Annotated in this window: 49 protein-coding genes and 3 tRNA genes (1 of these 52 only partly in view); 33 read left to right on the top strand and 19 right to left on the bottom strand. The window is 71.5% G+C overall.

Annotated elements, in window-relative coordinates:
* Nucleotides 1-2529, bottom strand: partial view of a glycoside hydrolase family 65 protein gene (locus ACHUEU_RS08830; RefSeq protein WP_394215558.1) — the 5' portion only. The gene continues 18 nt to the left of window position 1, outside the view; 2529 of the gene's 2547 nt are visible here — the first part of the coding sequence; its start codon is at nucleotides 2527-2529; its stop codon lies off the left edge, out of view.
* A complete protein-coding gene (locus ACHUEU_RS08825) occupies nucleotides 2526-3272 on the bottom strand; it encodes an HAD family hydrolase (protein ID WP_394215557.1) in 747 nt (248 codons plus the stop codon). The genes ACHUEU_RS08830 and ACHUEU_RS08825 overlap by 4 nt, the downstream gene beginning before the upstream one ends.
* A 129-nt stretch (nucleotides 3273-3401) precedes the next feature.
* On the opposite strand from ACHUEU_RS08825, the gene ACHUEU_RS08820 reads away from it, so the two are divergent.
* Complete coding sequence (locus ACHUEU_RS08820) at nucleotides 3402-4079, top strand: SRPBCC domain-containing protein (protein WP_394215556.1); 678 nt, start codon at nucleotides 3402-3404, stop codon at nucleotides 4077-4079.
* Between the two features lie 98 nt (nucleotides 4080-4177).
* Nucleotides 4178-5494 (top strand): MFS transporter, encoded by a 1317-nt coding sequence (locus tag ACHUEU_RS08815; RefSeq protein WP_394215555.1) that lies wholly within the window; start codon nucleotides 4178-4180, stop codon nucleotides 5492-5494.
* Between the two features lie 64 nt (nucleotides 5495-5558).
* Here ACHUEU_RS08815 and ACHUEU_RS08810 read toward each other — a convergent pair whose 3' ends face one another.
* A complete protein-coding gene (locus tag ACHUEU_RS08810) occupies nucleotides 5559-6098 on the bottom strand; it encodes a CarD family transcriptional regulator (protein ID WP_394215554.1) in 540 nt (179 codons plus the stop codon).
* A gap of 339 nt (nucleotides 6099-6437) precedes the next feature.
* Here ACHUEU_RS08810 and ACHUEU_RS08805 point away from each other — a divergent pair, with 339 nt between their 5' ends.
* Entirely contained in the window at nucleotides 6438-7106 is a 669-nt protein-coding gene (locus ACHUEU_RS08805; protein ID WP_394215553.1) for an ABC transporter ATP-binding protein, read from the top strand.
* Nucleotides 7103-8632 carry a hypothetical protein gene (locus ACHUEU_RS08800; RefSeq protein WP_394215551.1) on the top strand — a complete coding sequence of 510 codons (1530 nt, stop codon included), beginning with the start codon at nucleotides 7103-7105 and terminating at the stop codon, nucleotides 8630-8632. The genes ACHUEU_RS08805 and ACHUEU_RS08800 overlap by 4 nt, the downstream gene beginning before the upstream one ends.
* 30 nt (nucleotides 8633-8662) lie before the next feature.
* On the opposite strand, the gene ACHUEU_RS08795 is transcribed toward ACHUEU_RS08800, so the two are convergent.
* The 4 genes from ACHUEU_RS08795 to ACHUEU_RS08780 form a co-directional block, all read right to left on the bottom strand.
* Nucleotides 8663-9886, bottom strand: a complete 1224-nt coding sequence (locus ACHUEU_RS08795; protein ID WP_394215550.1) for an aminotransferase-like domain-containing protein — start codon at nucleotides 9884-9886, stop codon at nucleotides 8663-8665.
* A 12-nt stretch (nucleotides 9887-9898) separates the two neighbouring features.
* Nucleotides 9899-10411 carry a methylated-DNA--[protein]-cysteine S-methyltransferase gene (locus ACHUEU_RS08790; RefSeq protein ID WP_394215549.1) on the bottom strand — a complete coding sequence of 171 codons (513 nt, stop codon included), beginning with the start codon at nucleotides 10409-10411 and terminating at the stop codon, nucleotides 9899-9901.
* Nucleotides 10408-11964: an Ada metal-binding domain-containing protein gene (locus ACHUEU_RS08785; protein WP_394215548.1), complete on the bottom strand. Its 1557-nt coding sequence runs from the start codon at nucleotides 11962-11964 to the stop codon at nucleotides 10408-10410. The genes ACHUEU_RS08790 and ACHUEU_RS08785 overlap by 4 nt, the downstream gene beginning before the upstream one ends.
* A gap of 136 nt (nucleotides 11965-12100) precedes the next feature.
* A tRNA-Gly gene (locus ACHUEU_RS08780) sits at nucleotides 12101-12174 on the bottom strand.
* A gap of 138 nt (nucleotides 12175-12312) precedes the next feature.
* Between ACHUEU_RS08780 and ACHUEU_RS08775 the strand changes: the two genes are divergently transcribed.
* The 3 genes from ACHUEU_RS08775 to ACHUEU_RS08765 all read left to right on the top strand — a co-directional run bounded on the left by ACHUEU_RS08775 (nucleotide 12313) and on the right by ACHUEU_RS08765 (nucleotide 14613).
* A tRNA-Pro gene (locus ACHUEU_RS08775) sits at nucleotides 12313-12386 on the top strand.
* Between the two features lie 84 nt (nucleotides 12387-12470).
* A complete protein-coding gene (gene tig / locus ACHUEU_RS08770; RefSeq protein ID WP_394215547.1) occupies nucleotides 12471-14051 on the top strand; it encodes a trigger factor in 1581 nt (526 codons plus the stop codon).
* Nucleotides 14052-14235: 184 nt separating this feature from the next.
* Nucleotides 14236-14613: a hypothetical protein gene (locus ACHUEU_RS08765; protein WP_394215546.1), complete on the top strand. Its 378-nt coding sequence runs from the start codon at nucleotides 14236-14238 to the stop codon at nucleotides 14611-14613.
* Between the two features lie 54 nt (nucleotides 14614-14667).
* Here ACHUEU_RS08765 and ACHUEU_RS08760 read toward each other — a convergent pair whose 3' ends face one another.
* Entirely contained in the window at nucleotides 14668-15510 is an 843-nt protein-coding gene (locus ACHUEU_RS08760; RefSeq protein WP_394215545.1) for a C40 family peptidase, read from the bottom strand.
* Between the two features lie 423 nt (nucleotides 15511-15933).
* Between ACHUEU_RS08760 and ACHUEU_RS08755 the strand changes: the two genes are divergently transcribed.
* The 7 genes from ACHUEU_RS08755 to nrfD all read left to right on the top strand — a co-directional run bounded on the left by ACHUEU_RS08755 (nucleotide 15934) and on the right by nrfD (nucleotide 24588).
* Nucleotides 15934-16509, top strand: a complete 576-nt coding sequence (locus tag ACHUEU_RS08755) for a ClpP family protease (RefSeq protein WP_394215653.1) — start codon at nucleotides 15934-15936, stop codon at nucleotides 16507-16509.
* 73 nt (nucleotides 16510-16582) lie between these two features.
* Nucleotides 16583-17245, top strand: coding sequence for an ATP-dependent Clp protease proteolytic subunit (locus tag ACHUEU_RS08750; RefSeq protein WP_157773593.1), 663 nt, complete (start codon nucleotides 16583-16585; stop codon nucleotides 17243-17245).
* A 239-nt stretch (nucleotides 17246-17484) separates the two neighbouring features.
* Nucleotides 17485-18825: an ATP-dependent Clp protease ATP-binding subunit ClpX gene (gene clpX / locus ACHUEU_RS08745; RefSeq protein ID WP_394215544.1), complete on the top strand. Its 1341-nt coding sequence runs from the start codon at nucleotides 17485-17487 to the stop codon at nucleotides 18823-18825.
* On the top strand, nucleotides 18822-19169 hold the full coding sequence (locus tag ACHUEU_RS08740) for a chorismate mutase (protein ID WP_394215543.1): 348 nt from the start codon (nucleotides 18822-18824) through the stop codon (nucleotides 19167-19169). The genes clpX and ACHUEU_RS08740 overlap by 4 nt, the downstream gene beginning before the upstream one ends.
* Nucleotides 19170-19181: 12 nt before the next feature.
* On the top strand, nucleotides 19182-22478 hold the full coding sequence (gene fdnG, locus ACHUEU_RS08735; protein WP_394215541.1) for a formate dehydrogenase-N subunit alpha: 3297 nt from the start codon (nucleotides 19182-19184) through the stop codon (nucleotides 22476-22478).
* The gene (locus tag ACHUEU_RS08730) at nucleotides 22475-23476 is read left to right on the top strand and encodes a 4Fe-4S dicluster domain-containing protein (RefSeq protein ID WP_394215540.1); all 1002 of its coding nucleotides are present in this window, start codon (nucleotides 22475-22477) and stop codon (nucleotides 23474-23476) included. Before fdnG ends, ACHUEU_RS08730 begins: the two co-directional genes overlap by 4 nt.
* Nucleotides 23473-24588 (top strand): NrfD/PsrC family molybdoenzyme membrane anchor subunit, encoded by a 1116-nt coding sequence (nrfD, locus tag ACHUEU_RS08725; protein WP_394215539.1) that lies wholly within the window; start codon nucleotides 23473-23475, stop codon nucleotides 24586-24588. The genes ACHUEU_RS08730 and nrfD overlap by 4 nt, the downstream gene beginning before the upstream one ends.
* Before the next feature lie 53 nt (nucleotides 24589-24641).
* Here nrfD and ACHUEU_RS08720 read toward each other — a convergent pair whose 3' ends face one another.
* From ACHUEU_RS08720 to selD, 3 genes are all read right to left on the bottom strand, one after another.
* On the bottom strand, nucleotides 24642-25166 hold the full coding sequence (locus tag ACHUEU_RS08720) for a DUF2975 domain-containing protein (protein WP_096803735.1): 525 nt from the start codon (nucleotides 25164-25166) through the stop codon (nucleotides 24642-24644).
* Nucleotides 25167-25197: 31 nt separating this feature from the next.
* Complete coding sequence (locus ACHUEU_RS08715) at nucleotides 25198-25539, bottom strand: hypothetical protein (RefSeq protein ID WP_394215538.1); 342 nt, start codon at nucleotides 25537-25539, stop codon at nucleotides 25198-25200.
* Nucleotides 25540-26040: 501 nt separating this feature from the next.
* On the bottom strand, nucleotides 26041-27060 hold the full coding sequence (gene selD, locus ACHUEU_RS08710; RefSeq protein WP_394215537.1) for a selenide, water dikinase SelD: 1020 nt from the start codon (nucleotides 27058-27060) through the stop codon (nucleotides 26041-26043).
* Nucleotides 27061-27137: 77 nt separating this feature from the next.
* On the opposite strand from selD, the gene ACHUEU_RS08705 reads away from it, so the two are divergent.
* From ACHUEU_RS08705 to selB, 3 genes are all read left to right on the top strand, one after another.
* Nucleotides 27138-27232 (top strand) — tRNA-Sec (locus ACHUEU_RS08705).
* A 59-nt stretch (nucleotides 27233-27291) separates the two neighbouring features.
* Nucleotides 27292-28629: an L-seryl-tRNA(Sec) selenium transferase gene (gene selA, locus ACHUEU_RS08700; protein ID WP_394215536.1), complete on the top strand. Its 1338-nt coding sequence runs from the start codon at nucleotides 27292-27294 to the stop codon at nucleotides 28627-28629.
* Between the two features lie 2 nt (nucleotides 28630-28631).
* Entirely contained in the window at nucleotides 28632-30422 is a 1791-nt protein-coding gene (gene selB, locus ACHUEU_RS08695; protein WP_394215652.1) for a selenocysteine-specific translation elongation factor, read from the top strand.
* 36 nt (nucleotides 30423-30458) lie between these two features.
* Here selB and ACHUEU_RS08690 read toward each other — a convergent pair whose 3' ends face one another.
* Entirely contained in the window at nucleotides 30459-30929 is a 471-nt protein-coding gene (locus tag ACHUEU_RS08690) for a hypothetical protein (RefSeq protein WP_394215535.1), read from the bottom strand.
* A gap of 155 nt (nucleotides 30930-31084) precedes the next feature.
* Here ACHUEU_RS08690 and ACHUEU_RS08685 point away from each other — a divergent pair, with 155 nt between their 5' ends.
* Both ACHUEU_RS08685 and ACHUEU_RS08680 read left to right on the top strand, forming a co-directional pair.
* Nucleotides 31085-32383, top strand: coding sequence for a WXG100 family type VII secretion target (locus tag ACHUEU_RS08685; RefSeq protein ID WP_394215534.1), 1299 nt, complete (start codon nucleotides 31085-31087; stop codon nucleotides 32381-32383).
* Nucleotides 32371-32601 carry a hypothetical protein gene (locus tag ACHUEU_RS08680; RefSeq protein WP_394215533.1) on the top strand — a complete coding sequence of 77 codons (231 nt, stop codon included), beginning with the start codon at nucleotides 32371-32373 and terminating at the stop codon, nucleotides 32599-32601. Before ACHUEU_RS08685 ends, ACHUEU_RS08680 begins: the two co-directional genes overlap by 13 nt.
* A 118-nt stretch (nucleotides 32602-32719) precedes the next feature.
* On the opposite strand, the gene ACHUEU_RS08675 is transcribed toward ACHUEU_RS08680, so the two are convergent.
* Together ACHUEU_RS08675 and valS are read right to left on the bottom strand one after the other, a co-directional pair.
* A complete protein-coding gene (locus ACHUEU_RS08675; RefSeq protein WP_394215532.1) occupies nucleotides 32720-33163 on the bottom strand; it encodes a hypothetical protein in 444 nt (147 codons plus the stop codon).
* A 73-nt stretch (nucleotides 33164-33236) separates the two neighbouring features.
* Nucleotides 33237-35912 (bottom strand): valine--tRNA ligase, encoded by a 2676-nt coding sequence (valS, locus tag ACHUEU_RS08670; protein WP_394215531.1) that lies wholly within the window; start codon nucleotides 35910-35912, stop codon nucleotides 33237-33239.
* Between the two features lie 133 nt (nucleotides 35913-36045).
* Here valS and ACHUEU_RS08665 point away from each other — a divergent pair, with 133 nt between their 5' ends.
* A complete protein-coding gene (locus ACHUEU_RS08665) occupies nucleotides 36046-36816 on the top strand; it encodes a metallophosphoesterase family protein (RefSeq protein WP_394215530.1) in 771 nt (256 codons plus the stop codon).
* Nucleotides 36817-36819: 3 nt separating this feature from the next.
* On the opposite strand, the gene ACHUEU_RS08660 is transcribed toward ACHUEU_RS08665, so the two are convergent.
* Nucleotides 36820-37905, bottom strand: coding sequence for a lipoate--protein ligase family protein (locus ACHUEU_RS08660; protein WP_394215529.1), 1086 nt, complete (start codon nucleotides 37903-37905; stop codon nucleotides 36820-36822).
* 116 nt (nucleotides 37906-38021) lie between these two features.
* On the opposite strand from ACHUEU_RS08660, the gene ACHUEU_RS08655 reads away from it, so the two are divergent.
* The 5 genes from ACHUEU_RS08655 (at nucleotide 38022) to ACHUEU_RS08635 (ending at nucleotide 42413) form a co-directional block, all read left to right on the top strand.
* Entirely contained in the window at nucleotides 38022-38408 is a 387-nt protein-coding gene (locus ACHUEU_RS08655; RefSeq protein ID WP_394215527.1) for an ArsR/SmtB family transcription factor, read from the top strand.
* Nucleotides 38405-39310, top strand: a complete 906-nt coding sequence (locus ACHUEU_RS08650) for a cation diffusion facilitator family transporter (RefSeq protein ID WP_394215526.1) — start codon at nucleotides 38405-38407, stop codon at nucleotides 39308-39310. Before ACHUEU_RS08655 ends, ACHUEU_RS08650 begins: the two co-directional genes overlap by 4 nt.
* A 52-nt stretch (nucleotides 39311-39362) precedes the next feature.
* Nucleotides 39363-40157: an SDR family oxidoreductase gene (locus tag ACHUEU_RS08645; protein ID WP_394215525.1), complete on the top strand. Its 795-nt coding sequence runs from the start codon at nucleotides 39363-39365 to the stop codon at nucleotides 40155-40157.
* The gene (locus ACHUEU_RS08640) at nucleotides 40157-41992 is read left to right on the top strand and encodes an ABC transporter ATP-binding protein (protein ID WP_394215524.1); all 1836 of its coding nucleotides are present in this window, start codon (nucleotides 40157-40159) and stop codon (nucleotides 41990-41992) included. The genes ACHUEU_RS08645 and ACHUEU_RS08640 overlap by 1 nt, the downstream gene beginning before the upstream one ends.
* A gap of 196 nt (nucleotides 41993-42188) precedes the next feature.
* Nucleotides 42189-42413, top strand: a complete 225-nt coding sequence (locus ACHUEU_RS08635) for a hypothetical protein (protein ID WP_394215523.1) — start codon at nucleotides 42189-42191, stop codon at nucleotides 42411-42413.
* A gap of 36 nt (nucleotides 42414-42449) precedes the next feature.
* Here ACHUEU_RS08635 and ACHUEU_RS08630 read toward each other — a convergent pair whose 3' ends face one another.
* Both ACHUEU_RS08630 and ACHUEU_RS08625 read right to left on the bottom strand, forming a co-directional pair.
* A complete protein-coding gene (locus ACHUEU_RS08630; RefSeq protein ID WP_394215522.1) occupies nucleotides 42450-42722 on the bottom strand; it encodes a 2Fe-2S iron-sulfur cluster-binding protein in 273 nt (90 codons plus the stop codon).
* Nucleotides 42723-42855: 133 nt separating this feature from the next.
* Nucleotides 42856-43083, bottom strand: coding sequence for a hypothetical protein (locus ACHUEU_RS08625; RefSeq protein ID WP_394215521.1), 228 nt, complete (start codon nucleotides 43081-43083; stop codon nucleotides 42856-42858).
* Between the two features lie 452 nt (nucleotides 43084-43535).
* Between ACHUEU_RS08625 and ileS the strand changes: the two genes are divergently transcribed.
* Together ileS and ACHUEU_RS08615 are read left to right on the top strand one after the other, a co-directional pair.
* Nucleotides 43536-46832: an isoleucine--tRNA ligase gene (ileS, locus tag ACHUEU_RS08620; RefSeq protein ID WP_394215520.1), complete on the top strand. Its 3297-nt coding sequence runs from the start codon at nucleotides 43536-43538 to the stop codon at nucleotides 46830-46832.
* Between the two features lie 178 nt (nucleotides 46833-47010).
* A complete protein-coding gene (locus ACHUEU_RS08615; protein WP_394215519.1) occupies nucleotides 47011-47412 on the top strand; it encodes a hypothetical protein in 402 nt (133 codons plus the stop codon).
* A gap of 30 nt (nucleotides 47413-47442) precedes the next feature.
* Here ACHUEU_RS08615 and ACHUEU_RS08610 read toward each other — a convergent pair whose 3' ends face one another.
* Both ACHUEU_RS08610 and ACHUEU_RS08605 read right to left on the bottom strand, forming a co-directional pair.
* Entirely contained in the window at nucleotides 47443-49038 is a 1596-nt protein-coding gene (locus ACHUEU_RS08610; RefSeq protein WP_394215518.1) for a WXG100 family type VII secretion target, read from the bottom strand.
* On the bottom strand, nucleotides 49035-49790 hold the full coding sequence (locus ACHUEU_RS08605; RefSeq protein WP_394215517.1) for a hypothetical protein: 756 nt from the start codon (nucleotides 49788-49790) through the stop codon (nucleotides 49035-49037). Before ACHUEU_RS08605 ends, ACHUEU_RS08610 begins: the two co-directional genes overlap by 4 nt.
* A gap of 224 nt (nucleotides 49791-50014) precedes the next feature.
* Between ACHUEU_RS08605 and ACHUEU_RS08600 the strand changes: the two genes are divergently transcribed.
* From ACHUEU_RS08600 to ftsY, 6 genes are all read left to right on the top strand, one after another.
* Nucleotides 50015-51481 carry an S-layer homology domain-containing protein gene (locus tag ACHUEU_RS08600; RefSeq protein WP_394215516.1) on the top strand — a complete coding sequence of 489 codons (1467 nt, stop codon included), beginning with the start codon at nucleotides 50015-50017 and terminating at the stop codon, nucleotides 51479-51481.
* Between the two features lie 429 nt (nucleotides 51482-51910).
* Nucleotides 51911-53257 carry a bifunctional folylpolyglutamate synthase/dihydrofolate synthase gene (locus ACHUEU_RS08595; RefSeq protein WP_394215651.1) on the top strand — a complete coding sequence of 449 codons (1347 nt, stop codon included), beginning with the start codon at nucleotides 51911-51913 and terminating at the stop codon, nucleotides 53255-53257.
* Between the two features lie 2 nt (nucleotides 53258-53259).
* Complete coding sequence (locus ACHUEU_RS08590; protein WP_394215515.1) at nucleotides 53260-53679, top strand: DUF4233 domain-containing protein; 420 nt, start codon at nucleotides 53260-53262, stop codon at nucleotides 53677-53679.
* An 88-nt stretch (nucleotides 53680-53767) separates the two neighbouring features.
* Entirely contained in the window at nucleotides 53768-54193 is a 426-nt protein-coding gene (ndk, locus tag ACHUEU_RS08585) for a nucleoside-diphosphate kinase (protein ID WP_394215514.1), read from the top strand.
* Between the two features lie 93 nt (nucleotides 54194-54286).
* Complete coding sequence (locus tag ACHUEU_RS08580; RefSeq protein ID WP_394215513.1) at nucleotides 54287-54463, top strand: hypothetical protein; 177 nt, start codon at nucleotides 54287-54289, stop codon at nucleotides 54461-54463.
* 106 nt (nucleotides 54464-54569) lie between these two features.
* Nucleotides 54570-56294 carry a signal recognition particle-docking protein FtsY gene (ftsY, locus tag ACHUEU_RS08575; protein WP_394215512.1) on the top strand — a complete coding sequence of 575 codons (1725 nt, stop codon included), beginning with the start codon at nucleotides 54570-54572 and terminating at the stop codon, nucleotides 56292-56294.
* Nucleotides 56295-56367 lie beyond the last annotated feature (73 nt).

Below are 56367 nucleotides of genomic sequence, written 5' to 3'. Positions count from 1 at the left end.
GTCATCGGGGTCGCTGGCGACGGGATACTCCCAGGGGTCCTCGGGGTCGGTGGGCACGTAGGAGGTCATGATCGAGCCGTCAGCGCGCTCGTCCCCCAGGCCGACGGGCCGGTCCAGCACCGAATCGTCCAGCAGCGGGCCCTGGTCCGCGAGGGCGACCGCGGCGCCGTCCGCGGTGACCAGCACCGTCTGACCGCGCACGGTGACCTCGATCTCGTCACCGGTCTCGAGGGTGAAGGAGATCTCCTCCCGCACCAGTCGCACCCGGAACCGGGAGCCGCGCACGGTGAGCGGGAAGCCCAGCTCGGGCCAGTCGGCGGGCAGACGCGGGTCGAAGGAGATCCGGCCCTCGTCGTGCCGCATCCCCCCGAAGCCGTGCACCAGCGCGTTCCAGACCCCGCCGGCGGAGGCGATGTGCACTCCGTCCGCGGTGTTGTGGTGCAGATTGGCCAGGTCCACGAAGAGCCCGGTGCGGAAATAGTCCTGGGCGGCCCGCTGGTGCCCGACCTCGGCGGCCATGATCGACTGCACCACCGCCGAGAGCGAGGAGTCCCCGGTGGTGATCGGGTCGTAGTACTCGAAGTTCGCGCGCTTCTCCGCCGCCGTGAACTCGCTGCCGCGCAGGAACAGTGCGAGCACCACATCCGCCTGCTTGAGCACCTGGAAGCGGTAGATCACCAGCGGATGGAAGTTCAGCAGCAGCGGGAAGGCCTCCTCGGGGGTGCTGGAGAGGTCCCAGATCTCCCGCTCGAGGAACCGGTCCTCCTGGAGGTGGATCCCGAGCGACTCGTCCTTGGCCACCTGCATGCCGTCGGCGCAGGCCGTCCACTGCTCCAGCTCCAGCTCGTCCAGGTCGAGCTCGATCCGCATCGACTCGTACGCGCTCTCGTCGGCCTCGCGCAGATCGTGGACCGCGAGCGCGGCGCGGCGCAGGTTGTAGCGGGCCATGACATTGGTGAACATGTTGTTGTTCACCACGGTGGTGTACTCGTCCGGGCCGGTCACGCCGTTGATGTGGAAGCTCGAGGTGCCGTCGGCCCGCAGCCGCCAGAAGCCCAGATCGGCCCACATCCGAGCGGTCTCCACCAGCACCCGCACACCGTCGCGGTGCTGGAAGTCGAGGTCACCGGTGACGTCGACGTACTGCGCGAAGGCGTAGGCCACGTCGGCATCGATGTGGTACTGCGCGGTGCCGGCCGCGTAGTAGGCCGAGGCCTCGTCGCCGTTGATGGTGCGCCAGGGGAACAGCGCCCCGCGCTGATTGAGCTCGCGCGCCCGTACCCGGGCCTTGGGCAGCAGGTTCGTGCGGAAGCGCAGCGCATTGCGGGCCCAGCGCGGCTGCGTGAAGGTCAGGAACGGGACCACGTAGATCTCGCTGTCCCAGAAGTAGTGCCCCTCATACCCCGAACCGGTCACGCCCTTGGCGGGGATGCCCCACTGGTCCGAGCGGGCCGCGGCCTGGGCGATCTGGAACAGGCACCAGCGGGTTGCCTGCTGGGCCGCCGGCTGGCCGGGCAGCTCGACGTCCGAGGTGCGCCAGAAGTCCGTGAGGTACTCCTGCTGTGCACGGAACTGGGCCTCGAACCCGGTGCTGCGCACCCGGTCCAGGGTGCGGCGGCAGCGGTCGAACAGCTCGCGGTGGGGGACCGAGCGGGAGGAGTGGTAGGTCACCGCCTTGCGGACGGTCAGCGACTGCCCCTGCTCGAGATGGGCGCGGACCACCTGGCGGCCCTTGTCCTCGCTGGTGTCCACCAGCTGCTCCACCTCGGCCTCGGACTCCACCTCGTGGTCGGCGCCGACGGCGAGCGTCATCCCGGAGTTCGCCACCCGGTAGCCCAGCAGCATCCGCCGCTCGCTGTGCCAGTCCTGCAGCGGCTCGAGCACGCGATGGGTGAAATCGGTGGTCTGGCGCGGATCGGCCTTGTCGGTGAGCGGGCCGCCCTCGAGACCCGCCCCGAAGTCGTCGCGGAAATCCTCCCGATTGATGATCTGGGAGGAGATCGCGATCGGGGCGGCGCCGTCGAGCATCTCCACCCGCAGGGTCATCAGTGCCAGGTGCCGCTGCGGGAAGGAGACCATGCGGGAGGAGCTCACCCGGACCCGCTTCCCGGCGGGGGTGCGCCAGATCAGCTCGCGACGCAGCACACCCTCGCGGAAGTCGATCCAGCGCTCGTACTCCTCGAGGTCCGCGATCGACAGCAGCAGCGGCTCGTCGTCCACGTACAGCTTCAGCACGGAGGAGTCGGGCACCGTGACCATCGTCTGCCCGGTGCGGGCGAAGCCGAAGGCGGATTCGGCGTGATTGATCGTCCAGGTCTCGTGGAAGCCGTTGAGGAAGGTGCCATGGCGTTCCGCGTCACGACCCTCCTCCGGGGTGCCGCGCATGCCGAGATAGCCGTTGGCGGTCGTGAAGAGGGTCTCCGCCAGGCCCAGGTCGTCGTGGGGGCGGGACTCGACCAGGCGCCACTCGTCCAGCGGCAGCTGAGTGCGGTCGACGGGGTCGGCGGGCAGCACGCGGCGGCGACTCATACGATCTCCTCCAGATCGGCGACGACGAGGGTGGCGCCGGCGGCGGCGAGCTCCTCGGCACCGGCGCCCCGGTCCACACCGATCACGGCGCCGAAGGCGCCGGTCGCGCCGGCGCGGACCCCGGAGACGGCGTCCTCATAGACCACGGCCTGCGCGGGCTCGACACCGAGCAGCTGTGCGGCGTGCAGGAACGTGTCGGGGGCAGGCTTTCCGGGCAGCCCCTCCCGGGCTGCGACGTTGCCGTCGACGATGTGCTCGAAGCGGTCCCGCAGACCGGCGGCGGTCAGCACCTCCTCGGCGTTGCGGGAGGAGGAGACGATGGCCAGGCGCGCACCGCCGGGCAGGGCGTCGAGGAAGGCGACCGTGCCCGGATAGGGGGCGACGCCCTCGGCGCGCAGCAGCGCGAGCACCAGATCGTTCTTGCGATTGCCCAGGCCGCGCACCGTCTCCGAGCCGGCGGGCTGGTCCCCGGGATCGGAGTCCGCGCCCTCGGGCGGGGTGATCCCGCGGGAGGCGAGCAGGGCGCGGACCCCGTCGTAGCGGGGGCGTCCGTCGACATGGGCGAAGTAGTCCGCATCGGTGTACGGCTCGGCGACGCCCCGGGAGGCGAGGAACTCCTCGAACATGCGGGCCCAGGCGCGCATGTGCACCTCGGCCGTCGGGGTGATGACCCCGTCCAGATCGAAGAGATGGGCCGTGAACCCGGCAGGTCGGAAGGATTGCTCAGCAGTCACACCCGTCATGCTACGGCCAGGCGCGACCGGATGCGGGAGCGTGTCGTGGCACCGCGGTGCGTCGCTGGGCTAGTCTGCGGGGGTCCGCCTCCGCGCCCAGCGCCGATGCGGAGCAGCTGAGACCTTTCCGAGGAGACGATGACTGTCACGGAATCGCTGCCCGTGGTGGATGCGGTGCGACGTTCGCTCGAGATCGACGAGCAGGTCCCCCTCGCCACGAAGGGCCCTGGAGGGCCCGGCCGGGTACGGGTGCTCCTCACCCTCACCACGAACATCGCCCTCGCGCCGGCCCGTCTGTGGCCGCTGCTCACCGCGCCGCGCGAGCTCGCGGGCTGGTTCGGTCCGATCGACGGGGAGCTCCGCGAGGGTGGCGCCTTCCGGGCGCCGGGCGGCGCCGGTGGCCATATCCTCCAGGTGCAGGAGCCGCACCGTCTCGGCCTCACCTGGGAGCAGCCGGCGGGGGAGGATCCGCTGCTGCTCCGCCTCGATCCGGAGGACGACGGCACCACGCTGCTGGCGCTGCACCACACGGCGCTGCTCGACGCCGAGGAGTTCGCCCGCACGGGACCGGGAGCTCTCGCCCTCGGCTGGGAGATCGCGCTGCTCGCGCTGGCCGCGCACACCGACGGCTGGCATGCCAGCTGCCTGGAGCCGGTGCCCGTGCCGACCCCGCAGTGGCTGCACGGGCCCCAGGGTGCGAAATACGTGCGGGCCTGGGCTGTGCGCTGGGCGGCGGAGGCCGTGGCGGCCGGGGTCGACGAGGCCACCGCCCGGCGCGGCGAGAGCGAGACCGTCCGGCGCCACCTGGGGCGCTGAGCCCGGTCACCAGGGCCCCGCAGGCCTCTGCGCCGAGTCGCCCGTCCGTCCGGCGGAACTCTTCGCCCAGACTCACCAGCTGCTGACAGACTCGACCGGTGACCACCCCCGCAGCGCGCTCCTCGTCCGGGGACCCGCGCCCCTCGGGCCAGGTGCTCCGCGGCCTGGTGCCCTCCGTCTACGCCCCGACCCTGCTGGAGTTCGTGGGCCTGGCCGCGCTGATGCCGGTGATCCCGCTGCTCGCCCGGGAGCTCGGATTCTCGGTGCCCCAGGCCGCGGCGCTGACCACCATCTTCGGGGTGACCGCCTTCCTGGGTCCGATCCCCGCCGGGCGGCTGATCGCCGGTATCGGGGCGCGGCGGGCCCTGCTGTCCACGGGGACGCTGCTGGTGGTCTCCAACCTCGCCGCCTACCTGGTCATCGGACCGGCGCTCGGCGGCGCCGCCGTCACCACCCACCACCGGCTCGCCCTGGTGGGGCTGCTGCTGGTGATGGCGCTGAGCATGCAGGTGTGGCAGCTGGGGCGGCAGACCTACCTGGGCGCCGCGCTGCCACCGTCGATGCGGGCCCGCGGCATGACGCTGTTCGGCGGGGTGATCCGCGTCGGCCAGGTGATCGGTCCCCTGCTCGGTGCGGCGGTGATGGCACTGGGCTCGATGGCCGGGGTGTTCCTGCTGTTCGCCGTCAGCGCCGCTGCCGGCACGGTGATGATCACCGTGTTCCTGCCCCCGGGGGAGTCCGGTCCCGAGCCCGTCGTGCCGCGCGAGAGGCGGCGTAGACCCAGCCCCGCCAAGATCCGGCTGGACCGGGCGGTGCTGGGACGGATGGCCGCCGTAGGGGTGGGTATCGCCCCGGTGATGATGGCCCGGGTGAACCGCCCGGTGATCGTGCCCCTGCTCGGGGACGCCCTGGGCCTGGACCCGGTGTGGATCTCGATCGTCTTCGGGGCCAGCGCCGTGCTGGAGATCCTCCTGGTGCTGCCCGCCGGCACGCTCATGGACCGGTACGGACGCGCCGCCGTGGCCGTCCCGTGCGCGCTGCTGATGGGCCTGGGATTCCTGCTGCTGGGGCTGCTCGGCACCGTGCTGGCCGAGGGGGGCACCGTGGCCGCACTGGTCGCGCTGCTGGTCCCCACCCTGCTGATCGGCCTGGGCAACGGCCTGGGATCAGGGATCGTGATGACCCTCGGCATCGACGTCTCCCCGGTGCACGGACGCACCCGGTACCTCGCCTGGTGGAACACCATGCTGGGCTCGGGCAGGCTCGCCGCCCCGCTGATCGTCACCGGGATCACGCTGTTCGCGCCGGTCGCCGTGGCCGGGGCGGCCACCGGTGCCGTCTGCCTCGCGGGCGGGCTGTGGCTGACACGGATACTGCCCCGTCTCACCCCCTCCGGGGGAACCCGGGGGAGGTGAGACGAGGCAGTCGGGGGCCCGTGGCGGGCCGGCCCTGGGGGCCGCGGCATCGCCGGGACGGGTCTCAGGCGGCGGCGGACTCGAGGGCGTTCTCGGCGGTGCTCTGCAGGAGCAGCTGGGCGTCCTCCCGGGCGACGGAGCGGGCGATGGCGATCTCGGAGGCCAGCGGATCGATGGCCTGCTTGAGCAGGTTGCGCTCGGCGAGGCTCGACGGAGTGCCGCCCGAGTCGCGCACGATCGCGCGGATGACCTCGATGCGATCGGTGAGACGCCCCGTCTGCAGCTGCATCTGCAGGGACTTGATGCGGTGGGCCCAGGAGGCCTTCTTCTCCGGAGCCGGGATCGGCTCCCCGAGCTGCTCGAGCAGAGCGACGATCTCGGCCTCTTCGAGCAGGGCGCGCAGTCCGATGACGTCCTTGCCGTCGGAGGGCACCGAGATCTGCATCTGGTCATCGATGACCACCAGGTCGACGTACTCCCGCTCGGTGCCGCGCACCGTCCGGGAGCGCAGGGAGACGATGCGCACCGGCCCGTGGACGGGGTGGGTGAGCACGTCGTCGATCTTCGGGGCGGTGTTGTCGACGGGCGCAGTGGCGACGGGCAAGGGGTTCCTCCTTCGTGGACCTGCGCACCGCCGGTACCGCGGCCCTGGTGGGGTCGAGGCGGCTGCACACAGCACGACGCGGACCCGGACAGAGCCCGGATTCGCGATGGTCTCGGAGCAACTCGAGTGCCGCTCGACCTGCAGGAACAGGGTGGCGGCACCTACGACGGCGCACCCCCATTCTCTCACGGATCTGACAACAATTCCAGAGGGTGACGTCTCCACCTGGATCACACCCTGGATCACACCGGGCGGAGGACGCGGCACCGCGGCATCGGATCGACGGATCGAGACCAACGACGGACGTCCCCGTCCCGCCGAATACGGTTCCATGGACACATGCCTCCTGCTGCAGCGCACCCGGCTCCCGAACGCGAGCTCGTCCGCTTCGACGACGTCGGCGTCGTGCGCGACGACCAGGTGCTCCTGCTCGAGGCCACCGGCAGCGTGCAGCGGGGAGAGATCATGGCTCTCACCGGCGCCAACGGCTCCGGGAAGACCACCCTGCTGCGGGTGCTCGCCGGACTGCTCGCCCCCACCGCGGGCACCGTGCGCATCGCCGGAGGAGCCCCCGACGACCGCGACCGCCGCTTCCGCACCGCGCTCGGCGCCCTGATCGGCCCGCCGCAGACGGCCCGTGACCTCACCGTCACCGAGCATCTGCGGTTCATCGCCGCCACCTGGGGCATGCCCGTCGCCGCCGCGACCCAGCGGGCCCGGGAGCTGCTCGAGGAGCTCGAGATCGTCTCGCTCGGCCGCCGCTTCCCGCACGAGCTCTCCAGCGGCCAGACGCAGCTGGTCTCCCTCGCCCTCACCTTCGCTCGCCCGGCACAGGTGCTGCTGCTGGACGAGCCCGAGCAGCGCCTGGACGCACTGCGCCTGGAGCTGGTGATCGGCGCCCTCCGCGCCCGCGCCGACGCGGGCGCCGCGATGGTGCTGGCCACCCACAGCCCGCGGCTGCTCGAGGCGCTCGCCGACGTCCGTCTGCACCTGGAGGAGGCGTCGTGAGCGGTGACCTCTCTGCGGTGCGGGAGGTCTGGGCGCGGCGCGGCGGGGCCCGCACCGGCTCCGATGCGCTGTACCTGTTCTACCTGGGAGCGCTGAGCGTGCTGGTCCTGGGAGTCCCCGCGCTGCGGTTCGCGGGCGGTCTCCTGGCCCGACCCGATGTGCTCCCGGTGCTGCAGCATCCCCTGGCTCCGCGCCTTGCCGGCAGCGCCGCCCTCACCGCGGTGGCGGCGCTGGTGCTGCTCGGCGCCGTCCGCGGACCGGCGCTGATGGCACCGTTCTTCACCACCACGCTCGCCGCGAGCGGGATCCGGCGGCGCACCGTGCTGTGGCGCCCGTACGTGCGGGCGCTGCTGGTGCCCACGGCCATGATGGTCGTGGTGGCCTCGCTGATCGCCATGACGCTGAGCGCCGCCGGGGACGGCGCCACCGGTGGTGGAGCCGGAGGCGCCGCGGCGGTGTGGTGCGTCCTCGCGGCGGCGGGCACCGGCCTGCTGCTCGGTGCGGCATGGCTGGCGGGGGAGCTGCTGACGGCGCGGCCACGCCGGCTCCTGGCGGGAGCGCTGCTGCTCGCGGCGGGGCTCTCCGCGCTGCTGCCGCAGGGCGCGGGGGGCAGCGGCCTCTCCCCGGCGGCAGGAGCGGCTCACGGGCCCTGGGCACTGCTGGTGCTGGGGACGGGGATCGCCGCCACCGCGGTCGGGGTCGCCCTGCTCGACCGGCTGCGGGGCACGGTGCTGCGCGAGCAGTCGATGCGCTGGGAGACGGTCACCACGGTCGCCACCAGCGGGGACCTGGCCGGGGCCGCCGCGACGTTCCGTCCTCCGCCGTCGGCCGGCCGGCGCCTGCCTGCCATCGGGCCGCGGCCGCTGGTGCTGCTGTACGCCCGCCGTGATGCGGTGGCATGGCTGCGCAGCCCCGATCGGCTCGCCGTCGGCATCGTGGTGGGACTGCTGGCCGCGGCCGCGCTGGCCGGCTCCACCCAGCTCACCGGACCGCTCGCCGGGGGAGCGGTGCTGCTGGGCGCGGGGGCGCTGTGGGGCGCAGGCTCCACCTTGGTCGAGGGGATCCGGCACGGGGTCCACACGCTCGGGGCTCCCCGGCTGTTCGGGCAGACCGTCGCGGTCCAGGTGCTGCTGCATGCCCTCGCCCCGGCGCTGCTGCTGACCACGCTCGCCGCACTGGGCGGAGCCGGCCTCGTGCTGGCGGGCGGCATCGGTGAGGGTGCGCTGCGGGCGGTGCTGCTGCCGGTCGCGCTGACGCCGGTGCTGATCGCCGGACAGGTGCGGGATGCGGCGAAGGGCCCGATGCCGCTGCAGCTGATGACCCCGATGCCCACCGCCCAGGGCGACGGTTCGGTCCTCGTGATGCTGGCCTGGCAGTCCGATGCGCTGCTGCTCGCGCTGCTCTCGGGGACGCTGCTGGCCGGTCTCGGTCTGCTCGGCCCCGGCTGGACGCTGGGCGGTGCCGCACTCCTGACCGCGCTGATGGCGCTGATGGCCCGGGGCCGGCTGCGGGCGCTGGGGAGCTGACGCGCCAGGAGGCCGCGCCCTCGGACCTGCTCAGCGGCGGGGGTGGGCGGCGATGACCTCGCCCAGGTGCCCGATGGCCGTCTCGATGACGGCGGGGGAGTGGGTGACGAAGCTCAGGCGCATCGTCGAGCGGTCCGCGTGATCGGCGAAGAACGACCAGCCCGGCAGATAGGCGACCCCGGCCGCGACCGCCTCGGCGAGCATGGCCTGGGCGTCGAAGCCCTCGCCGAGAGCGGCCCACAGGAACATCCCGCCCTCGGGATGGGTGACGTGCGCCCCGTCGGGCAGCACCGGCGCGATCGCGGCCGCCATCGCGTCACGGCGCTGGCGATAGACCGCGCTCACCATCGCCACATGGGCATCCAGATCCGCGGTCGCCAGATACCGGGCGACGGTCAGCTGGTCCACCACCGAGGACTGCATGGAGATCGCGGCCTTGGCGACCGCGAGGGTGTCCAGGACCGGTCCCTCGGCGCGCATCCACCCGATCCGGACCCCGGGGCTCATCAGTTTGCTCATCGAGTTCAACAGGATCGTGCGCGCTCCCATCCCCGGCAGTGCGGCGATCGGTGCCCAGGTGTGCCCCGAGAAGGTCAGTGCGCCGTAGGGGTCGTCCTCGATCAGCGGCACGTCGGTGCGCTGCAGCACCTCGGCCACCGCCTGCCGGCGCGCCGCGGGCATGGTGCGCCCGGTGGGGTTCTGGAAGGTCGGGATCAGATAGACCATCCGCGGGTGATGGATGCGGAGCGCCTCCTCGAGAGCCTCGGGGATCACGCCGTCGTCGTCGGTGTCCACCCCGATGATGCGGGCACCGTGCACGGAGAACGCCTGCACCGCCGCGAGATAGGTGGGGGACTCCACCAGCACCACGTCGCCGGGCTCGAGCAGCGCCTGGGCGATGACGAACAAGCCCTCCTGGGAACCGGAGGTGACCCGGATCTGGGAGGCATCGGTGGGCAGGTCCCGGGAGAGCCGGCGAGCGGCCTGCTCGCGCAGCTCCAGTTCGCCCTCGCTGACCCCGTACTGCAGGGCGCGGTGCCCCTGATGGCTGAGCACCCAGTGATAGGCCGTGGTGACGTCCTCCAGCGCGAACAGCTCCGGATCCGGGATCCCGCCGGCGAAGGAGACCACACCGTCGAGCGCGGCGAGGGCGAAGATGTCCTTCAGCGGTGAGGACTCCATCCCCGCGTACCGGGCGGCGACGGGGAAGCGGAAGGGGTGCTGCGTGGGGACCTGCGGAGCGGACGGCGTCATCTGCTCATGGTGTCACGAGAGCAGGGCGCCCTCGAGACGCAGCAGTGCCTGTTTCGTCTCGATCCCGCCGGCGTATCCCGTCATCGATCCGGTGCTGCCCACCACCCGGTGGCAGGGGACCACGATCGAGAGCGGGTTCGAGCCGACCGCCGCGCCGACCGCCTGCGCCGCGCGGGGCCTGCCCAGGTCGCGGGCGATCTGTCCGTAGGTGGTGGTGGCGCCGCGGGGGATCGCCCGCAGACGGTGCCAGACCGCGCGCTGGAACTCCGTGCCCTGGGGGTTCAGCGGCAGCGTGAAGTCCGGGCGGTGTCCGGAGAGGTACTCGTGCAGCTGGCGCTCCGCGTCGTCGAGGACGGCATGGGGGCCGATGGCCGCCGGGCCCAGCCGGTCCGGGAGCGGGAAGTGCTTCTGGCCCCGGCGCCAGACGCCGACGAGACCGTCGACCCCGGCGGCCAGCACGTAGGTGCCCAGCCGGGTCGTGACGAGGCGATGGGTGCGGGCGGGATCGACAGGGGCGGTGGTCATGAGCGGTCCTTCCTCAGGGTGCGCTGATGCGCGGGGAGCGAGTCGCGGTGGTGCCACAGGTGCATCACCGCGTAGCTGCGCCACGGAGACGCGGCACCGAGCACGCGATCGAGGGCGGTGAAGTCCTCGGCGAGATCGAGGGCGCGGGCCACGGCGAGCAGGGCGACGTCCCGGGCCGGTGCCACGTCGACGGCCCGGGCGCCGCGCAGCAGGGTGTAGTCGGCGGTCCACGGGCCGATCCCGCGGATCGCCAGCAGCTGCTCGCGCAGCTCCGGCACGGGGAGCTGAGGATCCGGGGGAGCGCTGAGTGCGGCGGTGAGGGTGCGCCGACGGGCGCCCGGCCCGCGGAACCATTCCTCGGCCCGGGCGCCGGCCTCGGCCGGGGAGATCGCGAGCCGGTGCACGCGCGCCGTGCGCAGCGCGGCCGGCAGCTCGTGTCCGGCCAGATCGGCGGCCCCCTCGAGCAGGGCGCGGGCGCGGTCGGTGCTGATCTGCTGACCGACGATCGCCCACAGCAGCGCCTCGGCGAGGCTCGGGGTGTCGGGGATCCGCACCCCCGGCCGGGCTTGCACGAGAGGGGCCAGAGGGGGCATTGCGGTGCGCAGCCCGGCATCGATGCCCCGGGGGTCCGCGTCCAGGTCCAGCAGCTTCCGGGCCATGGCGACGGCCGCGGCATAGTCGCGCAGATCCGCCAGGCGTGCCGTCAGCGGCAGCGGGCCCTCCTCCCTCGCCAGATCCACCTGCAGCACCGCCGGGCCGTGCGGGAGGGAGAGCGCCCGCTGCCAGAGGAGTCCCTCGACGTGCTCGACCCCGGGGATCGCCCGGCCCGCGAACCAGCGGGCCAATCCCGCGCCGTCGAAGGGACGGCGCACCGCCAGCTCGGCGCGGACCACCGCGGCACCGTCGGCACGATCGCCTCGCGTCTCCGGGCGCGGCCCGTCCGCCGTCCGCGGGCTCAGAGCCCCACCACGAGGGGCGGCGAGTCCGCGGATCGCCGAGGGCGCCCGGCCGAAGATCCGGCTGACCGTCGCGTGCAGCTGACGCTCGCTGCCGAATCCGGCTGCCGCCGCGATATCGGCCATCGGCCAGGAGGTGGAGCGCAGCAGCTGATGGGCGCGGCGGGCGCGGGCCATGCGGGCATGTGCGACCGCACCGGAACCCGTGCGGGCGACCAGGGACCGGTGCAGGGTCCGCTCGGTGACGTGCAGAGCGGAGGCCAGCTCGCTCACCGGTGTGGCCCCGTCCGGCCCGGGGTCCAGGGCCCCGCCGTGGATCAGCGTGAGCGCACGGAGGGCGACGGCGCCCGCCGGATCGCCGTCGGCCGTGCCCGGCGGCGCCAGCGGCCCGCAGCGCTTGCACGCCCGATAGCCGCGCTCGACCGCCGCAGCGGCGCTGGGGACGAACTCCACCCGATCCCGGCCGGGTGTGCGCGAGGGGCAGGAGGGACGGCAGAAGATCCCGGTCGAGCGCACACAGGTGAAGAACATCCCGTCGAAGCGCGCGTCCCGGGCGCGGATCGCGGCGTAGCGCTCATCATCGGTCATCTCGGCCATGGGACCAGTGAACCGCGTGGCAACCTGCGACACCAGCGGGATCCGGACAGTGCGGTGGACGCAGCTGCCGTCGGCGCCGGGGGAACCCCGGACGAGAGGAGCCGCGGCCCTCGTGGGACCGCGGCTCCTGGGTTCTTGGAGCGGGCGACGGGAATCGAACCCGCGTAATCAGTTTGGAAGACTGAGGCTCTACCATTGAGCTACGCCCGCGTTGCGACACCATTGAACCAGATCAGCGGCCTCATGGCACATCGGCAGTGGCGGAGCCGACATGGGTCTGCTCACAGCGCCCCGCCCCCGCCCGGGCACCGCGCGCGGAGAGCAGGTAATATTCCCTGGGTTGCCCTCCGGGGTGTAGCTCAGCTTGGTAGAGCACCCGCTTTGGGAGCGGGAAGTCGCAGGTTCAAATCCTGTCACCCCGACTCCGCACCGGGCCGCCGCCGCGCGAGCCCCGGGGCGCCGCGAGAAACGTCCATTCGATGTCCATCCTTAGGGAGACCTGACCAGTGAAGACCGAGTCCGAGAAGCTCAGCCCGACCCGGGTGAAGCTCACCGTCGAGGTGCCTTTCGACGAGCTCAAGCCGGCCGTCGAGGCCGCCACCACAAAGATCGCCGATCAGGTTCAGATCCCGGGCTTCCGCAAGGGCAAGGTCCCCTCCAAGCTCGTCGAGCAGCGCTTCGGCCGTCCGGCGATCATGCAGGAGGCCGTCAACGACGCCCTGCCCGATTTCTACCAGCAGGCCGCCGCCGAGGCGGAGATCAAGCCCGTCGGCCGGCCCGAGGTCGAGGTCGCCGAGGTCCCCGGCCTGGACGGCTCCGAGGAGGGCAACCTCCTCTTCACCGTCGAGCAGGACGTGCGCCCCGAGATCGCCCTGCCCGACTTCTCGGCCTACGAGGTCGAGATCGAGGAGCCCGAGGTCGATGAGGACGCCGTCGAGGTGCGCCTGACCGAGCTGCGTGAGCGCTTCGGCACCCTGGTGGGCGTGGACCGGCCCGCCGCCGACGGCGACTTCGTCTCCCTCGACATGGTCGCGACCATCGGGGACGAGGAGATCGAGTCCGTCGAGGGCGTGTCCTACCAGATCGGTGAGGGCAACATGCTCGAGGGCCTCGATGAGGCGCTCATCGGCCTCTCCGCCGAGGAGACCACCACCTTCGAGTCCGAGCTCGCCGGCGGCGACCGCGCGGGCGAGACGGCACAGGTCAAGGTCACCGCGCAGTCGGTGAAGGTGCGCGAACTGCCCGAGGCCGACGACGAGTTCGCCGAGATGGCGTCCGAGTTCGACACCATCGACGAGCTCAAGGACGACCTGAAGACCCAGGCCGCCGCCGACGCCGAGGGCAACCGCGTGGCCCTGGCCCGCAACGCCCTGCTCGAGAAGCTCCTCGAGGAGCTCGAGATCCCGGTGCCCGCGCAGCTGGTGGAGGACGAGATCACCTCCCACCTCGAGAACGAGGGCAAGGAGGCCGGCGATGCGCACGGCGAGGAGATCCGCGAGGACACCGAGAAGGCCGTCCGCGCGCAGTTCCTGCTCGACGAGATCAACGGCACCCGCGAGGTGCAGGTCGACCAGAGCGACCTGATGAACTACATGACCCAGCTGTCGGCGCAGTACGGCATCGAATCCAACCAGCTGCTGCAGATGCTGGCCCAGTCCGGTCAGCTCGAGCAGATCTTCTCCGAGGTCCAGCGCTCCAAGGCGCTCGACGTCGTCCTCGCGGACGTCACCGTGAAGAACGCCGCCGGTGATGTCCTCGACCTGGGCCTGAAGGCCGAGGGCGACGACGCCGAGGCGACGGACGAGGAGGCCGAGGAGGAGGCTCCCGCCAAGAAGGCCCCGGCGAAGCAGGCCGCCCCGAAGAAGGCTCCGGCCAAGAAGGCCGCCGCGGCCGAGGAGACCGACGCCACCGAGGAGAAGCCGAAGGCCAAGAAGGCTCCGGCGAAGAAGGCTCCGGCGAAGAAGGCTGCTGCCGAGGTGGACGCCGCCGAGGAGAAGCCCGCCAAGAAGGCGCCCGCCAAGAAGGCACCCGCCAAGAAGGCTCCGGCCGCGAAGGCCGAGTCCGATGAGGCCTCCGAGAGCAAGTGATCCTCCGCCCTCTCCAGGGCGCAGCATGACGGCGGGCCGTCACCCCACGCGGGGTGGCGGCCCGCCGGCGTCGGGGGAAGACTTATCGCCCCGGACCATCCGATCCGCGTCCCCACCGCCGGAGGAGCCCCACGCCGTCGTCGGCTGCCCCGTCACGAGCCGGGTCACCTGGGGCTCCACCGCCGTGCTGGACGGATTCCGCACCGGCCCCGACCACGACGTGTCCTGGCTCGAGGCGTGCCCGCGGATGGACGAGTCCGTGACCGTGCGGCTCGCCGCGCCCGTCGGCGTCATCCTCTCGGGGCGTCGCGGGTACGACGCCGCTCGCGCGCAGGCCGATGTGCGCGACGAGCTCACGGCGGAGGCGTACGGCGGCGCCTGGTCGGGCATCGAGATCGTGCGGACCCATCGGCCCCAGGAGATCGCCGATGATCCTGCGATCACGGCGCTGGACGCGGATGTCGTCGACGCCGTGCGATGGGCGCAGGAGCTCGTCGGCCCCAGCGCCGGCGCGGAGGCGGGGCTCGGCAGGATCTACCGTCCGCGACGGGTCCGGACATGACAGCGGCCCGGCTCCCCTGGGGAGCCGGGCCGCTGATGCCGTGGAGGCGGTGCCTCAGCGGTAGGTCACGAAGCCGATCGGGTTGCCCCAGATGGAGCGCTCGACGACGCGCTGCTTCGAGCCGGAGGCGTCGATGATCTGGCCGTTGCCGGCGTAGATCGCGACGTGGCCGGACCAGGCCACGATGTCCCCGGGCTGGGCCTGGGACTGCGAGATCCAGCGGCCGCCGTTGGCGATCTGGCTGGAGGTGCGCGGGATGTCGATGCCCGCGGCCTCGTAGGCGTAGTTGACCAGGCCGGAGCAGTCCATGCCGCCGAGCGAGGCGCCGCCCCAGCTGTACGGGGTGCCGAGGGCGGAGCGGGCGGCATCCACGATCGAGCTGCTCGAGCTCGAGGAGCTCGAGGAGGAGGTGGAGACCGAGGCGCCGCCGGTGGAGACGCCGGCGCCGTTGAGGGCGCCGCGGGTCTGCGGGCCGACGATGCCGTCGACCAGGAGGCCCTGGGAGGACTGGTAGCTCTTCACCGCGGAATGGGTGCGGGGGCCGAACACCCCGTCGACGGCGAGGCTCGCACCGTGGCCGTTGAGCGCGGACTGGAGATCCTGGACCGCGCCGCCACGGGAGCCCCAGCGGAGCTTCTGCGTGGAATCGAGGACGGCCGAGGGGGCGACGATCGAGGGGGCGGCGGGGAGGGTCTGCGCGGCGGGGGCGCTCGCGACCGGGGCGGCGGGAGCGGCAGGCGCTGCGGGGGCGGCCTGGGCCGCGCCACCGGTGAAGGCGGTGCCGAGCACCACGCCGCCGAGGACGGCCGCTCCGCCGAGGCCGCGAGCTGCGCGCTGGGCGTGGTGGGCCGGGAGCTGGGCGCGACCGGGGGTGCGGTGAGTGTTGTTCTGAGCCATGATGTGCGGTTCGTTCCTTCCGGTCCCGACCAGGGGCCGGGGATGTACTGCGGGCAGTTCGTGACGATCCGGTGGCGACTGCTGTCCACCGCTGTCGTGGCGATGGGACCACCGTAGGAGCGCCGGGCGCGTCAGGTCTGCAGGCTTGGCACAGCCCGACCGCGATCTTGGGACGGTCTTTACGCATTCGGTCCCGCCGTGACCAGATCGCACCCGGACTTGACGAAGCGGCGACGGGCGACGCACACCCCGCAGCAGCACCGGGAGGGCGCAGGGGCGGTGCGCCTGCGGCGAACAGGGCCGGTGCAGGGGCCGCCCAGCGCCTAGAGTCGACCCATCAGCGAATTCCGGCATGAAGGAGACCCCGTGTCCTCGCAGAGCATTCAGACCTCCCCGCCCCGCAATGCGGCCGGCGACACCCCGATGGGCCTGGACGACAACGTCTACCAGCGCCTGCTGCGCGAGCGCATCGTGTGGCTCGGCTCGGAGGTTCGCGATGAGAACGCCAACGCCATCTGCTCCAAGCTGCTCCTGCTCGCGGCGGAAGACCCCGACAAGGACATCTACCTCTACATCAACAGCCCCGGCGGTTCGATCACCGCCGGTATGGCCATCTACGACACCATGCAGTTCGTCAAGCCCGATGTGGTGACGGTGGGCATGGGCATGGCGGCGTCGATGGGGCAGTTCCTGCTCTCCTCCGGCACCAAGGGCAAGCGCTACGCCACCCCGCACACGCGGGTGCTCATGCACCAGCCGCTGGGCGGCCTGGGCGGCACCGCCACGGACATCAAGATCCAGGCCGATCTGATCCTCTCGATGAAGCGCACGCTCGCCGAGCTGATCGCGGAGCAGACGGACAAGAGCGTCGAGCAGATCACCGCCGACTCCGACCGCGACAAGTGGTTCACCGCCGCCGAGGCGCTCGAGTACGGCTTCATCGACAAGATCGTCAGCGGTTCGAGCGATGTCACCGGCGGCGGCGGCACCGACGACTGATCGCCCCGGCACCCACCGACCGCCCTTCACGCAAGGAGACCCCGTGACCTTCGATCCCCGTCCCTTCGGCGCGATGCCGATCGCCCAGGCCGGCCGCACGGCCCCGATGCCCAGCTCGCGCTACGTGCTCCCGCAGTACGAGGAGCGCACCGCCTACGGCATGAAACGCCAGGACCCCTACACCAAGCTGTTCGAGGACCGCATCATCTTCCTGGGCGTCCAGGTCGACGATGCCTCGGCGGACGATGTCATGGCCCAGCTGCTGGTCCTGGAGTCCCAGGACCCGGACCGCGACATCACCCTCTACATCAACAGCCCCGGTGGTTCGTTCACAGCGCTGACCGCCATCTACGACACGATGCAGTACATCAAGCCCGAGGTCACCACCGTGTGCCTGGGCCAGGCCGCTTCGGCCGCCGCCGTTCTGCTGGCCGCCGGCGCGCCGGGGAAGCGGCTCGCCCTGCCCAACGCCCGGATCCTCATCCACCAGCCCGCCATGGGCGGCGAGGGCGGCGGTGGTCAGGCCTCCGACCTGGAGATCCAGGCCAATGAGATCATGCGCATGCGCGAATGGCTCGAGGAGACCCTGGCGGGCCACTCCGGTCGCACCAAGGAGCAGGTCAGCAAGGACATCGAGCGCGACAAGATCCTCACCGCGAAGGCGGCGCTCGACTACGGGCTGATCGACCAGGTGCTGGAGTCGCGCAAGGCGCCCAGCGCGCAGATCGCGAACTGACCCGCAGCCGTTGCGGAGGGCTCTCGGCCCGTCCGCGATCGGCATCGCACGACCCTCGGCCCCTGGACGCCCACCGCGTCCGGGGGCCGAGAAGACATTCCGGGACGCGCCGCCGCGAGACGGCACCTCCCGAGTTCCCTCCACTGTTCGCGATACCGTGTGAGGGTTCGCAGGGCCCGGGAGACGTTCCCGCGGAACCTGCGGAACGCACGCTGACGGCCTGACGAGAGGACACGGACATGGCGCGCACGAGCGATGGATCCGACGTGTTCAAATGCTCCTTCTGCGGGAAGTCCCAGAAGCAGGTCGAACGGCTGATCTCCGGGCCCGGGGTGTACATCTGCGAAGAGTGCATCGAACTGTGCAACGAGATCATCGCCGAGGAGATCCAGGCCGCGCAGCCCGCCTCACAGGAGCAGGCCCCGCTGCCCGCCCCGCGCGAGATCTTCGACTTCCTCGAGGAGTACGTCGTCGGCCAGGATCCGGCCAAGCGCGCGCTCTCGGTCGCGGTCTACAACCATTACAAGCGCGTGCGCGCGCAGGACGCCGAGCAGACGGCCGGACCGGCCAGGAGCGCCGCCGCCGCCCTGGCCGAAGACACGGACACCGAGGACTACGACATCGAGGTCGCCAAGTCCAACGTGATGATGGTGGGTCCCACCGGATGCGGCAAGACCTATCTCGCCCAGACCCTCGCCCGGATGCTCGACGTCCCCTTCGCGATGGCCGACGCGACCGCGCTGACCGAGGCCGGATACGTGGGCGAGGACGTCGAGAACATCCTGCTCAAACTGCTGCAGGCCGCCGACTACGACGTCAAGAAGGCCGAGCGCGGGATCATCTACATCGATGAGGTCGACAAGATCGGCAGGAAGTCGGAGAACCCCTCGATCACCCGGGACGTCTCCGGCGAGGGCGTGCAGCAGGCGCTGCTGAAGATCATCGAGGGCACGGTCGCCGCTGTGCCCCCGCAGGGCGGACGGAAGCACCCGCACCAGGAGTTCATCCAGATCGACACCACGAACGTGCTGTTCATCGTGGCGGGCGCCTTCGCCGGCATCGAGGACATCATCGGCTCCCGCATCGGTCGGCGGGGCATCGGCTTCGGCTCCGAACTGCACTCCCCGCTCGAGCAGGAGCAGCTCTACGGCAAGCTCCTGCCGGAGGACCTGCTGAAGTTCGGCCTGATCCCGGAGTTCATCGGCCGCCTCCCGGTGATCACCAGCGTCTCGAACCTGGACCGCGATGCGCTGATCACGATTCTCACCGAGCCCCGCAATGCGCTCGTGAAGCAGTTCCAGAAGATGTTCGCTCTCGACGGGGTCGAGCTCGATTTCGAACGCAGCGCCCTGGAGGCCATCGCCGATCGTGCCATCGAGCGGGAGACCGGGGCGCGCGGACTGCGCGCGATCCTCGAGGAGTCCCTGCAGGAGGTCATGTTCGAGGTGCCCTCGCGGGATGACGTGGTCAAGGTCGTCATCACCGAGGGCGTGGTCACCGAGGGGCGGGCACCGCTGATGCTGACGGGCAAGGATGCGGACTCCGGGACGAAGCGCGGGCGCCAGGAGCGCTCCGCATGACCTCCCCGGGCGCCCCTGCCGCCGACGAGCAGCCGCAGGACGTCGAGCGTGCCCAGCAGCTGCTGCTGAGCGAGCGCCGCAGCATCGACAACATCGATGCCGCACTGGTCCATCTGCTCGCCGAACGCTTCTCCCACACCCAGCGGGTGGGCCTGCTGAAGGCTGCGCACGGGCTGCCCCCGGCCGATCCGGCGCGCGAGCAGGAGCAGATCGCCCATCTCCGCGCACTGGCGGACGAGGCCGGACTGGATCCGACCTTCGCCGAGGCCTTCCTGCGATTCATCGTCACCGAGGTGATCCGTCATCACGAGCGGATCCGCGACCAGGGCTCCGACCCGCACTGATAGCATACCGGTATGGCACGCCTCACGTTCCTCGACTGGCCGGTCCTCCGGCAGCTCCGCGGGGCGGATCCGACCGGACGCGGCACCGCAGTCACGTCGGCGACCACCCGCGGCATGAGCCCTCGCACGGCCACGGCCGACGGCGTGGCGGACAGCATCTGCCCCTATTGTGCCGTCGGGTGCGGCCAGCGCGTCTTCCACAAGGATGGCAAGGTCATCCAGATCGAGGGCAACCCGGACTCCCCGGTCTCCCGGGGGCGGCTCTGCCCCAAGGGCGCGGCCAGTCAGCAGCTGGCCAACTCCTACCTCCGCCAGACGACGGTCCGCTACCGCCGACCGTTCGCGACCGAGTGGGAGGACCTCGAGCTCGACACGGCGATGGATATGATCGCCGATCGTTTCATCGCCTCCCGTCGGAAGCACTGGGAGGATGCGGACGAGCACGGGCGCCCGCTGAAGCGCACGATGGGGATCGCCAGTCTCGGCGGGGCGACCATCGACAATGAGGAGAACTATCTGATCAAGAAGTTCTTCACCGCAGCGGGCGCGATCCAGGTGGAGAACCAGGCCCGCATATGACACTCCGCCACGGTTCCCAGTCTGGGAACCTCGTTCGGTCGTGGTGGTGCCACGCAGTCGGTCCAGGACTTCGCCAATGCGGACCTCATCGTCATCGAGGGCTCGAACATGGCCGAGGCCCATCCGGTCGCCTTCCAATGGGTGATCGAGGCGAAGAAGCGCGGTGCGCGAGTGATCCACGTGGACCCTCGCTTCACCCGCACCTCGGCGAACGCTGATCGGCACATCCCGATCCGCGCCGGCACGGACATCGTGCTGCTCGGCGGCGTCATCCGGCACGTGCTCGAGAACGAGCTGTACTTCACGGAGTACGTCCAGGCCTACACCAACGCCTCGACGATCGTCTCCGAGGAGTACGGCGATCCCGAGGACCTGGGCGGCCTGTTCTCCGGCTACGATCCGGAGACCTCGACCTACGACGACAGCCGGTGGGCGTACGCCGGCGATCCGGAGAGCGTCGCCCGCGGTCTGCCCGAGCGGGACGAGACCATGCAGCACCCGCGCAGCGTGCTCCAGCTCCTCAGGCGCCACTACGCCCGCTACACCCCGCAGATGGTGCAGGACACCTGTGGCATCGCCCCGGAGGACTTCGAGTACCTGGCGACCTCGATCGCCGCGGCCTCCGGGCGCGAGAAGACCACGATGTTCGCCTATGCGCTGGGCTGGACCCAGCATCAGGGCGGGGCGCAGATGATCCGCACCGCCGGCATCCTGCAGCTGCTCATGGGCAACATGGGGCGTCCGGGCGGCGGCATCATGGCGCTGCGCGGGCACGCCACGATCCAGGGCTCCACGGACATCCCGACCCTCTACCACATCCTCCCGGGCTACCTGCCGATGCCGAAGGTCGGACAGGACGACTTCGCCGAGTTCACCCGCGGGATCGGCAAGAAGGAGCAGAAGGGCTTCTGGGCGAACGCCGACATCTACACCATCAACCTGCTCAAGGCGTGGTGGGGGGAGCATGCGACCGTCGAGAACGACTGGGGCTACCACCACCTGCCCAAGCTGACCGGCGCCCACGGCACCTACCAGACCACGATGCGGATGCTCGAGGACGGGGTCGACGGCTACTTCCTCTTCGGCCAGAACCCGGCAGTCGGCTCCGCGAACGGGCGGCTCCACCGCCTGGGCATGTCGCACCTGCAGTGGATGGTGGTGCGGGACTTCTACATGATCGAGTCCGCCACCTGGTGGCGGGACGGTCCGGAGATCGAATCGGGGGAGCTCTCCCCGGAGCAGATCGCCACCGAGATGTTCTTCCTGCCGGCCGCGAACCACACCGAGAAGGCGGGCTCCTTCACCCAGACCCAGCGCATGGTGCAGTGGCGCGACCAGGCCGTCGAACCGCCCGGCGACGCGAAGAGCGATCTCGAGTTCATGTACGACCTCGGGGTGCGGATCCGCGAGAAGCTCAAGGACTCCACAGATCCTCGGGACCGCGCGATCCTCGACCTCACCTGGGACTACCCGGTGGGCGAGCACGGCGAGCCCGATGCCGAGGCAGTGCTGGCCGAGATCAACGGACGTCACCTCAGCGGCGAGAGGGCCGGGCAGCCGCTCAGCGCCTTCGGCGAGATGACGGCCGACGGCTCCACCGACGGCGGCTGCTGGATCTACGCCGGCGTCTTTGCCGACGGCATCAACCAGGCCCGCCGCCGCACCCCCGGTGCGCAGCAGGACCAGACCGCCGCCGAGTGGGGTTGGGCCTGGCCGGCGAACCGTCGGATCCTCTACAACCGTGCCTCGGCCGATCCTCAGGGCAGGCCGTGGAGCGAGCGGAAGAAGCTGGTGTGGTGGGATGAGGAGGCCGGGCAGTGGACCGGTGACGACGTCCCCGACTTCCCGCTGACCAAGCGTCCGGATGATCCCGGCGACCCCAGCAAGGGTGGTGCCGCGGCGCTCTCCGGCACGGACGCCTTCATCATGCAGGCCGACGGGCGCGGATGGCTGTTCGCCCCCACCGGGATGGTCGACGGCCCGATGCCGACGCACTACGAGTCTCCCGAGTCGAACATCCGCAATCCGCTGTACGCCCAGCAGTCCAACCCCACCCGCGTCACCTTCCGCGACGAGGACAACCTCAGCTCCCCGGGGGCGATGGGCCCGGGCGGCGAGGTGTATCCCTACGTGTTCACCACCTACCGGATCACCGAGCACCACACGGCCGGCGGCATGAGCCGCTTCCTGCCCTACCTCGCCGAGCTGCAGCCGGAGATGTACTGCGAGGTCTCGCCGGAGCTGGCCGAGGAGGTCGGACTGGAGCCCTATGGCTGGGCGACCATCATCTCGGCGCGCAGCGCGATCGAGGCGAAGGTACTGATCACCGAACGGATGAAGCCCCTGCAGGTGGGTGAGCAGACGGTCCACCAGATCGGGCTGCCCTTCCACTGGGGCCAGGGCACCGAGGCGATCGTCCGCGGGGACGGCGCCAACGACCTCATCGGGATGAACCTGGACGCCAACACCCAGATCCAGAACAGCAAGAACAACTCCTGCACCCTCGTCCCGGGGCGGCGACCCAGGGGAGCGGAGCGCGGTGCTCTGGTCGAGGCCTACCGCCGCCGCGCCGGACTGATCCTCTCGGAGCACCCGGCGGTCGACGGCGCCGAGGGAGCGCCGGGTGCCGGGCCCGCAGACGACTCGGATCCGCCCCTGGTCCGCGGACCGGAGGACGCCGGTGCGACGCCCAGCGGAGAACCCTCGACGAAGGAGATGAAGCACCGATGAGTCTGCTCGCCGGACCGGAGGGCCCCGCCGCGAGTTCGGGGTGGAGCCATGACCACGAGCGCAAGGGCTTCTTCACCGACACCTCGATCTGCATCGGCTGCAAGGCCTGCGAGGTGGCATGCAAGGAGTGGAACCGCAATCCCATCGACGGCGACCTGGAGATCCTCGGCTCCAGCTACGACAACACCGGTGAGCTCGGCGCCAACACCTGGCGCCACGTCGCCTTCGTGGAGCAGGGCCAGGAGCGGATCGAGGAGGCGAGGGAGACGGGCCGGAAGCTCGTCAGCCTCGGCATGCCCGGGATCGGTCCGAAGTCCTCGGGCGGGCGCGGCGCGACACCTGCGGGAGACCTCTCGACCACGGACCGCACCCCGCCGGACACTCCCGAGTTCCGCTGGCTGATGTCCTCGGACGTGTGCAAGCACTGCACCAACGCCGGCTGCCTGGACGTGTGCCCCACCGGGGCGATCTTCCGGTCGGAGCACGGCTCGGTGGTGGTCCAGGAGGACGTCTGCAACGGCTGCGGCACCTGCGTGAGCGCCTGCCCCTTCGGCGTCATCGAACGGCGTGACGACGGCACGATCTCGCCCTTCGCGCATCGCGAGGACAAGGTCGACCGCATGGGCACCGCGAGCAAGTGCACCCTGTGTCACGACCGCCTGGTCGACGGGGAGGAGCCCGCCTGCTCCGCGACCTGCCCCACCCAGTCGATCAAGTTCGGCGATCATGCCGACCTGACCACCGAGGCGCAGCAGCGCGTCACCGATCTCCATGCGCGCGGTATGACCGAGGCCCGGCTCTACGGCGCGAACCCCAAGGACGGTGTGGGCGGCACAGGGTCGGTGTTCCTGCTGCTGGACGAGCCCGAGGTCTACGGGCTGCCACCGGATCCGCAGGTGCCCACCGCATCCCTGCCGGGCACCTATGCCCGGGTGGGCATCGCGGCCGCAGGCATGGTCGCCGTCGCCGCTCTCTCGTTCCTGGGAGGGCGCCGATGAGCATCACCGAGTTCGATGCCGACCGCCCGCCCGAGCTGCCGCGGAGGCGTCGCCGGGGCAGGGGACGCCGTCGTCGCGGCCTCACCGAGCTGGGCATGGGAGACGGCTCCCGGGAGGGAGCGGTGGTCGAGGACGTCGAGGTCGAACGGGCGGACGAGTTCGACTCGTACTACGGCCGTCCGGTCGTCAAGGCTCCGCCATGGCGGGAACCGATCGCGGTCTACCTGTTCCTCGGTGGCGTCGCCGGGGGCTCCGGGCTGCTCGCTGTCGGCGCGCAGTGCACGGGCCGTCCGCTGCTGCGCCGCAACTCACGCCTCATCGCCCTCGGCGCGGTGGGTGCGGGCACGGTCGCGCTGATCGAGGACCTCGGCCGCCCCGAACGCTTCCTGAACATGATGCGCACCGTCAAGGTGACCTCTCCGATGAGCCTGGGGACCTGGATCCTCGGCGGGTTCGCGAGCCTCTCCGGGCTGCTGGCCGCTCTCGAGGTGGATCGCATGACGGGGGAGCGGCTCCCGCTCGGCGCGCTGCGCCCCGTGCTCGGCGCTCTGGAGGGCCCCTCCTCACTGGGACAGGGCGCGCTCGCGCCGCTGCTGGCCTCCTACACCGGCGCATTGCTGGGCAACACCATCGTCCCCACCTGGGAGGCGGGGCGCGAGCATCTGTCCTACCTCTTCGTCTCCTCCGCGAGCCTGGCCGCGGGCGGCGCCGCCATGCTCACCACCCCGGTGCCCGAGACCCGGCCCGCGCGGCTGCTCGCCACCGCGGGCGTGGTGGGTGATGTGGTCGCCATGCGCCGCATGAAGCGGTCGATGCACCCGCTCGAGGCCGAGCCGCTCGAGTCCGGCCGGGCGGGGACGCTGCTGACCTGGGCCGAGCGCCTCGCGATCGCGGGCGGCATCGGGACCGTGCTCGGCGGCCGGAACCGGTATCTCGCCGCGGCCAGCGGAGCCGCGCTGCTGGCCTCCTCGGCCCTGACCCGCTTCGGGGTGCTGTACGCCGGGCTGGAATCCGTCAAGGATCCCCGGCGGGTCGTCGAGCCGCAGAAGCAGCGCCTGGCGGCCCGCCGCGGCGCGGGCATCACCGACGACGCGATCACCACCGCCGGCTGAGAAGCTGCGATGAGGGACGAGATCCGCTGGGCACGACTGTCAGCGACAGATCGTCAGTCCCCGGATCGGACGGGAGTAGATGATTCGTCGGATCCGCCGGTGGAGGACCCGCGCCGATCGTGCAGCATCTGGAGCACCTGGGGTCGGAGAACGAGTGCTGCGATCCCCAGTCCGCAGGAGAGCACCAGACCGAACAGCATCGCGGGCCCGCCGACATTTGCGATCGCGCCGGCATGTACGCAGATCCCCGCCACGATCAGCAGCATGGAGAACCAGGCGGCCGTGGCTGCGTTGACCCAGCGACGGTCCGACGCATCGTGCCCTGTCGTCGACGCCACCATCCACGCCGATAGTAGCGCCAGCTCGAAAGCGACTATCGCGGCGATGGACGCCGTCGAATAGGGCACCTCCAAGTGAGCAACCTCGGGATACCTGTGGGCATAACTCGAGGCCATCCCCGGTATCACCACGAATTGGATCACGAGAGCAAGCGCCAAGAGAAGTCCAATAAATATGCGTCCCGCGAAAACTTCGTTCCTATTCACTTTGGTCGATACCTCGTCCGAGTAGTTCCTCATCCGTGCGTTCCGCTCAAGGTGCAAGCTGAACTCAGGTGAACCTTGGATCGATTCGAGTAGTTCGAATGTTGAAGTTAGTATCCGGCCAGTTGACGCTCAGATTGTCGATGAACTGCACTGTTGCCTCGCTGCCAGCGTGCCATTGGCCCCCGCTCGACGATGCGTTGGAGCAAACAGTGTCTGACGAACGACCCGGGTTGCTGTACCAGACGCACACTCGGATGATGCGTTCGCCATTGTAGACGTTGCCAGCCGCCTTGGCCCGTCCACGGTAGTATGAAACGTACTCATTACTGATTGCATAGCTCGATCCCCAGGTGGCTTGAGGGCTCACCGAACCTTCTGTGGGCGTGGTGGGGTAGTAGCGTTCCACGGACCCGTCTCCCGGAGTTACTTTGTACGTCTTCGTCGTAACCCGAAGCCCTTCCTCGGGCCCAAACTCTCGTCCGTCGACGACCACCGTTGCGGGCGATTCGGAATTTGCCTCACCCGCTGCGGATGCACTGTTTGCCCCGACGCCTGCAAATATCAAGGCTGCCACGACTGTCACCCTAATAAATATGGCACGCATGAGTCCTCCTTTGAACTGTGCCGCTGAGGGTCTCTTAATTGCGCCTTCTCTGCCACGGCAACACTAAGGGGGGTGGAGTTCAACTCTAAACCCTCAGCTGTTGCCGGAACGTGACGTTGGTCAATGAGCCAGCGCTATGACGCTCGTCGATCTCCCGGGGCATCGAGCTTGGGGGCGCAGAGGATGTATGGCAGTGGTCGGAGATGCCTTCTGCCGCGCTTGACCAGCTCGGGCAAGGCGTCCGGGACTTGCTTGCTCAGTGAGCTGTTGAGCTTCTGCATCATCACCATTGCCCTCGGCCGGTCAGCACACGCCAATGCCCGCCCCCTCCAGGGTCTCGCCGATGATCGGATAGCCGGGCACCTCGCCCACCACCAGCAGTCCGCCGGAGGTCTGCGCGTCGGCCAGCAGCAGCAGGTCCTCCTCGGTGATGCCCGGCCCCGCCTGCACGTGCTCGCGCACCCAGTCCAGGTTGCGGCGGGTCCCGCCGGAGACGTACCCGTCGGCCAGCGCCTCCGCCGCCCCCTCGATCAGCGGCACCGCCGACCGGTTCAGCACCGCCCCGATCCCCGAGGCGCGCACCATCTTGTGCAGGTGGCCCAGGAGCCCGAAGCCGGTCACGTCCGTCGCCGCCCGGGCCCCGGCGGCCAGCGCCGCCTGCGCGGCGTCCCGGTTCAGGGCGGTCATGGACTCGATCGCCGCTGCGGAGACCTCCCCGGTGGCTCGCATGCGGTTGTTCAGCAGACCCACTCCGAGGGGCTTGGTGAGCGTGATCGGCAGGCCCGGTCGGGCGACGTCATTGCGCAGCAGACGGTCCGCGGGCGCCGTGCCCGTGACCGCCATGCCGTACTTCGGCTCCGGGTCATCGACCGAGTGCCCGCCGATCACCGGCACCCCGGCCTCCCGCGCGATCGCCAGCCCGCCCGCGAGGACCTCCTGCAGCAGCTCGTAGGGGAGCACCCCGCGGGGCCAGCCCACCAGATTGATCGCGACCACCGGGTCGCCGCCCATGGCGTAGATGTCCGACAGGGCGTTGGCGGCGGCGATGCGGCCCCAGTCGAAGGCGTCATCGACCACCGGCGTGAAGAAGTCCGCGGTCGAGAGCACCGCGGTCGCCCCGTCGGGCCCGCCGATCCGCACCGCGGCGGCGTCGTCACCGTCGTCCAACCCCACGATCACCTGCTCGTACTGCTGACCGGAGAGTGCCGAGACCACCTCCTCGAGCTCACCCGGAGGGATCTTCGAGGCGCAGCCGCCGCCGTGCGCCATGGTGGTCAGACGGATCGAGGGCTGGGCCGCGGAACGGATCGGGTGCACGCTCATGATCCGAGCCTACGGCGTCCGCGTGGTTCGCGCGGGAGAGGAGTCGGCCCTGGTCCCACGGTGATAACTTGGGCGGCGGAGGCGTACGTGTCCTGGTGGGCGCCCCGGTCTTCAAAACCGGTGAGACCGAGCAGCTCGGTCTGGCGGGTTCGATTCCCGTCCGCCTCCGCCACGCGTCCGTCGCCCCGCTCCCGGGGCGGCGGACACCCGCCGTCGGCCCCAGGAGGTCCCGTGACCGTGCCCCCGCAGCCCGGTGACAAGGGCACGGATCCGCGCCGTCGCATCCCGCGCACCGACCGTCTGCTGGCCCATCCCGACATCGCCGCCGCAGCGGCGACGATGAGCGAGCGCGTGGTGGTCGGCATCGTGCGCGCGGTCCAGGATCGCGCCCGGGCGGGAGAGATCCCTCCCGGACAGGTGCAGGAGCAGATCCTCGTCGCGCTCGGGGACCGCCCCGCGGCCTCCCTGCGCCCGGTCCTGAACGCCACCGGGGTCATCGTCCACACCAACCTCGGCCGTGCACCGCTCTCCGCGGCCGCGCGCACCGCGCTGCAGGATGCGGCCGGCTACACCGACGTCGAGTTCGACCTCAGCACCGGTGCCCGCTCCCGGCGCGGTGCCGGAGCCCGGGCGGCACTGCTCGCCGCCTGCCCGGAGGCGGAGGACGCGCTGGTGGTCAACAACGGGGCGGCCGCCCTGCTGCTGGCCGTGACGGAGCTGGCCGGGACCGGCGAGGTGGTGCTCAGCCGCGGGGAGATGATCGAGATCGGTGCCGGATTCCGGCTGCCGGATCTCATCACCTCCACCGGTGCGAGCCTCCGCGAGGTCGGCACCACCAACCGCACCCACCTCGCCGACTACACCGGCGCCCTCGGCGCCGGGACCGGCTGCGTGCTGCGCATCCACACCAGCAACTACCGTGTCATCGGCTTCACCTCCCAGGTGGGCCTGCGCGAGCTCGCCGGCCCCTGTCAGGAGGCCGGGATCCCGCTGATCGCGGATCTCGGCAGCGGCCTGCTGGCCCCCGAGCCGCAGCTGCCGGAGGAGCCCGACGCCGCGACCGCGCTGCGCGAGGGCGCAGACCTGGTGATCGCCAGCGGGGACAAACTGCTCGGAGGCCCCCAGGCCGGGATCCTGCTGGGCGGTGCCGAGATCATCGCGCGCCTCGCCCGCCACCCCCTGGCCCGGGCCGTGCGTGCGGACAAGCTCACCCTCGCCGCTCTCGAGGCGACGCTCGGCGGGCCCGTCCCCCCGGTGCTCGAAGCACTGCGCCAGGACCCGGCCGCCCTGCGCGAGCGCACCGAGCTCCTCGCCGCGCGGATCGGCGGTCGCGTTCTCGCCCACGACGGTCGGGTCGGCGGCGGGGGAGGGGCCGAGGTGCCGCTGCCCGGCTGGGCGCTCGCCCTCGAACCCGAGCTCGCCGCGCCGCTGCGCATCGGCGAGCCGGCGGTGGTGGCCACCGTGCGGGACGGCGATTGCCTGCTGGACCTGCGCTGCGTGCCCGGCGACGAGGACGAGCGCCTCGTCCGGGCCGTCGCCACGGCCCGCGGGCGCCTGCAGCGGGCGTGACGATGAGGCAGGTCGTCGCCACCGCCGGTCACGTCGACCACGGCAAGTCCACCCTGATCCGCGCGCTGACCGGCATCGAGCCGGACCGGCTCGCCGAGGAGAAGCGGCGCGGGCTGACCATCGACCTCGGCTTCGCCTGGACCGTCCTGCCCTCCGGTCACGAGGTGTCCTTCGTCGACGTCCCCGGCCATGAGCGCTTCCTCGGCAACATGCTCGCCGGCCTCGCCCCCGCCCCGATCGTGTGCTTCGTGATCGCCGCCGACGAGGGCTGGCAGGCGCAGTCCGGCGATCACCGGGATGCGATCGCGGCGCTCGGCATCGACCAGGGCCTGATCGTCATCACCCGCATGGACCTCGCGCCCGACCGGGTCGAGCAGGTCATCGCCGAGGCCCGCAGCGAGCTCGCCGGAACCGGCCTCGCCGATGCGCCCGCCGTCGGTGTCTCCGCGGTCACCGGGCACGGTCTCGACGAGCTGCGCACGGCGCTGGACGCCGCGGTCGGCTCCGCCCGCGAGCCCTCCACCGCGCAACGGGTGCGGCTGTGGGTGGATCGAGCCTTCTCCGTCTCCGGAGCCGGCACCGTGGTCACCGGCACCCTCGCCGCCGGTACGCTGCACCGCGAGGATCGCCTCCTCCTATGCGGGGCGGACCGGGGCGGCGAAGTCGTGGTGCGCGGCCTGCAGAGCCGCGGCGGCCAGGTCCCTCAGCTGGGACCGGTCAGCCGTGCCGCGGTGAACCTGCGTGGGGTGAGCTGCGAGCAGATCGGCCGTGGCGATGTGCTCCTGACCCCGGAGGCCTGGGAACTCGTGCCTCTCCTGGACGTGCGCCGCAGCACCGGGGCGTCCCTCGAGGAAGCCCCGCGGCAGCTGATGGCCCATATCGGCACCGCCGCGGTCGGGACGCGCGTGCGACCGCTGGGACCCGACCATGCGCGCCTCATCCTGGACCGCCCGCTCCCGCTCCATCTCGGTGACCACCTGGTGCTGCGCAGCAGCGGGAGCCATTCGGTGCGCAACGGCGTGCAGGTGCTCGATCTCGACCCGCCCCTCTTCGAGCGGCGCGGTGAGGGCGCGCGGCGCCGCGCCGCACTCGAGCAGATGCCGCAGGGCGGCGACCTCGCCCTCGAGGTGCGGCGCCGCGGTGCGGTGCGAGCTTCCCGCCTCCTCCGCTTCGGGATGACGCTGCCGACCCCGCTGCCCGGGACGGTGCACCGACACGGTGACTGGCTGGTGGACGCAGAGGCGAGGAAGAGCTGGACGCAGCAGCTCGGCAGGCTCGTCGCTCAGCAGCGCCGCGTCGATCCGCTCACCGCCGGGCTGCCGCGCAAGGCCGCGATCGATGCGCTCGGGCTGCCCGATGAGGCGCTGCTCGACCTGGTGGTGGCCGTCGCCGGACTCGACCACCACGAGGGACGGGTGCGCGACGCAGGGTCCGGCCGGAGCCTCGGCGCCGCTGAGGCAGGGGTTCGCACTCTCGAGGAGCGGCTCACCCGGGCCCCCTTCGCCGCGCCGGAGGCGGACGATCTCGCCGCGCTGGCACTCGGGCCGCGGGAGCTCGCGGCCGCAGCCTCGCAGGGGCGGCTGCTGCGCCTGCCGGACGAGGTGATCCTGCTGCCCTCGGCACCCGCGCTGGCGATGCGCGCGCTCGCCGCGCTGCCGCAGCCCTTCACCACCAGCGAGGCGCGGCAGGCGCTCGCGACCACTCGCCGCGTCGCGATCCCGCTGCTCGAGCATCTCGATGGCCGGGGCTGGACCCGCCGCCCGGATCCCGGCCACCGCGAAGTCGTGCGCTGATGCGACCAGGCGCACGGGCCCCCGGCCCACCCGGTCTCAGCGCCGCGCGGCGAGCCACTCCTGATGAGCGCTGAGCAGGGCGTTCTGTGCCCTGCTGTGGTCGACCGGGATCAGCAGCGAGGAGGTCGGTGAGTCCCAGATCGCCCTGACCTCGACCCGCCGACCGTCGTGCAGCTGCGCGATCACGACGGTCCGAGGGCTGCCGGATGGGGGAGGACGCAGCTGATGGACCTGCTCCCAGCGCAGCGACTGCGCAGGCCTGATCGGCCCGCACCAGCTGAACCCATGCGCGTCGATCCGGAGACCAGAGCGCTGCACGGACCAGAGGATGAAGACGCCTGCGCCGATCGCCAGCAGCGACGGCAGGAACAGCATGAGGAAGCCCGCACTCTCCAGGACCCACGTCAGGACGGTGGCCGCGATCCCTGCCGCTGCCCCGACCAGGATGACGAAGGGCCCGACGACGTAGTTCACCGTGGCGGCGAGGCCGCGGATGGTGATGCTCAAGAGCGATCTCCCACATGAGGGGTCACGGACCCGGCCACACTACTGCCCCGGCGTTGAGAGCCCTCACTCCACGATGGGGAGTTGTCCCCATGGGCAGGGCGAAGCCCGCTGAGTACCCTCGGGTCATTCGGGGACCAGAGGTGAGGATGTGCGGCATGGCGGGCTTCTACGGCAGCGATACGGATCACCTGCGACAGCACGGGGCTGCGTCGCGGCAGGGCGCGCAGGCCCTCATCGAGCTGACCGATCGGGTCACCGCTGTGATCGATGCGGCATCCTGGGTCGGTTCCGACGCGGAGGCCTTCCGCACCCAGTGGCACGGGACGGTCAAGGCCCGACTCCGCACGCAGGCGGACACCCTCCGCGGCACGGGCGATCAGCTCGACCAGCACGCCGAGGAGCAGGACCAGGCGTCCACGGCGGACGGCGGCGGAGGTGGCCTGCTCGACCTGATCGGTGACCCCCACGTCCAGCCGCCCCTGCTCGGAGGCCCGCTCAACGGCCTCCCGCTGACCGCCGACGTCCTCCGCGACCTGGCCGATGGTCTGGACAACTGGTTCACAGGTGGGGACGCCGAGGGCGATCAGCACCTGTACGGATCCGGGGAGGACTTCGGCGAGGGCCAGGTGGCCGCCGACGGACGTCCGATCGGTCCGTCCGACGCGGGAGGCTCCCACTGGGAGGGCAGGGAGATCGACAACGAGCGCGGGTACTCCGACGGCTACGCCGAGACCCGTGCGAGCGCGGGGGCGCACGCCACCCAGGACGAATATGGCAACCACACCGCGAGTGCAGGTGCCCGGGCCGGAGCCGAGATCGGCTTCGACGAGATGCTCTACGGCCCGGACGGAACGCCTCTCATCTCGGCGGACGGACGCGCCGGGGCGGAAGCCTACGCCGAGGGCGGTGCGAGCATCGGCCTCGACGGCGCGAGCGCCGGTGCCCGCGCCGGGGCGGGGGTCTACGGCGACATCTCGAACACCTTCCACGGCCCGATGGGCTCGAGCTACGAGATCGGGGTCGAGGGCTATGCGGGTGCACACGCTGAGGCGAACGCCTACGCGAACCTGACCCGTAACGAGGACGGCCAGATGAACGGCGTCGAGTGGGGCGCGGGAGCCGAAGCCTTCGCCGGTGCCGAAGGTGCTGTGGAGTTCGAGCGGACCAGCCCCGGTGGCTGGTTCTCCAGCGAGGGCTCCGTGGGTGCCCAGGGAGGCTTCGGTGCCGGTTCGTCGAGCGGGGGCTCCATCTCGACCGATGAGATCTCCTTCGGTTTGGGAGGCGAGTTCGCCGTCTACGGGGGAGGCACCGGCGACCTCTCGGCCGCAATCCACCCCAACGCCATCGTCGACTCCTTCACGCCCGGTGACTACAACCTCGATGACGCGTTCGGCGATGCCTCCGGAGCAGCTCACGATGCCGGGCACTGGGTGGCGGACACATGGCCCTTCTGAGCGGCTCCTCGGTGAGTGAGGAGGCGGGAGCCGGGGGCGTGGGGGCGGAGTGCATGCAGGATTTCCAGGTGGACGGACCCCAGGGTTGGTTCGTGGTGTCCGGTGGAGTGAGCGAGACCGCTGGTGCGGGAGCGGAGGCCAGCGGCGGCACGGTGACGGTCAGCCCCAATGCGATCCTCGAGTCCTTCACCCCGGCGACTACGACGTCGACAGCGTGATCGACGACGCGCAGGGCGCATGGAACGGCGCCACCGGCGCGGCGGGAACCGCGCTGAGCGCCGTCACCCCCTTCGACGGAACCGCGCCGGGAGCCGACTCCTTCGGAGGGTCAGCCGCTCAGCGACCCTGCGGTGGATTCTGGGCGAGCCACTGCTGATGCGCTCGGACCACCGCGGCCCCGGCTCGCAGATACCACGGATGCGCACCGGTGCTGTCATCGACGCTCTGCGTCTTGCGCAGCGGCGCGATCGGCACCACGGAGCCGTCGCGCAACCGGAGCAGCACTGCCTCACCAGGTTCGTGCATCGCGGGCACCACCTGTTGCACCTGCTCCCACAGCACGACGCCGCGGGCGCCGAACATCGTGGACCAGGCGACGCCGCGGTCCTCGAGATGCGCTGCGGCGCGGCGAGCGAGCAGGAAGAGCGCCACGCCGGCCGCGATCGCCAGCAGCCCGAGCAGCACCACGAGCACGGCACTCAGCAGCTCGCCGCGGACCAGCAGGGCCACTGCGAACAGCGCCGTGAAGACGCCGATGAAGCGAGCCCGGCAGTGGCCCACATGAGCCCGGAGCTCGATCCTGCGCGGACGGTGGTCGATCCGAGGGAGTCCTCTCCTCGGGGTCGGTGCCGGCTCAGCCCCGGCTGCGCGGCTGCTTGACCGGCGGTTCGCCGAGCTCGACGTCGCGGGTGAGGATCTCCTCGCCCTCCCCGACGGCCAGCTCGAGCTGCTCGACCCTTCCCAGCGCCGTGAGGTCCGCCGACGCCGCCTCCAGATGGGTCAGCGCCGCCTGCGGAGCCTCGATCGTGACCGAGAGGATCGGGGTCTTCTGGGAGACCTTCGCATCGGACTTGAGGCGCCGCAGCGTGATCGCGGCTTGCGCCACCGAGTCCACGAGTGCCGGGTCCTGACCGGCCGCGGCCTCACGCAGCGGCGCCGACTCCGGCCAGTCCTGGGTGTGGACGCTGCCGTCGCGCCACCACGACCAGACCTCCTCGGTCGCGAACACCACCACGGGCGCGAACAGGCGCAGCAGCACCTCGAGCGCGATCGCGAGCGCGGCGCGGGCCGAGGCGGCCCCGGCCTCACCGGCGGGGGAGTTGCCGTGCGCACGCTCCTTGACCAGCTCGATGTAGTCATCGCAGAACGCCCAGAAGAACGGTTCGACCGCTTCCAGGCTGCGGGCGTAGTCCATGTCCTCGAAGGCGGTCGTGGCCTGCTCGACGACCTGGGCCAGCTGTGCCAGCAGCGCCCGGTCCAGCGGATCGGTGACCACCGCCGGGTCCGCGGCGAGACGTCCCGCGGGATCGGCGGGTGCGTCACCGAAGCCGAGCGCGAACTTCGAGGCGTTGAGGATCTTGATCGCCAATCGGCGGCCGATCTTCATCTGTCCCTCGTCGAAGGCGGTGTCCACGCCCTGCCGGGCGCGGCCGGCCCAGTAGCGCACCCCGTCGGAGCCGTGCTGCTGCAGCAGCCCGAGGGGGGTGACCACGTTGCCCTTGGACTTGGACATCTTCTTGCGGTCCGGGTCCAGGATCCAGCCGTTGATCGAGGCGTGCTTCCACGGCAGCGAGTCCTGCTGCAGGTGGGAGCGCACGATGGTGGAGAACAGCCAGGTGCGGATGATGTCGTGGCCCTGGGGGCGCAGATCCATCGGGTAGACCTTGCTGAAGAGCTCGGGATCCGAGTTCCAGCCGCCCGCGAGCTGCGGGGTCAGCGAGGACGTGGCCCAGGTGTCGAGGATGTCGGGATCGGCGGTGAAGCCGCCCGGCTGATTGCGCTGGGACTCGGTGAAGCCGTCGGGCACGTCGATCGTGGGATCGACCGGCAGCGCCTCCACGGGCGGGGTGAGCACGGTGTCGTAGTCGGTCTCGCCGTCCTCGCCCACTGCGTACCAGAGCGGGAAGGGCACGCCGTAGAAGCGCTGGCGGGAGATCAGCCAGTCCCCGGTCAGGCCCTCGACCCAATTGCGGTAGCGGGACTCCATGTAGGCGGGGTGCCAGGTGAGCTCCGCGCCGCGCGCGATCAGCTCGTCACGCAGCCCGCCCTCGGTGGTGTCGCGGCCGCCGTTGGTCAGGTACCACTGGCGGGAGGTGACGAACTCCAGCGGCTTGTCGCCGTTCTCGTAGAACTTCACCGGGTGCATGATCTTCGTCGGCTCGCCCACCAGGTCGCCGGACTCGGTGACCATCTCGACCACGCGCTTCTGCGCGCTGAACACGGTCAGCCCGGCGAGCTCGGCGTAGCGGGCCCGACCCTCCTCGGTGGTGATCCACGGTGCCTCCGGCAGGAAGCGGCCGTCGCGACCCACCACGGAGCGGGTGGGCAGGGACAGCTCGCGCCACCAGGTGACGTCGTTGGAGTCGCCGAAGGTGCAGATCATCGCGATGCCGGCGCCCTTGTCGGGCTGGGCGAGGGGATGCGCCAGCACCGGTACCTCGACGCCGAACAGGGGGGAGGTGACGGTGGAGCCGAACAGACCCTGGTAGCGCTCATCGTCCGGGTGCGCCACGAGCGCGACGCAGGCCGGCAGCAGCTCGGGGCGGGTGGTCTCGATGTGGACCGTGGCGTCCTCTCCGGCACCTGCATCGGTGCGGGTGAAGCCGATCCGGTGATAGGCGCCCTCCCGCTCGCGGTCCTCCTGCTCGGCCTGCGCCACCGCGGTGCGGTAGGTGACGTCCCACATGGTGGGGGCCTCGGACTGGTAGGCCTGGCCCTGCTGCAGGTTCTCGAGGAACGCGCGCTGGGAGGTCGCGCGGGAGGCGGCGTTGATCGTCTGGTAGCTGTGATCCCAGTCCACCGAGAGGCCGAGGGCGCGGAACACGTCCTCGAAGGACCTCTCGTCCAGCGCGGTGAGCTGCTCGCACAGCTCGATGAAGTTGCGGCGCGAGATCGGCAGCTGGTTCGCGGCCTTCGCCGACTTGTTCGAGCCGCCCTCCTGCGGGGGAGTGAAGTCCTCCTGGTAGGGCAGCGAGGGGTCGCAGCGCACCCCGTAGTAGTTCTGGGCGCGACGCTCGGTGGGCAGGCCGTTGTCGTCCCAGCCCAGCGGGTAGAACACGTTCTTGCCGCGCATGCGCTGGTAGCGCACGATCATGTCAGCCTGGGAGTAGCCGAACACGTGGCCCACGTGCAGTGCGCCCGAGGCCGTCGGCGGCGGGGTGTCGACGCTGAAGACCTGGTCCCGGGTGGTCTCCGGGTCGAAGGCGTAGAGATCCTGCTCGCTCCATACGCTGTCCCACTTCTCCTCGAGGCCTTCGAGGGAAGGACGATCGGGGAGGGCGGAGTCGGGGCGCGGCGCGGTATCGGTCATGGGGGACATTGTTCCAGGTCTGCCGCGACGTGCAACGCAGGCGGCGACAGTGTGAGCGCCCTCGCTCCGGGCGCCGTCGCACGGACACAGCCACGAGGCGAGCGGTGGCTCTCTGCGGTCGTACGGTGGAGCCATGCCTCTCCAGCGCCTCGCCGTGGTCTCCGACGTGCACGGCAATCTCACCGCCTATCGGGCGGTGCTCGCCGACCTCGCCGCCCGGGGCATCACCCGGGTCCTGAACCTCGGCGACGTGGTGGGCAAGGGGCCGCGCGGCGCCGCCTGCGCCGCCCTGACCCGGGAGCGCTGCGAGGCGACCGTGCGCGGGAACTGGGAGGTGGTCATCGCCGGGGACGGCGAGCTGCGCAGCGAGGGCCAGGCCTGGTGGCGCCGTGAGCTGACCGCCGAGGACCGGCGGTGGCTGTTCGCGCTGCCCGGCAGCCTGGACCTCCGGCTCTCCGGCCGCCGGGTGCGTGCCCTGCACGCCTCTCCGGTCGACGAGTTCACCCGGGTCCTGCGAGGGCACAGCGCCGAGGAGTTCGCGATGATGTTCGCCCCGACCCCGTTCACCGGCGGCGAGCAGCCGGCGGACGTTGTCGTCTACGGCGACATCCACGATCCCTTCCTGCGCTCGGGCCGGGAGGGGATGCTGGTGAACGTCGGCAGCGTCGGCAACCAGCTCGATGACCCCACCCCCTCCTACGTCATCCTGGAGGGCGATCCCGACGGCGGGGCGGAGGCCCCGTTCGGGATCCAGTTCGTGCGGGTGCCCTACGACGTCGAGTCCGAGATCGCGGCGGCCCGCGCACGGGGCATGCCCGAGGCCGGAGCGTGGGAGATCGAGCTGCGCACCGGGGTCTATCGCGGGGCCCACGCGGCGCTGGGCCTCACCCTGGGAGCGGACTGAGCGTCACGGCACCCGCGCAGTCCACTCCTCGGTGCCGAACTTCGTCTCCACCAGCTCCCGGGCCGCGGCGAGCTCCTCCTCGGAGTAGGTCGAGTCCACCGTGTCGTACCGGGCGCGGAAGAACTTCAGGAATCCGTCGATGATCTGCTCGCGCGCCAGGCCCGTCTGCGAGCGCATCGGGTCCACGCGCTTGTTCGCGCTCCGGGTGCCCTTGTCGGAGAGCTTCTCCTTGCCGATCCGCAGCACCTCGCCCATCTTGTCGGCATCGATGTCGTAGCTCATCGTCACGTGGTGCAGCAGCACCCCGCCGGCGAAGCGGCGCTGCGCGGCGCCGCCGATCTTGCCCTGCTCGGAGGCGATGTCGTTCAGCGGCACGTAACGGGCCCTGACCCCGATCTCGGCCAGCGCCCCCATCACCCAGTCGTCGAGGTAGGCGTAGGACTGCTCGAAGCTGAGCCCCTCCACCAGGGAGGTGGGGACCACCAGCGAGTAGGTGATGCAGTTGCCCTGCTCCATGAACATGGCGCCACCACCGGTGATGCGTCGCACCACGCCGATGCCGTGCTCCGCCGCGCCCTCGGCGTCGATCTCGTTGCGCAGCGACTGGTAGGAGCCGATCACCACCAGCGGGGAGTCCCAGTCCCAGATCCGGAAGTGGGGGTTGCGGCGCCCGGCGACGACCTCCAGCGGCAGCACCTCGTCCAGGGCCACGTGCATCACCGGCGGCAGCACCACCGGATCGATGACATCGAAGGTGAGATCGCTCCAGCTGGTGGCGTGGCCGAGGGCGCGCCGGGTCGCGATCGCGACCGCCTCCTCGTCGAAGCCGATCAGCTGCACCGGGTCGGGGCGTGCGGCCAGCCGTGCCGTGATCGCGGCGGCCAGCTCGGTGGTGGTGGCGGTGGTGGACATGCCGGACAGGGCGGCGCCCAGGTCCTCCAGGGCGTCGTCCGGTTCGAGGAAGAAGTCCCCGAAGACATGGGCGGTCCCGATCCGCCCCTCCGCGACGGTCACGTCGACCGCCACCAGTTTGCCGTCGCGGACCTTGTACTCGCCGTGCTTGACCGGGCTCTCGCTGCGCTCATCCATGCCGCCATTGTCGCGCAGCGGCAGGCCGATGGGGTGCGCCGGCCCCGAGTCGGATCGCTCCGGGACGCGGCGCCGACGGGCCGTGCGCGCCATGCCTTCTCTGACATACTGAACATATGAGCAATCATGCAGATATAAGGGTTGGTCCCCTGGAGGCGATCTGCGCCCGGATCCCCGAGCAGTCAGCGGTGGCGGACGTCGCGGACGTCTTCTCCCTCCTCGGAGACCCCGCGCGGCTGCGGCTCCTGCTCGCGCTGCTCGAGGGGGAGCTGTGCGTGAGTGACCTGGCCGCGGTTACCGAGCACTCCGAGTCCGCGGTGTCCCATGCCCTGAAGCTGCTGCGCGCCCACCGGATCGTCGCGGTGCGCCGAGAGGGCCGACGGGCGTTCTATCGCCTCGACGACCCGCACGTGAGGATGCTGCTGGACCTCGCCGTCTCCCACGCCGCACACAGCAGGATGGAGCATCCCGAGCGAGAAGGTGCGAAGGAGGTCGCCTCATGACGCACGGCCACGGCCCGCCCACGGGCCACGCCGGGAGCGCTCATCGCTGGCGCCTGGCCACCGCCCTGGTGCTGATCGCCGGATTCTTCGTCGTCGAGCTGGTGGCGGGTCTGCTCTCCGGATCCCTCGCGCTCCTCTCCGACGCCGGTCACATGGCCGCGGACGTCGTGACCCTCGCGGCCGCGCTCGCCGCGACGCTGATCGCGGTGCGCCCGGACCGCAGCGGCCGGCGCACCTTCGGCCACTACCGCATCGAGGTGTTCGCCTCCCTGCTCGCGGTGCTGATCATGCTGGGCGTCGCCGCCGGTGTGGTGATCGCCGCGATCGGACGCCTCGGTCGCCAGATCGAGGTCGACTCCGGCCCGATGCTCGTCGTCGGCGTGCTGGGGCTCATCGTGAACCTCGTGGTGCTGGTGATGCTGCACGGCGGCGCGGGGGAGAGCCTGAACGTCAAGGGTGCCTATCTCGAGGTCATGGCCGACACGGTCGGCTCGCTCGGGGTCATCCTCGCCGCGGTGCTCCTGCGCGTCACCGGCGCCACCTGGATCGACACCGCGGTCGCGCTCGCCGTCGGCCTCTTCATCGCGGTGCGGGCGGTGATCCTGGCCCGCGAGGTGCTCGGGGTGCTGGGGCAGGCCGCGCCGACCGGCATCGACCCGGAGCGGGTGCGCGCCGACCTCGCCGCGATCGACGGGGTCGTCGAGGCCCACGACCTGCACCTGTGGACCCTCACCTCCGGGATGGAGGTCGCCACCGTGCATCTGGTGGTGGATCCCGGCAGGGACCCGCATCCGGTGCTCGATGCGGCCCAGGAGCTGCTCAGCGTCACCCACGGAATCGCGCACGCCACGGTCCAGACCGAGCCCACTGATCACCACGGCTGCCTGGAGATCGGCTGGTGAGGGCTGCCCGGGCCCGTGGTGCCCGCCTCCCCGCTCCGCGTACTGTGACGCCATGACCTCCGCGAAAGCCTCGACCACCACCGGGCCTCCGTCCCGCCTCACCGCCGTCGTCACCGGTGCCTCCTCGGGCATCGGTCGCGCCACCGCGCAGCGACTGGTCGCCGACGGCTGGCAGGTCCTCGCCGTCGCCCGGCGGGAGGAGCGACTGCGCACTCTCGCCGAGGAGACCGGCTGCGCCGTGCTCGGTGTGGACATCACCGACGACGAGTCGGTCGCAGCGCTCGTCGACCGGGCGGCGGAGCTGTTCGGCGACACCCTCAACACCGTCGTCCACGTCGCCGGCGGCGCCCTCGGCGTCGAGCCGGTCGCCGAGGCGGATCTCGGGAAGTGGCAGGGGATGTACGAGACCAATGTGCTCGGCGCCCTGCGCGTGACCCGGGCGCTGCTGCCCGCGCTGCGCCGCAGCGGTCGCGGTGACGTCCTCTTCGTGACCTCCGTGGCCGCGCACGAGGCCTATCCCGGCGGTTCCGGCTACAACGCCGCCAAGGCGGGCGAGCACATGCTCGCCCGCGCCCTCCGTCTCGAGCTGAACGGGGAGAAGGTCCGCGTCATCGAGATCGCCCCCGGCATGGTCCGCACCGAGGAGTTCTCCCTGGTGCGGCTCGGCGACCAGGACGCGGCCGACGCCGTCTACGACGGGGTCGAGGATCCGCTGACCGCCGAGGACTGCGCCGACGTCATCTCCTACGCCCTGAACGCGCCCCATCACGTCAATCTCGACCTGGTCACCGTGCGGCCTCTCGCCCAGGCCGCCGCCCATCGCATCGCCCGCCACCACGGGGTCTGATGGTCTTCGGCGGGGGCATGGGCGGCGGCGTCCGGATGCGCGATGGGCCGAAGCTCGCGCCCGGGCAGCGCCCCGACGTGCATCGCATGCTGTCGCTGTTCCGCCCCTACCGCGCCACCCTCGTCATGGTGCTGCTGCTGATCGTGCTGGCGGCCGCGATCGGGGTGGTCTCCCCGTTCCTGATCCGCGAGATCGTGGACGTCGCCCTGCCGCAGCAGCGGGCCGATGTGCTGGCCTGGGCGGTCGGCGGGCTGATCGCGGTCACCGTCGTCTCCAGCGCGCTGGGGGTCACCCAGGCGATGCTCTCCACCCGGGTGGGGCAGGCCGTGATGCATGATCTGCGGGTCTCGGTGTTCTCGCACCTGCAGCGCATGGGGCTGGGCTTCTTCACCCGCACCCGCACCGGCGAGATCCAGTCGAGGATCTTCTCGGACATCGGCTCGATGCAGGCCGTGGTCACCTCGGTGATGACACAGATCGTCGCCGCCGCGGCGGGGGTGCTGATGGCCCTGGTCGCGATGGTCGCCCTGGACTGGCGGCTGACGCTGTTCTCCCTGATCGCGCTGCCCTTCGCGGTGTGGATGAACCGGCGCGTCGGCCGCCGTCGGCGCGAGATCGTGCGCACGCGCCAGGAGAAGGCGGCCGATCTCTCCGCCGGCATCCAGGAGTCGCTGTCCGTCTCGGGGATCCTGCTGGGGGTGACGATGGGTCGCACCGAGGCGCTCACCCGCACCTTCTCCACCGACTCCCGTGAACTCGCCGATCTCGAGGTGCGCTCCACCATGGCCGGTCGCTGGCAGATGGCCGTGTTCACCACCTTGATGGCACTGTTCCCGGCGCTGACCTACCTGCTCGGCGGCCACCTGCTGTTCTCCGATCCGGAGGGGCAGGGCGTCACCATCGGCACCCTGGTCGCGTTCATCGCCCTGCAGTCGAGCCTGTTCCCGCAGCTCAACGGTCTGCTGCGGGTGGCGAACCAGGTGAGCAGCTCCCTCGCCCTGTTCACCCGGGTCTTCGAGTACCTCGACGCCCCGATCCTCATCCAGGACGCGCCGGAGGCGGTGGCACTGGATCCGGCGACGGTGCGCGGCCGGCTCCGCTTCGAGGGCGTCACCTTCACCTACCCCGGCGCCGAGGAGCCCGCCCTGGCCGGGCTGGACCTGGTGGTCCCGGCGGGGAAGCACACCGCGCTGGTGGGTGCGACCGGCTCGGGCAAGACCACCACCGGCTACCTCATGGCACGGCTGTACGAGCCGACCACAGGACGGATCACCCTGGACGGTCATGACCTCCGGGAGATCACGAGGGAGTCCCTCGCCGCGAGCATCGGCGTGGTGACCCAGGAGACCTACCTGCTGCACGCCAGCGTCGCGGTCAACCTGCGCTTCGCCCGGCCAGAGGCGAGCGATGCGGAGCTCGAGGCGGCATGCCGGATCGCCCAGATCCACGACCACGTCATGGGCCTGCCCGAGGGGTACGACACGGTGGTGGGGGAGCGCGGCTACCGCTTCTCCGGCGGGGAGAAGCAGCGCCTGGCCCTGGCGCGCACGATCCTGCGGGACCCGCCGGTGCTGCTGCTGGACGAGGCCACCTCCGCTCTGGACGTCGCCACCGAGCGGGCGATGTCCGGGGCGCTGGCCGCCGTCGCCCGCGGGCGCACCACGGTCTCGATCGCCCATCGGCTCTCGACCATCCGCCACGCCGATCAGATCCTCGTGCTGGAGCACGGGCGCCTCGTCGAGCGGGGCACCTACGACGAGCTGGTCGCCACCGGCGGCCACTTCGCCGAGCTGGCCCGTCAGGACGCCTGGCGCGAGGACGAGGCGTCCGAGTAGCGGTTCCCCGCGGGTGCCGCCGGGCGCCTCGGCCCGGAGTACGACCAAAGGTGGAGGCAGCTCTCCACCCAGCGCAGGATGTGCGGACCGCCTCGTGCGAGGGAGGATCAGTGCCTCGGAGCGCATCGCAGGACGAGCAGAGGTGCGCTCACCGTCTCAGCGCGCACCTGACCAGCAGGGCGGAGAGGACACCACTGTGGCGACGACGCATCCCGAGAGGTCCGGGACCCGGCTGCACCGGGCAAAGCCCGCCGTCGGTCGTCCCCTGCTCTTCTCGCTCCTGCTCTCCGCGGCCGCCCTCGGGACGCTGCTCCTGCTGGTGACCGGGCCGAGCATCGGGCTGCCGCTCGCCGTGGGCAGTGCTGCGGCGCTCATCGTCCTGGTGGTGCTGGCCTGGATCGTCGCCGGCCCGCGTCTCTGAAGGAATCACCCACAGGCGCTCGGTGCGGGGGGCGCCTCAGACGTCGATCTCGATCTCGCCCTCGCCGCGCGAGACGCAGGTGATCATCTGATCGGCGCGCTCATCGTCCATGAGGAACTCGTCCATGTGCTCGACCTCGCCGGAGACCAGCGGCACCACGCAGGTGCCGCACACGCCCCCCTCGCACGAATAGTCCATCGGGATGTCGGCGTCGAGCAGCGCGTGGAGGAGGGAGTGGCCCTCGTCGACCTCGACCGTGATCCCCGACGTCAGGCACTTCGCGGTGAAGGGCTCTCCGAACAGCGACATCCTCGCTCCTTCTGCAGCGTCCGCCGCATGATGCGGGGCGGCTCCGTGAAGAATTCAGTCTTCCACGACCTCACCGCTGCGACGTGGTGAGTCGCGCCTCGTCATCGCCTGTCCCGGCCGAGCCACGGGCCGCTCACCGGGGGACGGGATCGTCCCGCTCGATGCTCCGACGCGGCATCTCGGGCGCCGTCGGGGCAGGAGCGGGCGCGGAGACCGCCGCCCGGCCCGCCGGCGCGGCCTGCGGGGAGGGCGTGACCGCCAGGGCGGAGGGGCCGAAGCTGAGCACCAGCAGCGCCGCAGCGCCCAGGGCCGAGGCTCCGGCCGTCGCCCGGCTGCGCCGGGAAGCGGCGTCGTCGTCCATCTCGTCTCCTCCTGCTGGGGGGCGGCGTCCTCATCGCCGCTGTGGCCATTCCACCCGCCGCTGCTGGGCAGGCACTGGGCATGGGGTCCGGTGACCCTGGGACCGGGATCGGCCGTGCCGGGCCGGCGGGCTGTTCCCCGCGTCTCCTCCGCCCGTTGCGGACGTGACCCGCTGCGGGCCTCCGCGTACACTCCCCCCATCGGCATCGACCCGGCCATCACCGGAGAGCCGCGGGAAGAACCGCCCACCGTCCGCTTCCGGGCGCGGGCCCAGTAGAACCCGCCGGGACCAGCCCGTCATCGCTGAGGAACAAGGGGAGGCCCTGCGTCGCATCCGTCGGCGCGAGGCATCAACCGAGGTGGTACCGCGCCCCCGACCACTGGGTCGGGAAGCGTCCTCGGAGCGCATGTCGTCCTTTCGCCGCCCCTGCCCTGCCTCGGAGGTCCGTCCTCATGGTCTACCCGGTCACCGGAGACTCCCTCGTCCCCTCACCGCACCTGCCCGCGCTCGAGAACGCCGTCCAGGAGTTCTGGCACGCCGACGACACCTTCCGCGCCTCGATCGCGCAGCGCGAGGGAGCGGAGGAGTTCGTCTTCTACGACGGGCCGCCCTTCGCCAACGGCCTGCCGCACTACGGCCACCTGCTCACCGGCTTCGTCAAGGACGTCATCCCGCGCTTCCGCACGATGTGCGGGAACAAGGTGGATCGCCGCTTCGGCTGGGACACCCACGGCCTGCCCGCCGAGCTCGAGGCGATGCGGGAACTGGGCATGACCGAGAAGTCCGAGATCGAGGCGATGGGCCTGCAGGAGTTCAACAACGCCGCCCGGGCCTCGGTGCTGAAGTACACCGAGGAGTGGGAGGACTACGTCACCCGCCAGGCCCGCTGGGTCGATTTCGAGAACGACTACAAGACCCTCGACGTCACCTTCATGGAGTCGGTGCTGTGGGCGTTCAAGACCCTGTACGACAAGGACCGCGCCTACGAGGGCTACTACGTGCTGCCCTACTGCTGGAAGGACCAGACGCCGCTGAGCGCGCACGAGCTGCGCATGGATGACGACGTCTACCAGGAGCGCCAGGACCAGACCGTCACTGTCACCTTCCCGTTCACCGGGGAGAAGGCTGCGGAGCTGGGCCTACAGGGCGTCAGGGCCTTGGCCTGGACCACCACCCCCTGGACCCTGCCCACGAACTTCTCCCTCGCCGTCGGCCCCGAGCTCGAGTACGCGGTGGTCCCTGCCGGACCGCTCGGCGCCGCCGACGGCACCGCCGCGGGCGAGGGCCGCTTTCTGATGGCGACCGCACTGCTGGGCAGCTACGCCAAGGAGCTCGGCTACGAGGGCGCCGAGGACGTCCTCGCCGCCCGTGAGGAGCGCGCCTTCGCCGGGCGCGAGCTCGAGCACATGGCCTATCAGCCCCTGTGGACGGTCTACTCCGAGGACCGGGAGAGGTGGGGCACCGAGAACGCCTGGATCGTCACCGTCGCCGACTACGTCTCCACCGATGACGGCACCGGCGTGGTCCATCAGGCCACCGCCTACGGCGAGATCGACCAGCAGGTCAACGCCGCCTACGGCATCCCCGTGATCGTCTCGGTCGACGAGGGCGCACAGTTCCTGGACTACTTCGCCGGCACCGATCTCGACGAGATCGCCGGGGTGCAGGTGTTCGAGGCGAACCGTCCGCTGATCCGCAGCCTCCAGCGCTCCGGGCGCCTGCTGCGCGAGGCCAGCTATGTGCACTCCTACCCGCACTGCTGGCGCTGCCGGAACCCCCTGATCTACAAGGCCGTCAGCTCCTGGTACGTGAAGGTCGCCGATCAGCGCGAGCGGATGCTCGAGCTGAACGAGCAGATCGACTGGGTGCCCGGCAACGTCAAGGACGGCCAGTTCGGCAAGTGGCTCGAGGGCGCTCGCGACTGGGCCATCTCCCGCAACCGCTACTGGGGTTCGCCGATCCCGGTGTGGAAGAGCGATGACCCGAACCATCCCCGCACCGAGGTGTACGGCTCCCTGGCGGAGCTCGAGGAGGCCTTCGGCACCCTTCCGCGCGACGAGCACGGCGAGGTCAACCTCCATCGCCCCTACATCGACGAGCTGACCCGCCCGAACCCCGACGACCCCACCGGGCGCTCGGCCATGCGCCGCGTCGAGGAGGTCTTCGACGTCTGGTTCGACTCCGGCTCGATGCCCTACGCGCAGGTGCACTACCCCTTCGAGAACACCGACTGGTTCGAGTCCCACAACCCCGCGGATTTCATCGTGGAGTACATCGGGCAGACCCGCGGCTGGTTCTACGTCATGCACGTGCTGTCCACCGCGCTGTTCGACCGTCCGGCCTTCACCTCGGTGATCTGCCACGGCATCGTGCTCGGCGAGGACGGGCAGAAGATGTCCAAGTCGCTGCGCAACTACCCCGACGTGCGGGAGATGTACGACTCCTACGGCGCCGACGCCATGCGCTGGTTCCTGATGGCCTCGCCGATCCTGCGCGGCGGGAACCTGATCGTCGACGAGCCGAAGATCCGCGACACCACCCGCCACGTGCTGCTGCCGCTGTGGAACGTCTGGTACTTCCTGGGCCTGTACGCCAATGCCGCCGGTCCCAAGGACTCAGGCGGTCGGCCGACGGGCTACCGCGGCCGGACCCGCTACGAATCCGGCGACGTGATGGACCGCTACCTGCTGGCCCGCACCGGAGACCTGGTGCGCGAGGTGAAGGAGTCGATGACCGCGCTGGCGATCGCGGACGCCGCCGAGCTGATCCAGGACTACCTGGACATGCTCACCAACTGGTACGTGCGCCGCTCCCGCGACCGCTTCTGGGAGGGCGATGAGCAGGCGATCGACGTGCTCGCGACCTGCCTGGAGACCCTCTGCCAGGTGGCGGCCCCGCTGCTGCCGATGGTCACCGAGGAGATCTGGAAGCAGCTCACCGGCGGGCGCTCCGTGCACCTGACCGACTGGCCGGATGCGGGCCTCTTCCCGCGCGATCCGGAGCTGGTGGCCCGGATGGACGACGTGCGCGCCATCGCCAGCGCCGGCAACGCCCTGCGCAAGAAGGAGCAGCTGCGGGCCCGCCTGCCGCTGGCGGAGCTGACCGTGGTCCACCACGACCCGGCCACCCTGGAGGCGTTCGCCGCGATCATCGCCGACGAGCTCAACGTCAAAGCCGTGCGCCTGCTGGACGTGGCGAGCGAGGAGGCCCAGGGCATGGGCGTCGAGCAGCGCCTGTCCGTCAACGCCCGCGCCGCCGGCCCGCGCCTGGGCAAGCAGGTCCAGACCGTGATCAAGGGGTCCAAGTCCGGCGACTGGTCCATGGACGAGGCCGGTCAGGTCACCTCCGGCGGGATCGCGCTGATCGAGGGCGAGTACTCCCTCGACCTGGTCGCCGGTCAGACCGCGGCGATGGAGGGACGCAGCATCGGCGTGCTGCGCGGCGGTGACTTCCTGGCGCTCGACACCCGGGTCACCGACGAGCTCGAGGCCGAGGGCACGGCCCGGGACGTGGTCCGCGCGATCCAGTCGGCACGCCGCGGCGCCGGGCTGGACGTCTCCGACCGGATCCGCCTGACGGTGGACGGCGACGACCCCGTCGTCGCGGCGGTCGCGACGCATCGTGAGCTGGTCGCGGGCGAGGTGCTGGCCGTGGAGTTCTCGGTCCCGGCCGCGCCGGCCGACGGAGCGCACAGCACGCGCGAGAAGGTCTCCGGCGGCACGGTCACCGTGTCGGTGGCCCGCGCCTGAGGCCGGCACTCGTCCCCGCGCCCGTCGAGTGCGACCCGCGGCACCTCCTGGGTGCGCTGAGAGGTGCCGTGCGCAGCACTCGGTGCCCGGAGCGCGTCCGATCCCCCGGGCAGTGCCCGCCGGGGTCCTGCCGCGCGAGCGTGCCATCCTGGGGCGGAGCCGAGACGAGAGGCGGGCAATGGTGAGTCGACGGGGGCTGCCGGCAGGGCTGGCCGGAGCGATCGCGGCCGGTGCTGCGGCCTGCACGGGCGGAGGCTTCGGCCGGGAGGCCGTCGCCGCGATCGAGGCGGTGGACGGGGTGAGCGCGACGGACCTCGAGTTCGGCTCGGGCGGTGCCCTCCAGGGCGTCGTCCGCGGCGTGATCACCATCGAGGCCGCGGACCGCGCCGAACTGCTGGCGATCTTCGATCACGCGATCGGTGCCCTGGTCGCCCTCGCCCTGGACAGCTCCCGGCAGGGCACGGAGATCCAGGAGGTGACCGGCACCGACGGTCGGGACGAGGTGGGGGTGCGGGACCTGCTGGCCAGCAGCGCGCCCGGGGAGCGGATCACCGTCTCGATGCTCGCCGATCGGTACTGACCGCGCGGGGTGGCACACGGCCGGGCCCGCTCAGTGGGGCCGCCGTCCCACGTCGACCACGTGGGACTCGGCGACGTAGGTGCCGTCCCCGAGGTACACCCCGGTCAGATCGCTCTGCAGCGCGGCGAGCACCGGATCGCTGCCGGTCGCGGACACCACGCCGGGGTGGTAGCCGTAGTCGTCGGTGCCCTCGACGAAGGACTCGTGATTGCGGGCGATCCCACCGATGCCGTCGGAGACCGGGACCTCGTAGCCCGGCAGCATCACCTCGTGCACGTTCGGGGACTGCACGGTGCCGCCGCCCCACTGGGCGCCCTGCAGGTCCGATTGGCTGATGGGGTCGCCGGTGAAGGTCGCCCCGTCCCCTCCCAGCTGCGGGTCCAGGCCCACCGGGCCGTGGGTGACGTTGACGATCTCGGTGCCGTCCTGTGCGGGGACCACGGACTGCAGCGGGGAGCCGACGGAGAAGCTGTGGGTGACGTCGTAGGTGCCGGCCGCCCCGGAGTCGCTGTTGAAGGTGGGATCGGCGGCCAGGTGCGAGGCGATGATCCCGCCCTGGGAGTGGCCCACGAACATGACGTCCGCGCCCGGCGGGACGTCGGCGGCGGCCATCGCCGCGCGCACATCGTCCATCGCGGCGGGATGATGTCCGGCGACCAGGCGCAGGTTCGAGGCCCAGTCGCGGGAGTTCTGCTGACCGCCCCAGGCGTCGGTCGAGCCGATGTCCGCCTCGGTGGGCGGGATCTGGGCGATGAAGACCGGCTCGCCCCCGTGCGCGCCGTGGATCTCCTGGATCCCGATCTGGCCCGCCTGCGGCGCCCGTCCCTCCACGCTGCTGACCCGCAGCGCATTGTTCCTGACGATCAGGTCGCCGAGCGTGTCCGGGGACGGCTGTGGGGCGGAGCTGCTCTCGACGGCGAACACGTGCCCGCCCGGGCGGTCGTCGAACAGAGGGGTGTCCTCCCCGGTGACCGCCTCGTAGACGCCGACGCCTCCCGATCCGGCGGTCACCGCCAGCGCGGCGACGGTCTCCGAGATCGAGGGGACGCGCTCGCCGGTGGCCCAGTCCTCGAGGATCCCGCCGAGGCCGTTCGCGTCCTCCTGGAACTGTGCGATCCCCTCGCTGCGGAGACCGAGGAGATCCAGCCCTCCTGCGAGCAGATCCGTGCCGGCGTCGAATCCCAGGCCGATCGCGTCCGAGGTGACGGAGGCGAGGCCCGAGACGGCCCCTTCCAGCGGCTCCTCGAGGATGTTCGGCAACCAGGGATCGTCTGCGGAGCGGTAGCCCGGGTCGGTCTCCCCGGTCGGGGCATCGGGGATGGTGCTCGGTCGCCCGGCCGGGCCGGACCCGCTGCCGTCGCGGTCGGAGGTGACGTCCTGCTGGTCGGCCTCGCCCTCGAGCCGGTCGCCGAGCGCGGCGAGCTCCCCGACGACGGCGGTCAGGCGCTGGGCCGCGAGCGTCGCCCAGAGATCGCGGAAGGCGTCGGCGTCGTCCCCGGTCCAGGCGGCCGCGGAGACGGCGGCATCGAGCCGGCCGCGGAGATCCTCCAGCTCGCCGGAGGCGGTGCGGAGACGACCGGCCTGGGTGCGGGCCGGCTCGGGGGCCATCCCCCAGAACTCGCTCATCGACCGGATCCCGCGGACTCGCAGGCGGCGGCGAAGCGCACGCCGTGCTCGAGGACCGGCACCGCGGTGCCCAGCACGTCACCGGGGGTGACCGGGTGGATCGCGCCGACAGCGGTGCCGTCGGCGTCGAGACGGTACCAGCCCGCGTCCCCGCGGACCCAGAGCCGTGACCACAGCACCGGCCGCTCCGCGACCGCGCCGTCCACATCGTGCAGGCTGAGGGAGAGGGAGACCCGCGGCCCCGCGGCGGTCAGGGCGTCGCGCAGACGCGGGTCAGGATCCGTGAGGTCGGCGAAGGCCTCCTCCGGGGAGATGCCGCGCTCCAGGGCGGCGCGGACCCGCTCGAGCTGCGCCTCGTCCGGCCGCAGCGCCGTCGCGGGCCCGGTGACGGTCAGGCGCGGGGCGTCCGCAGTGATCCCGGCCTCGCCCAGCAGCTCCTCCAACCGCGCGGGCACCTCGGAGACCGGCAGCATCTGCCACACCGAGGGACCATCGGCCGTGGAGGCCTCGATGCCGGTGACCGCGGGGGAGAGCGCCGCCCGGAGGCGCCGGGTGCTGCCGCGATGCGTGACAGCGAGGGTCAGCAGCGCGGGAGCGGTGAACTGGCGCAGCGCGAGCGCACGCTCCGCCGCGCCCGGTGCGGCCTGCCCCGCCGGGGCGGAGGGGACGAGACGGCGGTACACCGGGTTCCAGTGGCGGACCTGCGAGTCCAGCAGCGCCCACCGGGCCGCCTGCTCGACGGTGGCGGTCATGGACGGCACGGTGCCTCCTGGGGTGCGGGACGCTGATGTCCGGAGCGTATGCAGGGACGGGTGGAACGGCCATGGGCAGGACTCCCCATGCAGGGGGTCCCGGGTCCGCGGCGGGCTGTGGTCTCGACTCGGTCTCGGCTGGTCACCAGCGGTGTCCGCGGAGGCGGGGCGGTCGTAGGATGGGTACGGATCCGGCTGGGGATCCCCCGACCTCGGAGTGCATCATGTCCCGCCCTGTTCGCCGTGCGCACGGCACGGCCCCCGTCCCGACCGTGATGGACGCGACCCGCTCGCCGGGCCGGCGCCTCGGACTGGTCCTGCTCGCGCTGCTGATGGTCGCCGCCGCGCTGACGGCGGCCCCGTCCGCCCGCGCCGAGGATCCGCCGCCCGGACTCGGGGGCTTCTCCGCGAACTACCTCATCACCGAGACGATGATGTGGAACAGCGGATATCTGACCCGTGCGGAGGTCGACGACGTCCTCGAGGACAGAGGTGCCCGGTGCGTCGACGGCACGGACGGTGCCCCCTGCCTGAAGAACCTCAGGGCCGACACCCCCGAGCGGCCCGCCACCGACTACTGTGCGGCGATCCCCGCGGTCTCCGATGCGACGGCCGCTCGCATCATCACCGACGTCGCCCTCGCCTGCGACGTGAACCCCGCAGTGCTCATCGTCATGCTGCAGAAGGAGCAGGGGCTGATCACCACCCGCGACGCCACGCAGAAGCAGCTGGACGAGGCGCTGGGCTTCCGCTGCCCGGACTTCGAAGGCTGCGCCGAGGAGTACAAGGGCTTCACGCATCAGATCTATCACGCGGCCTCCCGCCTGCAGGAGTACGGCGACCCGGACAAGCACTTCACCTATCAGGCCGGGGGCACCTACGACATCCAGTACAGCCCCTACCCGTTCTGCGGCTACGGCGAGGTGCAGATCGCCAACCGCGCCACCGCGGCGCTGTACAACTACACCCCGTTCACCCCCACTCAGGCCACCCTCGACGCCGGGGCGGCCGCCGTGCCCGACGACGTCTGCGCCACCTACGGCAACCGCAACTTCTTCCGCACCTTCTCGCTGTGGTTCGAATCCCCGACCGGCACCCCGGAGGACCGCTCGCCGCAAGCCGCGCCGTGGGGGAAGGACCCCGCCGCCCCGTTCGTCGACGTGCCCTACGGCAGCTCGATCTTCTTCACCGAGATCGCGTGGATGGAATTCACCGAGCTCTCGACCGGCTGGCCGGACGGCACCTACCGGCCGCTGCAGCCGATCAATCGCGACGCGATGGTCGCCTTCCTGTATCGGGCGGCCGGGGAGCCGGAGGTCGACCTGCCGTCCCGGTCTCCGTTCACGGACGTCAGCCCGGGCAGCTCGATCTTCTACGAGGAGATCGTCTGGGCGGAGTCGGTGGGGATCACGAACGGCTGGCCGGACGGCACGTTCCGGCCGTTGGAGCCGGTCAACCGCGACGCGATGGCCGCCTTCCTCTACCGTGCCGACGGCGCGCCGGCGTTCACCGCCCCGGTCACCTCGCCGTTCACCGACGTGAGCGAGCGCAGCTCGATCTTCTACGAGGAGATCACCTGGGCCGAGGACGTCGGCATCACCACCGGCTGGCCCGACGGCACCTACCGGCCGCTGCAGCCGATCAAACGCGACGCGATGGCGGCTTTCGTCTATCGGATGACCGTGGACTGATCCCCCGACCCCTAGCGCTTCCCGAGGGACCCTGCGGGCGACAGCCGCATCCGGGCGCTCACGGAGCACGGCCACGTCACCGGCGACGGCCTCCAGCCGCCGGCCGTGCCTGCGCAGCTGGTCGGTGTCCATGCCCCAGAACACGCTGCTCGCCCCCTTGCTCCGTCGGCCCGACGCGATCCGTCGTCGGCTCGCTCCGAATCTATGCAGGATGGGGAGCGCCGCCGGCTCCGCGGCCCGCGCTGGGGACGCAGCGTGGGTGTGGAGGAACGGTCCCTCCCGCGCCGTGACCATCACCGCTGCGCAGCCGTCGCGCCCGGCCCGGACCCGGCCCCGCCTCGTACACTGAGCGACGCCCGTCCCACCCGCTGACCCCTTCCAGGAGCCGCTGTGCCGAGTTCTCCCCGCCCGGGTACGTCCCGCCAGGCCATGTCGCCCGAGCTGCGAGAGGTCTATGCGGCGCTGCTCGAGCGCGCCCCGGAGAACCGGATCGAACCGGACCTGAGCCGCATCCAGCGGGTGATGGAGCTGATGGGGGACCCGCAGAACTCCTACCGCTCGATCCGCATCGCCGGCACCAACGGCAAGACCACCACTGCCCGCATCCTGGAGCGGATCCTGCGCGAGGCCGGGCTGCGCACCGGACGCACCACCAGCCCGCACCTGCGCTCTCCCGTGGAGCGGATCGCGATCGACGGCGCCTCCATCGACGAGGACGGCTTCCTGCAGGCATACCGGGACGTGGAGCCCTTCGCGGCGATCGTCGACGCGGAGTCCGCGGCCGCCGGCGGGCCGCCGCTGACCTACTTCGAGTACCTGGTGGCGATGTCCTTCCAGGCCTTCGCCTCGGCCCCGGTGGACGTCGCCGTGGTGGAGACCGGCCTGGGCGGCACCTGGGACGCCACCGGCGCAGTCGACCCCGATGTCACCGTCATCACCCCGATCTCCCTGGACCACCGGGACTACCTGGGCGAGACCATCGCCGAGATCGCGGGGGAGAAGGCCGGCATCCTCACCGCCGGCGCCACGGCGATCATCGCCTCCCAGCCCTACGAGGACGCGGCCGACGTCATCCGCGAGCGGATCACCGAGCTCGCCGCCGTCGCCGCGATCGAGGATCAGCAGATCGGCGTGCTCTCCCGCACCCCGGGTGTGGGCGGGCAGATGATCGCCCTGCAGGGCATCGCCGCCCGCTACGAGGAGGTGTTCCTCTCCCTGCTGGGCGAGCACCAGGCCCGCAACGCCCTGCTGGCCGTCGCCGCCGCGGAAGCACTGCTGGGCGACGGGACCACCGTGCTGGACGGGGAGATGCTCAGCGCAGCCCTGTCCACGGTGACGTCCCCGGGCCGCGCCGAGGTGGTGCGCCAGGCGCCGACGGTGCTGGTCGACGCCGCACACAACCCCGCCGGCGCCCTCACCCTGGTCGAGACCGTGCGGGAGAACTTCCGCTTCACCCGCACCGTGGGCCTGGTGGGAATCCTGCAGGAGAAGGACGCGGAGGAGATCCTCGACGTCCTCGAACCGCTGCTGGAGACCGTGGTGATCACCCAGTCCAGCTCGCCGCGCGCCCTCCCCGCGGACCGACTCGCGGACCTGGCCCGGGACATCTTCGGCGACGACGAGAGGGTGGTGGAGATCGCGAGCCTGCCCGACGCCATCCAGTCCGCCGTGGACCTCGCCGAGACCGATGGCGACCAGTTCGGCGGCGTGGTCGCGGCCGGCTCCGTCACCCTCGCGGCCGAGGTGCGCGAGCTGCTGGGCGCCGAGGGGGAGTGAGCATGGACCTGGACCTCACCCCCTCGGCTCGCGCCCACGGCGGGCAGCGGATCATCGCCGCCACCGTGCTGGTGATCGAGGCGTTCGTGGTGTTCTTCGCCGCCCTGGTCGCCCACCAGCTGGTTCCCGAGGACCGTGTGATCACCTGGGTGTGGTCCCTGACCACCGTGCTCGCCCTGCTGGCCTGCTCCGGTCTGCTGCGCCGCGGCGGCGCCCGACCCTACTGGGCGGGGCTGGTGCTCCAGCTGCCCGTGATCCTGCTGGGACTCCAGCTCGGCGTGATGTGGGTGGTGGGGATCGCCTTCGCGGCCCTGTACACCTACGGAACCTTCACCGGGCACCGCCTGGACGCGGAGAAGGACGCCGTGGACGCCCAGGTGTGGGCCGCCCGCGCCCGCGAGGAGGACGACGGCACCGCCTGAGGCGCCCACCGGGGCGACGGATCCGCCCGACGGGACCGGCCCGGCGGACCGTTCCGAGCACCCCGGTCTCCGTGGGTACCCTGGTGCCATGACCGCACAGCGCACACTCGTCCTGCTCAAGCCCGACGCCGTCCAGCGCGGCCTGCGCGGGGAGATCATCCGCCGCATCGAGACCAAGGGCTACGAGATCGTCGCCCTCGCCCAGCGCACCGCCACCGCCGAAGAGCTCGCCGCCCACTACGCCGAGCACGAGGGCAAGCCCTTCCATCCCGGCCTGGTGGCGTACATGGGTGCCGCCCCGCTGGTCGCCATCGTCGCCGAGGGAGTGAACGTGATCCCCGGCTTCCGCACCCTGGCCGGCGCCACCAACCCCACCGAGGCGGCCCCCGGCACCATCCGCGGGGACCTCGCCTGCGAGCAGGACCTGCCCGTGATCCAGAACCTCGTGCACGGCTCCGACTCCGAGGAGTCCGCCGCCCGCGAGATCGGGATCTGGTTCCCCGAGCTCGGCTGACACGCGCCGCCACGGGCATCCCGGCGCCGGCGCGTGAGCAGACTCGCACGGGCATCTCGCCGACGGCGGGGTGCGGACGTGCACAATGGCGGCATGGGTCTGTCCTTCCCCGTCATCGCCTTCCTGGTCCTCGCCGTGCTGCTCGCGGTGGGGATCCTGGTCGTGGTCGCCATGCCGCACCTGCGGGGCACCGACCGGCGGGCAGACCCCGACGACGCCGATCGGCAGGAGTCGCCCTCGGCCCGTCACACGTCCCGCACCGGCCGCTGAGCACCGGTCCCGCCGTGGGAACCCGTCCAGGAGGAGTCCTGGCCGCCGCCTACACTGGCAGCTGTCCTCGCCGCCTCGCCGGCGACCCCGACCCCGGAGGTGACCTGTGGAACCCGATGCCCTGCTTGCGCTGATCGCCGGTGGCGGCGGTGGTGTCCTCGTCCTGGGTGCCGGCGCCTGGGCCTACATCCGCAGCCGGGGTCGCAAGCGCTCCGGGGACGAGACCCCGCCGAGCGGGTCCACGACCGATGCCGCGGAGACGGGCACCGAGAGCCCCCGTACCGCGACCGCGGTCAAGGAGCGCCCGACCACCCAGGACCGCACCGGCACCCAGGACCGCCCGGCCCCGCCCACCTGGGCCGACACGCTGTCCGCCCCCGCCCCGAAGTCGGCCGACAAGGCGCAGACCCCGGCCGATGGTGAGACCGCAGCGACCGACGGGGCGACCACGACCGAGGGCGCGACGTCCACCGGACCGGGGACCGAGGACTCGGCCGCGCCGACGACCGGAGAGACGAGCCCGCCGACCGAGGACCCGGCCGCCGCCCCGGACACCGATGAGCCCTTCGACCAGGAGACCGCCCCGGAGACAGGCGTCGTCGAGGGCCCGTCGGCCGCACCGGCCGCCGCGGCCGGGACCGTCCCCGCCGACGAGACGACCGCGCCCGCCGACTCCGCTCCGGCGGAGACGACCGCGCCCGCCGACTCCGCTCCGGCGGAGACGACCGCGCCCGTCGACGAGGCGCAGAAGACCGCACCCGTCGACGAGGCGCAGATGACCGCACCCGTCGACGAGGCGCAGATGACCGCGCCCGTCGAGGACGCGGAGACCGCCGAAGCCCCGCCGACCGCCGCCCCGGGCCCCGCGATCGAGACCCCGGAGGCCCCCGCCGACCGGATGGTGCGCCTGCGCGAGCGGCTCGCCCGCTCCGGCGCGCTGGGCCGCGGGATCCTCACCCTGCTCACCCGCGGCAGTGGCGTGGACGAGGACACCTGGGACGAGATCGAGGAGACGCTGCTGCTGGCGGACCTCGGCCCCGACGCCACCGACGAGATGCTCGAGAACCTCCGCGAGCGGATCAAGGTCCTCGGCACCGACGACGCCGAGGCCGTGCGCGAGGTGCTGCGCGAAGAGCTCGTGGCGCTGGTGAACCCGGACCTCGACCGCCGCCTGGCCGCCACCCGCCGCGAGGCGCCCGACGGCACCGAGGTCCCCTCGGTGCTGCTCATGGTGGGCGTCAACGGCACCGGCAAGACCACCACCGTCGGCAAGCTCGCCCGCGTCCTGGTCGCCGCCGAGCGCTCCGTCGTGCTCGGCGCGGCGGACACCTTCCGCGCCGCGGCCGCCGAGCAGCTGACCACCTGGGGCGCCCGGGTGGGCGTGGACACCGTCCGCTCCGATCGCGAGGGTGCCGACCCCGCCGCAGTCGCCTTCGACGCCGTCAAGGAGGGCATCCGGCAGGAGGTCGACGTGGTCATCATCGACACCGCCGGCCGCCTGCAGAACAAGAAGGGTCTGATGGACGAGCTCGGCAAGGTGCGCCGCGTGGCCGAGAAGGGCCTGCACGGCGACGAGGTCGCCGAGGTGCTGCTGGTCATCGACGCCACCACCGGGCAGAACGGCATGCAGCAGGCCCGGGTCTTCTCCGAGGCCGTGAACATCACCGGCATCGTGCTGACCAAGCTCGACGGCACCGCCAAGGGCGGCATCGTCGTCAACGTCCAGCGTGAACTGGGCGTGCCGGTGAAGATGGTGGGCCTCGGCGAGGGCGTGGACGACCTCACCCCCTTCGACCCGTACGGCTTCGTCGACGCGCTGCTGGAGGGCTGATATGTAGGTCTTCCTGTCAAGTGTGCAGGGTGAAGCGGGGGCATCCACTGGCCGGTGGGTGCCCCCGCTTCGG

It is taken from the genome of Brachybacterium vulturis (assembly GCF_043641765.1).
Classification (GTDB): Bacteria; Actinomycetota; Actinomycetes; order Actinomycetales; family Dermabacteraceae; genus Brachybacterium; species Brachybacterium vulturis_A.
This window is presented reverse-complemented; position numbering and strand designations above follow the sequence as displayed.

Coding starts and splice junctions, on each gene's coding strand:
- ACHUEU_RS08625 (WP_394215521.1), bottom strand. CDS start 43,083: ATGGACGACGACGCCGCTTCCCGGCGCAGCCGGGCGACGGCCGGAGCC.
- ACHUEU_RS08740 (WP_394215543.1), top strand. CDS start 18,822: ATGACCTCCCCGGGCGCCCCTGCCGCCGACGAGCAGCCGCAGGACGTC.
- ACHUEU_RS08640 (WP_394215524.1), top strand. CDS start 40,157: ATGGTCTTCGGCGGGGGCATGGGCGGCGGCGTCCGGATGCGCGATGGG.
- ACHUEU_RS08605 (WP_394215517.1), bottom strand. CDS start 49,790: ATGACCGCCACCGTCGAGCAGGCGGCCCGGTGGGCGCTGCTGGACTCG.
- nrfD (WP_394215539.1), top strand. CDS start 23,473: ATGAGCATCACCGAGTTCGATGCCGACCGCCCGCCCGAGCTGCCGCGG.
- ACHUEU_RS08590 (WP_394215515.1), top strand. CDS start 53,260: ATGGACCTGGACCTCACCCCCTCGGCTCGCGCCCACGGCGGGCAGCGG.
- ACHUEU_RS08655 (WP_394215527.1), top strand. CDS start 38,022: ATGAGCAATCATGCAGATATAAGGGTTGGTCCCCTGGAGGCGATCTGC.
- ACHUEU_RS08755 (WP_394215653.1), top strand. CDS start 15,934: ATGGGCCTGGACGACAACGTCTACCAGCGCCTGCTGCGCGAGCGCATC.
- selB (WP_394215652.1), top strand. CDS start 28,632: ATGAGGCAGGTCGTCGCCACCGCCGGTCACGTCGACCACGGCAAGTCC.
- ACHUEU_RS08720 (WP_096803735.1), bottom strand. CDS start 25,166: ATGAGGAACTACTCGGACGAGGTATCGACCAAAGTGAATAGGAACGAA.
- ACHUEU_RS08790 (WP_394215549.1), bottom strand. CDS start 10,411: ATGACCACCGCCCCTGTCGATCCCGCCCGCACCCATCGCCTCGTCACG.
- ACHUEU_RS08760 (WP_394215545.1), bottom strand. CDS start 15,510: ATGGCTCAGAACAACACTCACCGCACCCCCGGTCGCGCCCAGCTCCCG.
- ACHUEU_RS08600 (WP_394215516.1), top strand. CDS start 50,015: ATGTCCCGCCCTGTTCGCCGTGCGCACGGCACGGCCCCCGTCCCGACC.
- ACHUEU_RS08805 (WP_394215553.1), top strand. CDS start 6,438: ATGCCTCCTGCTGCAGCGCACCCGGCTCCCGAACGCGAGCTCGTCCGC.
- ACHUEU_RS08615 (WP_394215519.1), top strand. CDS start 47,011: ATGGTGAGTCGACGGGGGCTGCCGGCAGGGCTGGCCGGAGCGATCGCG.
- ACHUEU_RS08645 (WP_394215525.1), top strand. CDS start 39,363: ATGACCTCCGCGAAAGCCTCGACCACCACCGGGCCTCCGTCCCGCCTC.
- ACHUEU_RS08630 (WP_394215522.1), bottom strand. CDS start 42,722: ATGTCGCTGTTCGGAGAGCCCTTCACCGCGAAGTGCCTGACGTCGGGG.
- ileS (WP_394215520.1), top strand. CDS start 43,536: ATGGTCTACCCGGTCACCGGAGACTCCCTCGTCCCCTCACCGCACCTG.
- ACHUEU_RS08595 (WP_394215651.1), top strand. CDS start 51,911: ATGTCGCCCGAGCTGCGAGAGGTCTATGCGGCGCTGCTCGAGCGCGCC.
- ACHUEU_RS08665 (WP_394215530.1), top strand. CDS start 36,046: ATGCCTCTCCAGCGCCTCGCCGTGGTCTCCGACGTGCACGGCAATCTC.
- ACHUEU_RS08750 (WP_157773593.1), top strand. CDS start 16,583: ATGCCGATCGCCCAGGCCGGCCGCACGGCCCCGATGCCCAGCTCGCGC.
- ACHUEU_RS08680 (WP_394215533.1), top strand. CDS start 32,371: ATGGCCCTTCTGAGCGGCTCCTCGGTGAGTGAGGAGGCGGGAGCCGGG.
- clpX (WP_394215544.1), top strand. CDS start 17,485: ATGGCGCGCACGAGCGATGGATCCGACGTGTTCAAATGCTCCTTCTGC.
- ACHUEU_RS08820 (WP_394215556.1), top strand. CDS start 3,402: ATGACTGTCACGGAATCGCTGCCCGTGGTGGATGCGGTGCGACGTTCG.
- ACHUEU_RS08685 (WP_394215534.1), top strand. CDS start 31,085: ATGGCGGGCTTCTACGGCAGCGATACGGATCACCTGCGACAGCACGGG.
- valS (WP_394215531.1), bottom strand. CDS start 35,912: ATGACCGATACCGCGCCGCGCCCCGACTCCGCCCTCCCCGATCGTCCT.
- ACHUEU_RS08825 (WP_394215557.1), bottom strand. CDS start 3,272: ATGACGGGTGTGACTGCTGAGCAATCCTTCCGACCTGCCGGGTTCACG.
- ndk (WP_394215514.1), top strand. CDS start 53,768: ATGACCGCACAGCGCACACTCGTCCTGCTCAAGCCCGACGCCGTCCAG.
- ACHUEU_RS08730 (WP_394215540.1), top strand. CDS start 22,475: ATGAGTCTGCTCGCCGGACCGGAGGGCCCCGCCGCGAGTTCGGGGTGG.
- ACHUEU_RS08650 (WP_394215526.1), top strand. CDS start 38,405: ATGACGCACGGCCACGGCCCGCCCACGGGCCACGCCGGGAGCGCTCAT.
- ACHUEU_RS08660 (WP_394215529.1), bottom strand. CDS start 37,905: ATGGATGAGCGCAGCGAGAGCCCGGTCAAGCACGGCGAGTACAAGGTC.
- ACHUEU_RS08795 (WP_394215550.1), bottom strand. CDS start 9,886: ATGACGCCGTCCGCTCCGCAGGTCCCCACGCAGCACCCCTTCCGCTTC.
- selD (WP_394215537.1), bottom strand. CDS start 27,060: ATGAGCGTGCACCCGATCCGTTCCGCGGCCCAGCCCTCGATCCGTCTG.
- ACHUEU_RS08610 (WP_394215518.1), bottom strand. CDS start 49,038: ATGAGCGAGTTCTGGGGGATGGCCCCCGAGCCGGCCCGCACCCAGGCC.
- ACHUEU_RS08785 (WP_394215548.1), bottom strand. CDS start 11,964: ATGGCCGAGATGACCGATGATGAGCGCTACGCCGCGATCCGCGCCCGG.
- ACHUEU_RS08580 (WP_394215513.1), top strand. CDS start 54,287: ATGGGTCTGTCCTTCCCCGTCATCGCCTTCCTGGTCCTCGCCGTGCTG.